We start from the raw sequence: 55,559 nt of genomic DNA on the forward strand, positions 1-55,559 counted from the left end.
GACACGGATCGCCATGGGCGCGCTGTTGCTGCTGTCGCTGGTCGGCTGCGTCACGCGGCCGATGCCGGCCTTGAGCAACGCGACGCTGACGCCGCCGACGCGCACCACGCGCGACCTCACGCACCTGCCGCCGCCGAAGGGCAAGATCGTCGCGGCCGTGTACGGCTTTCGCGATCTGACGGGGCAGTACAAGGCATCGCCGGACAGCTCCTTCTCGTCGCAGGTCACGCAGGGCGGCGCGTCGTTCCTCGTCAAGGCGATGCGCGACTCCGGCTGGTTCACGCCGGTGGAACGCGAGAACCTGCAGGACCTGCTGACCGAACGCAAGATCATGCGCGCCACCGACGGCGCGGATGCGAAGAAGGCGCAGAACGATGCGATGGCACCGCTGATGCCCGCGAACATCGTGCTCGAAGGCGGCATCGTCGGCTACGACACGAACGTCCGGACCGGCGGGGCCGGTGTCGCCTACCTCGGGATCAGCGGGTCGACGCAGTACCGGATCGACCAGGTCACGGTCAACCTGCGCGCGATCGACATCCGCACGGGCCAGGTGCTCAACAGCGTGTCGACGACCAAGACCGTCTACTCGTATCAGGTCGACACGGGCATCTATCGCTTCGTCGGCTTCAAGGACCTGCTGCAGGCGGAAGCCGGGCTGACACGTAACGAACCCGCGCAGATCTGCGTGAACGAAGCAATCGAATCGGCGCTCACGCACCTGATCGTCCAGGGCGTCGCGAACCAGACCTGGGTGCTGAAGAACGACCAGGACTGGTACGACCCGACGATGCAGCGGTATCTGCAGGAAGACCGGAAATACGCGCAGGACATGGAAGACGCGAACACCGCGTACGACCCGCAGAAGATCGATCGCCAGGGCGCGTCCACTCATTAACCGGCCCACGCCGGCCAGCGGAGAAAACAGGATGAATCGACACCATGATCGGAACGGGCGCGCCCGCGTGGCGCGGCAGGCGCTCGCGACCGTGTCGGCAGCGGCCGCCATGCAGGCGGCGTTTGCGGCACCCGTGCCGCTCAACGATCTCGGCCCGCCCGAACCGGCATTCGACTACAGCGGCAACATCGTCGCGGTCCGCCAGAGCGGTGTCGGCAATGCCGCGTCGCTGGACCAGGCCGGCCACAACGGTGCGCTGATCTGGCAGGCCGGCGACGGCAACGCGATCGTCGCGCGGCAGGCCGGTGCACAGAACTGGATCGCGGCGTCGCAGGCCGGCGTCGGCAACAGGTTGCATGCGACGCAGCGCGGCAACGGCAACACGTTGCAGGTGCAACAGAACGGCGCCGGCAATTCGGTCGACTCGACGCAGGTCGGCACATCGCTGTCGGCGCGCGTCACGCAGAACGGCAGCAACAACGCGGTGAACCTCGTGCAGGGCGGATCGAACACCGGCATCCAGGTGATCCAGACCGGCAACGGTGCGCGCGCCACGGTGCTGACGCGGTAACGGTTATGCAGTTTGCAGGTGCTTTGCTTCAAGTGGTGTGAGGTGCGGGACGTGAGAGCGTCCTCAATTGGCGGGGGTGCCGGCAAAAGATCCGCTTTTCCGGCGAATTTTCTTTCGAATCAGGAGCAACAAATGAAGGTGACCAAGTCTGCAATCGCAATCGCAGTGCTGATGCTCGCATCGGCTGCCGCACAGGCCGATTCGTCGGGTAACACCGTGAACATCGGGCAAACCGGCAACTTCAACTCGGCCACCGTCGAACAGACGGCGACGAACGGTGATGCGGTGTCGATCAACCAGTCGGCAGCCGGCAACGATCCCCGCTACGGGTTCGTCGCCAACGTGACGACGCAGGGCGGCAACGGCGACACGACCGTGATCCAGCAGAACTCCTGGTGGGCGCAGCCGTATTCGAGCGTGAACGTGTCGCAGACGGGCACGTCGAACGAGCGGAACTACGTGACGCAGTCCGGCGGCGGCGACTTCTCGGCGACCATCACGCAGACGACGTCGGCCTACACGGGCGGCCCGCAATACGACACCAACACGATCAACCAGTACAGCTACATCGACAGCGCGTCGATTTCGCAGCAAGGCGGCGGCTGGAACAACGTGACGATCAACCAGGGCACGCCGAGCCAGTCGGCGATTGGCAACAACGCGACCGTCGCGCAGACGGACACGGTCGGCAACACCGTCGGCATCGCGCAGACCGGCAACAACGGCACCGCGAACGTCCAGACGACCTGGGGCGGCGGGAACGCGACGTCGATCACGCAAACGGGCGGCACGACCAACGCCAGCGTGACGCAGTTTGCCGAGGCTGGCGACCAGGTCACGACGACCCAGAGCGGCACCGAAACCGCCACCGTGAACTCGTCGTTCGGCGGCGGCAACACGACGACGATTTCGCAATCGGGCGGCGTGAGCGGCAACAACGCCACGGTGCACCAGCTCTTGGCGGCCGGCAACGCGACGTCGATCACGCAGACCGCCGACGGCAACAATGCAACCGTCAATCAGTGGTTCGAGTTCGGCGACAACGCGACGATCAACCAGTCGGCCGCGTCGAACAACGCGACGATCACGCAGCAGTACGGCTACGGTAACGGCGCGTCCATCACGCAAACGGCCGCGTTCAACACGGCGTCGATCACGCAGAGCAACTCGGCCGGTTCGACGGCATCCATCACGCAGGCGTCGGCGGACAACCTGGCGGCGGTGACGCAGTCGGCCGCATCGGGCTCGTCGGTGACGGTGAGCCAGTCGGGCGACATCGGCAACTACGCCAATGCGTCGCAGACGGGCGCGGATGACGTGCTGAGCCTGTCGCAGGCCGGTGGCTTCAACATCATCAACGCGTCGCAGGTGTCGGGCACGGGCAACCAGGGCTACGTGACGCAGATCGGCTACAACAACAACGCCACGCTGGTACAGCAAGGCAACGCGAACTACGCGAGCATCAACCAGAACGGCTTCAACAACACCGTTTCGCTCAAGCAGCACTAAGCACCGCCGGCGTAACGAAAAGGCCGGACGGTTGCCCGTTCGGCCTTTTTTTCATTCGACAGGGGACGATCATGGTCGGCATTCACGATCTCAACGCCTATTTCGACATCGCCGCCAGTGCCGGCGGCGTGAACATCGTGCCGCACGTGCGGGCGGCCGCGCCAGTCGACGTGTCGTACAGCCTGCGCATCACCAGAACCGGCAGCGCCGGCTCGGCCTCGCTGACGCGCTCCGGCGAATCGCGACTCGCCGGCGGCGAGGATCAGTCGCTGGCGACGCTGCGGCTGAGCGTCGATTCGGGCGACATCTGCCAGGCGACGCTGGTCCTGCACGTCAATGGCGAGCACGCGGAGTATTCGGTGGACTGCAATCCGCACCGGGCCACGAATTGAGCCGGTGCGGCGTGCGCCCGTCGCGATCGCCGCACCGCGCCCGCCTCAATCGTCCGACGCCAGCATGCGCGGTATCTCGTCGACGAGCGCATCGATGACGACGCGCACCTTCGACGGCACCTGGCGCGACGCCGGCCGCACCGCGAACACTTCGGCGCCCGACACGCTGTTGCTGTCCATCACGAGCGCGAGGCGGCCGTCGCGCAGGTAAGGCGCCATCAGCCAGCACGGCAGCCACGCGAGGCCCGCGCCGGCGGCGGCCGCATCGGCGATCGCCTGCAGGTCGTCGAGCCGCAGGCGGCCGGCCGGGCGATGGTCGTGCACCGCGCCGTCCGCGCCGAGGACCCGCCACGGCGTCGGTTGCCCGCCGCGCGAATACGCGATGCCGACGTGCGACGCGAGCGCGTCGAGCCCCGCCGGCCGGCCATGACGGTCGAGATACGCGGGCGACGCGCAGATCCCCATGCGCTGCACGCCGAGCTTGCGGCCGACCAGCGCGCTCGTATCGGCCAGCTCGCCGATGCGCACCGCGATGTCGAAGCCGTCATTGACCAGGTCGGCCACGCGGTCGCTGAACGACACGTCGATCTCGAGCCGCGGATGGCGCTCGACGAGGCGCCGCATGACGGGCGCCACGCACTGCCGCCCGAACAGCACGGGCACGCTGACGCGCAGCCGCCCCGCCGGCTCGCGCTGCCCCGCGTCGAGCGCGGCCTCCGTCTCGCCGAGTTCGGCCAGCAGCCGCCGGCACTGCTCGTAATAGACGAGCCCCTCGTCGGTCAGGCCGAGCTGGCGGGTCGTGCGCTGCAGGAGCCGCGCGCCGAGACGGCGTTCGAGCCGCGCGACGACCTTCGCGACAGCCGAGCGCGTGACGCCGAGCCGCAGCGCGGCCGCCGCGAAGCTGCCCGACTCCACCACGTCGACAAATTCGGCCACGCCTCTCAGCCGCTCGTCCATGCGATTCCGCTCCAGTTGGGTCACAGGGTTGTGTCCACACAGGCGACAGTCATCGGCCGAATTCTCGCCAATGCGTCCCCGTGCGCAACACTATGATAGTCCGCTCTATCTCGAAAAGGAGTCGACATGCACGCATGGCAAGTGAAACCGGGCGACGGCGCGGCCGGGCTTCGGCGCATCGACGCGACACGCCGCGCGGTCGGGCCGACCGACGTCGTCGTGAAGATCCACTCCGCCGGCCTGAACTACCGCGACCTGATGTTCGCGCGCGGCGACTATCTCGGCATCGGCACGGACGCGCTGATCCCGGTGGCCGACGGCGCCGGCGAAATCATCGAAACCGGCCGCGACGTCACGCGCTTCAAGCCGGGCGATCGCGTGATCAACACGTACTTCCCGCACTGGATCGACGGGCCACCGACGCCGCAGAAAGTCTCGGGGTCGCCCGGCGCGCAATTCGACGGCGTGCTGGCCGAACATTTCGTATCCGACGAAGCCGCGCTGGTCGCGATTCCCGCGCATCTGAACTACGACGAGGCGGCGACGCTGTCGTGCGCCGGGATTACCGCGTGGAACGCGCTGTTCGTCGACGGCGGCCTGCGGCCCGGCGCGACCGTCGTGCTGCTCGGCACCGGCGGCGTGTCGATCATCGCACTGCAGCTCGCGCATGCGGCGGGGCTGCGCACGATCGTCACGTCGTCGAGCGATGCGAAGCTCGAGCGCGCCCGCGCACTCGGTGCGGAAGCCACCATCAACTATCGCGCGACGCCCGAATGGCAGCACGACGTGCTGCGGCTCACCGGCGGGGCGGGGGCGGATCTGGTCGTCGAAGTCGGCGGCAAGGACACGCTGCCGCGCTCGGTCGCCGCGACGAAGCTGGGCGGCATCGTGTCGGTGATCGGCGGCCTCAGCAGCTTCGCCGGCCCCGAACTCGGGCTGCTGTCGCTGATCGGCGGGATCCGGCAGTTGCACGGGATCATGGTCGGCAGCCGCGCGATGCTCGACGATGTCGTGCGCCTCGTCGACGCGAAGCAGATCAGGCCCGTGGTCGATCGCGTGTTCGGCTTCGACGAAGCACCGCAGGCTTATGCGCACTTGCAGTCGGGGCAGCACTTCGGCAAGGTCGTGATCCGCGTCGCGCAGTAAGCGCGTCGAGGCGGCGGGTCGCTCGGCCCGCCGCCTCTTCCGTCATCGCACTCAGAACTTGTGACGGATCCCCGCGTGAACCATCAGCTGCTTCGAAGTCGACGACAGGTCCGCCGCGCCGGGAACATAGGCCTGGTCGAGCGACGAACCCGTCGCGTCGCCCGCGATCCGCTGGTACGCGCCCATCAGGTACACGTCCGTGCGCTTCGACAGGTTGTAGTCGGCCATCAGCCCGAGCGAATGGATCTTCGGCTTCGCGCTGCCCGTCGTCGCGTTATAGCGCACCGTCGTGTACACGTACTGCGCCCCGACGAACAACGCCGGCGTGAACTGGTATTTGCCGTTCACCTCGAAGTTCTGGTACTTGATCGACGACACCATGCCCCCCGCGAGCGGGCCGGTCACCGGCTCGATCGTTTCGTCGCCGAACAGGTAGCCGACGTTCGCGGTCGGCCGCGTGACGTTGCTGTTCGTGTACGCGAACCCGACCGTCGCGGGCCCCGCCGTGTAGTTGATGCCCGCACCGAAAATCCGCAGCCGCGCCGACGCAAAGTTCGCATCGGCGCCGACCGACCCCGAGCCCGCGATCGCGCCGCCCGACGTCGCGCCCGGGTTGTCCGCATTCAGGAACGCCGCGCCGACCAGCAAGCCGCCCTGCTCGTACTGCGCGCCGACGCTCCACTGCCGGTTGTTCGCGAAGCCCGTGTCGTTGCTGAAGCTGTACGTACCGCCGAACGAAAAGCCGGCGAAATCCGGGCTCGCATACTTCACCGTGTTGTTCACGCGGAACGTGTTGCCGGTGTTGTCGTTGTCGAGCGGATGCGAGAACGGGTAGACGCCCCAGCTGCCGTTCGCGGTCGTCGGCGCGAGATAGTCGACCACCGCATCGTATTGGCGGCCGAGCGTCAGCGTGCCGAACCGCGCGCTGCTGAGCCCGACGTACGCCTGCCGCCCGAACATGCGGCCGCCCTGCGCGAGCGTGCCGTTGTTCACGTTGAAGCCGTTCTCGAGCTGGAACAACGCGCTGTAGCCGCCGCCCAGGTCCTCGGTGCCTTTCAGCCCCCAGCGGCTGCCTTGCGCGAAGCCGCTTGCCATCTGCCACGCGCTGTGGCCGCCGACGTTGTTCGTGTAGTCGATGCCCGCATCGACGAGCCCGTAAAGCGTGACGCTGCCTTGCGCGAATGCGAGCGCGGGCGCTGCACACAGCGCCGGGACCGCGACGAAAGCCAATCTCCAGTTCATTCGTTTTCCTTATTTATCGTGTCGTGACTGCCCGTGTTCCGGGCGTCGCCGCTTACTTCGCGCCGTAGATGTCGAAGTCGAAGTACTTCTTGTTGATCCGCTGGTACGTGCCGTTCGCGAGGATCGTCGCAAGTGCGTGGTTGAAGGCCTCGCGCAGGTCGTTGTCCTGCTTGCGCAGCCCGAGCCCGTCGCCCTGCCCGAAGTACTTCACGTCGTCGATCGCGGCGCCGACGAACGCGAAATCCTTGCCCTGGGGCTTCTTCAGGAAGCCGTCGCTCGCCGCGATCGATGCCTGGAACGCCGCGTCGAGCCGGCCCGTCACGAGATCGGCATAGACCTGATCCTGGTTCTGGTACGACACGACCTGCACGCCGGCCGGCTGCCAGTTCGCGACCGCGTAGTCGGCCTGCGCGGAACCCTGCTCGACGCCCACGCGCTTGCCCTTCAGCGCGTCTGCCGTCGGCAGCAGCGGCGAGCCCTTGCGCGCGACGAGGCGCGCCGGCGCATTCGAGATCCGGTTCGTGAAGGCGATCTGCTGCTGCCGCTTCGGCGTGATCGTCATCGACGACGCGATCACGTCGAACTTGCGCGCGAGCAGCCCCGGGATCATCCCGTCGAAACTCGACTCGACCCACACGCAGCGCGCATGCAGCTCCGCGCACAAGGCGTTCGTGATGTCGATCCCGAAACCCGTCAGCGTGCCGTCGGGCAGCTTGTATTCGAGCGGCGGGTAAGTCGGATCGACCGCGAGGCGAATCTCCTTGCCCGCCCAGTCGCCCGCATGCGCCGCCCCTGCCGCCAGCGCCACCGCGAGCGCCGCCATCCGTTTCCACTGCTTCATTGCCAGTCTCCTTCCTTGTGTGAATCGTCAGTCAAAATCGTGCGGGCCCATCACGCGAGGTAGCGCTCCGCCAGTGCAATCCAGTAGCTCGCGCCGGTGGCGAGGCACGCGTCGTTGAAGTCGTAGCCGGGGTGGTGCAGCCCGCATCCGGCGGCGCCGGCGCCGTCGCCGTTGCCGATCGACAGGTAGCTGCCGGGGCACGCGTTCAGCATGAACGCGAAATCCTCGCTGGCCGCGATCGGCCGCAGGTGCGGGATCAGCGCGCCGTCGCCGCCCCATTCGCGGGCGACGTCGCGGGCAAACGCGGTTTGCTCCGCGTGATTGACGAGCACCGGGTACGCGTGCCGGTAGTCGATTTCGGCGGTCGCGCCATAGCTGGCGGCCTGCCCGTGCACGATCTCGCGAATGCGCCGTTCAAGCAGCGCCCGCACGTCCGGCGACAGCGCACGCACGCTGAGCGCGAGATCCGCGTGCGGCGGAATCACGTTCGATGCGGCGCCCGCATGGATCGAGCCGGCCGTCACGATCGCCATCTCCTGCGGGTTCACGTTGCGCGACACGACGGTCTGCAGCGCCATCACGATCGACGCGCACACGACCACCGGATCGATCGTCGTATGCGGCGCCGCGCCATGCCCGCCGCGCCCGGTCACACGCACCTGCACCTCATCGGGCGAGGCCATCGCCGGGCCGTCGCAGAAGCCGAGCACGCCGGCCGGCAGGCCCGGCACGTTGTGCATCGCGAATACCGCATCGCATGGAAACTGGTCGAACAGCCCGTCGTCGATCATCCGCTTCGCGCCGCCGAGCCCTTCCTCGGCCGGCTGGAAAATCAGGTTCAGCGTGCCCGTGAAGCGTTCCCGCTCGGCCAGGCAGCGCGCCGCCGCGAGCAGCATCGCCGTGTGGCCGTCGTGGCCGCACGCGTGCATCACGCCGTCGCACCGGCTCGCGTGCGGCAGCCCGGTCGCCTCGCGGATCGGCAGCGCGTCCATGTCCGCGCGCAGCCCGAGCCGCTTGCCGGGGCCGCGCGTCAACGTGCCGACCACGCCCGTGCCGCCGAGCCCCCGCGTCACCCGATAACCCCACGTTGTCAGCAACCCGGCGACCAGATCGCTCGTCGCGTGTTCCTCGAAGCCAAGCTCCGGATGCGCGTGCAGCCGGCGGCGCAGCGCAATCATTTCCGCCTCGATGGCCGCCATTTCCGGATGGATAGGTGTGTGGTCCAACCCCGATTCTCCTCGATGCGTTCCGGTTGCCGATCGCCCGAATGACCGACCGTGCCCGCATCGTAGGCAGCGAAAATCCCGGCGAACAGCCGCGGTTTCGTTATGATGACAACCTTTCGTTGTCGGGTATCGCACCATGAGCACGATCAAGCTGCATCAGTTGCAGGCGCTCGTCGCGAGCGCGGAGGCCGGCAGCATCCGCGGCGCGGCGCGCACGCTCGGGCTGTCGCAGGCGGCCGTCACGCGCGCGCTGCGCGAGCTGGAGGCCAGCGAACGCCTGCCGCTGCTGGTCCGCGCGCCGGAGGGGATCGGCTTCACCGAATACGGGAAGACGCTGCTCACGCACGCGAAGCTCGTGCTGAAGCAGCTCGAACACGCGCAGAGCGATCTCGAGCGCATGCGCGGCCGCGTCGAGGGCCGGCTGAGCATCGGCGTCACGCCGTGGCTCACGATGACCTTCCTCGCGGAAGCGGTGCTGCGTTTTCGGGAGCAGATGCCGGACGTGCGCCTCGAGCTCTACGAAGCGCTGATGGCCGTCGCGCAGCCGCTGTTGCGCGACGGCAGCATGGACTTCGCGCTCGGGCACGTGCAACCGGGCGGCACGCCGGAATTCGCGTTCGAGCCGATGCTGCGCTACGAGACCGCGGTGATGGTGCGCGCCGGCCATCCGCTCGAGCACGCGCGGTCGATCCACGACCTGCTCGACCACGACTGGGTGCTGAATTTCGCGGCCGACGGCCAGGCCGCGCTCGTCGATTACCTGTTCACGCGCCACGGCGCCAAAATCGACGAGCGGCGCATCGTGCGTGCGCAGTCGGTGGCGATGCTGCAGACGATGCTCGAGCAGGCCGACATGTGCACGTGGTGCCCGACGATCCTCGCGGCCGTGCCGTCGTTCGGCGAACGGATGCGCGCGTTGCAGTTGAAGGAGACCTTCGAGCCGCGCGACCTCGGGATCGTCACGCGGCGCAGCAGCACGCTCAGCGACGCGGCGCGCTGCTTCATCGACTGCCTGCTGCACGTGATCCGCCGGCATGCGCGCTCGGCACGCAAGGCGGATCTCGCGCTGTTCAGGACGCTGTCGCTGCTGATCTGACGCGCGGCAGGCGCGGCTCGCCGCCGCGCCGCCGCATGTTGCCCGTCAGATCTTCGCCGTCAGCGTGATCCCGACCGTGCGCGGATCGCCGTACAGCGCCGGATACGCGCCATACGACGGCAGCAGCTCGAGCTTCTTGTAGACCTTGTTGGTCAGGTTCGTCACGTAGCCCGTCACGATGTACTTCTGGTTCGGCGTCGTGTAGGACACGTGCGCGTTCAGCACCGTGTAGCCGCCCTGCCAGAGTTGCGGCATCGTCTGCCGCGTCGCGCTGAAGTACTCGCGGCTGCGGTAATTCACGTCGCCGCCGGCCGTCAGCGTGCCGAACGACACCGGCACGCGATAGTCGAAGCCCGCGTTGATCGTCGTATGCGGCGAACGCGCGAACGAATTGCCGACGGCGGTCGGCACGTAGCGGAACTCCGTGTAGCGCGTGTTCAGCATCCCGAGGTTCGCGAACAGGTAGAGGCTGTTGACCGGCTGCGCCTTCAGCTCCAGCTCGAAGCCGTCCGCGCGCCCCTGCCCCGCATTCGACAGCGTCGACACCGGCGGCCCGCCGAACGGGTTCGGCGCCAGCGCGAACACCTGGATGTCGCGATAGTCGTAGTGGAACACGCTCGCGTTGACGATCAGCCGCTTGTCGAACCACTCGCTCTTGATGCCGACCTCGTAATCGGTCAGGTACTCCGGCGACACGGTCGACACCGTGCTCTGCGTATACGCGTTGCCGTTGTAGCCGCCCGAGCGGAAGCCGCGCGCATAGCGGAAATACGCGCGCACGTTGCTGCTGAGCGCATATTCGGGCGTGAGGTCCCAGGTCGGCGCGCGCCACGTGTTCGTCTGGTTCTGCCGCGCGCTGACCGCCAGCGGCGACGACACCGACGACGGATCCCACCAGTTGCCCGGGTTGCTGAACGTCACGTTGCCGGTGCCCTGCAGCCCGGTGAGGTTGATGTTCTTGCGCTCGATCGTGTAACGCAGCCCGCCCGTCACGTTGAAGCGGTCGGTGAACCGATACTTCACGCTGCCGAAGATCGCCGCGCTCTGCGTGTGCTGCGTGAGGTCGGTCAGGTGGTAGAACGCGGGCGACGGCGAGCCCGGCAGGCCGCCGCCGGCACCCTGCTCGGCCAGTTGCTCGGTGAACAGGTGCGTGCCGACGAGCCAGCTGAACCGGTCGTTCTGCGGCGATTCGAGCCGGAATTCCTGCGAGAACTGGCGGCTCGACAGGCGATCGTGCGAGCGTGCGACGTCGAACGCGGAATAGTCCTCGTCGTCCTGATACCAGCGATGCAGCCCTTCGAACGCGGTGATCGACGTCAGCGTCACAGCCGGGTTGATGCGCCAGTGCGCGGTGAGCGACGTGCCCCAGGTCGAGATGTGATCGCTCGACGGCGCGTTGAGCGACACCGTGTACGGATCGCTCGACCCGACGAAGCCGAACTGGTTCGCGCCGCCCGGCCCTGCACCCTGCGCGTGCCACGCGTTGCCGCCGCCCGTGTAGTTGCGGCCGTGGATGTTGAACAGGAAATCGGTATCCGAGGTCGGCACGGCCAGCACCTGGAAGCGCACCGCATTGTCGTGGAAGCCGCCGAAGCGCCCTTGCTGCACCGTGTTCGTGTAGAAGCTGTCGGCGTTCTCGTGATACACCGACACGCGCGCGGCCAGCACGTCGTTCTTGCCGATCGGCCCGCCGATCGCGGCCTCCGCGAGCCGGCTGTTGTACTGGCCGAGCCCGATCTTGCCGTAGCCGCTCACGTCGAAGGTCGGCTTCTGCGACGTGATGCTGAGCGCGCCGCCGACGGTATTCTTGCCCCACAGCGTGCCCTGCGGGCCGCGCAGCACTTCGATGCGATCGAGGTCGAACAGCGGGAAGCCTTGCCCGAACACGCTGTTGATGTAGACGTCGTCGAAGTACACGCCGATCGGGCTCAGCGACAAGTCCGATGGATCGTTGCTGCCGACGCCGCGCAGGAACCAGCGCGGCCGCTCGCGGCCTTCGGTCGATTGGCCGGTAAAGTTCGGCACATATTTCGTGACGTCGTTCACCACGCGCAGCTCGTTGTTCTTGATCGTGTCCCCGCTCAGCGCGCTCACCGCGACCGGCACGTCCTGGATGCTCTCCTTGCGCCGGCGCGCGGTCACCGTCACCGTGCCGAGATTCGTTTCGCGTGCGACCGTGCCGCGGGTCGCACGGGCGGCCTTCGGCGCTGCCGCGGCTGCATCGTCCGCGCCCTGTTGCGCCGGCATCGCGTCCGGCGCCGCCGTCACCGCGCCCTCTTCCGCCCAGGCGGGCAACGATACGGCTGCACCCGTCAGCAGCCCCCCCAGCGCGGTGACGATTAGTTTTTTCCTGAACATCGATGAGTCATCCTGTTTGATCGGTTGAACGCACGTGCGTGCGCGACGCACGGGTGATCTATTGCAATTCGGATGCCAGCATCGAGAAGCCCGTCGCACGGGGCTTCCGGTATGTGGGTGGCGCGGGTGTTGCTGCATGCGCATCTGTGACGGGAAGCAAACTGCTTGTCACGCAACACCCGATGAGGGTGGTCAGGAGAACTTTGCAGTCACGGACCGCGATGCGTCGCGCCGCTTCGTTGCAACGCGCAACGCGAACGTAACCAGCACGACGACGGGCAGCCAGCACAGAAACACGCCCGGCAACCCGACGATCGGCACGAGCGCGCTGCCGGCCAGCGGACCGCAGAACGCGCCCGTCATCGACGCGAGGTTGTAGAGGCTCGACACCTGGCTCTTGTCGGCCGGGTGACGGCCGAGGCGCTGCATGTTGACGAGATGCAGCAGCGACGAGCCGGCGCACAGCGCGGCGAGCCCCGCGCCGACGACCCATGCGTCATGGGCGAGACCCAGCGCGAGCAATCCGGCCACGGCGCCGGCGAGACTGAGCGCGTGGCAGCGGCGCGCGGTCATCCGCTGCGCGACATGCCCGAGCCCGAACAGCGCGATCACCGCGACGACGCCCTGCAGCGTCAGCAGCGCGACGGCTTTCGTTTGCGACAGCCCGAGCGACTGGATCGCCAGCACCACCGTATACGCACCGGCGAGCGAACGGGTCGCGCTGTTCACGGCTTCCAGCACGAGCTGCTCGCGCACGTCGTGACTCCACGCGAGCGCCAGCAACGCGCGCAGGCCACCAGGTTCAGGCGGCGCACCGCGCGCCGCGGGTTCCGCATCGCCGAGCAGCGTCCGGCTGAACAGCGCCATGCCCGCGAAGCTCGCGGATGCCACGCAGAACGTCGCGACCGCGCCGTGCGCGCCGAGCAGCCCGCTCGCGAGCCACGGCCCGACCATGCCGGTGCCGACCGACATCGCCGCACGGTACCAGCCGGCGCGTGCGAGGCCGATCTGCGCGAGACGCGCGAGGAACACGCCGTTGATCGACACGATCCGGAACGGGATGCACAGCCCGATCAACACTTGCGTGAGCGCGATCATCGACCATGCGCCGGTAAACGGCACGACGAGATTGAGCAGCATCGGCCCCATGCTCGCGACGAAGTACACGCGTCGCGCGCCGTAGCGGGCGACGAGCAGCCCGGCCGGTAGCGTCATCAGCGCGATGCCGAGCGGCTCCATCGCCGCGATGATGCCGAGCCGTGCGCTGTCGACGCCGAGCGCGAGCGCGTACAGCGTCGTCGCGAGCTGCGCCATGCTGATCGTCGTGCCGCTCGCGAGCGCCAGCAGCATGAAGCCGCCGGTGAAGCGCTCGCGCCGCCATGCGTCGGCGACGCGTGCCGATGCGCTCACCGCGCGGCGTCGCGAGACCGCGTCGCGATGCCGTCGAGTGCGCGCCGGTCGATCCACGCGCGCACGTCGAAGTCGGCCGGCAGGAAGCGCCATTCGACGAGGAAGCGCTTGAAATCGTCGAGCGCGGCGATCGACGCTTCGTCGAGATCCGTGCGCAGCCGCCGGTGCACGTCCGCACCGTACGCGAGCCGCAGCCAGTCATGGCCCGATCCCGTCTCGCGGCCGAGATAGCCGAGCACGTCCTGCTCGTGCTCGCGCGCCCAGCCTTCCACATCGGTCACGCGCGCGAGGAAGCGGCTGACGATGTCGGGATGCCGGTCGAGCGTCGACGCATTGACGGTCAGCGGCCGCGGCGACCCGTTGTTGATGCGGATCTGCGGATCGGGATGAAAACCGATGTCGACGACCGCCTGCGCGCCGATCAGGTGCGCGGTTTCGAGCCCGAGCGAGCCCTTCACGTAGATCGCGTCGACCTCGCCGCGCACGAGCGCGGCCGCTTCGGCCGCATAGAGCCGGCGGCTCGACAGGCTCGCGGGATGGCTGAAGGCCGCGTCGCGCGTCGCCGGTGTCGACACCGGTGCGCGCAGGTTCGACGCGGGCACGTCGACCCATTCGACGTCGGCGGGGCCGAGCCCGTCGAGCGACAGCGCGCTGACGAAGCCGCGCAGCGCCGCCGCGCGGAAGATGTCGATGCGCTCGCCGTCGCGGCGCGGCAGGCCGATGCGGCGCCCGCGCAGGTCCTTCGGCCGCTTCAGGCCGCTTTCCGGCAGCGCGACGATCGCCTGCGCCTCGTCGACCCAGGTCAGCGCGACCACGCGCGTCTCGGCGCCGGCCGCGCGCGCCCACAGCGCGGGAATGCTGCCGCCCTGCCGGAATGCGTTGTCGAGCGAATGATCGACGTGCGCGTGATGCAGTGCCGCGTGCTGGCTCTCCTGCAGCGCGCGCACGGTGATGCCGTCGCCGGCGAATTCGCTGTCGAGCCAGCCGAGATGCGCGGCGATGCCGAGCGGCGTCGGCACCGGACAGCGTGTGTACCAGATCGACTGGACGTTGGAGGAAGCCGTGATGCTCATGGATGCGTTCTTGGAGGGAGTCGTGAACCGCGCGTCAGCCGCGCGACGCGGTGAGCACCGACAGCCGCGTGATGCCCGCATGTTCGATCGCGGCCATCAGCTTCGCGACCGTGCCGTACGGCACGTGCTCGTCGGCCTGCAGGTCGAGCGCGACGTCGGGCCGGCCGGCCTTCAGCGCGGCCAGCTCGGCCGGCACGGCGGCGAGCGCGACCGCCCGCTTGTCGAGATACACGACGCCCTTGTCGTCGACGCTCACGGTGACGTTCGGCTTGCGATCGGCCGGCGCCGTGGCGACGGTGTTCGGCAGATTCACGTGCACCGCGTTGTTCAGCAGCGGGGCCGTGACGATGAAGGCGACGAGCAGCACGAGCATCACGTCGACGAGCGGCGTGATGTTGATTTCGCTGAGCACGTCGTCGTTGTCGGAGGAAGAGGAGAAGGCCATTATGCGAAGGCCTCCTGACGGGTGTCGCCGGCACGGCGTGCCGGCGCGGGCGCAGCGGCGGCGGCCGGCACGCGGAAGCCGGCCTTCTGCGCGAGCGTGACGAAATCGGTGGCGAACGCGTCGAGGTCGGCCGACGCGGCCTTCACGCGGCGCACGAAGAAGTTGTACGCGAGCACGGCCGGCACGGCGACCGCGATGCCGATCCCGGTCGCGACGAGCGCCTCGCCGATCGGCCCGGCCACGACGTCGATGCTCGCCGACGCGCTGTGCGTGATCGCGGTCAGCGCATGGATGATGCCGAATACGGTGCCGAACAGGCCGACGAACGGCGCGGTGCTGCCGATCGACGCGAGCACCGCCAGCCCCGCCTCCTCGCGCCGGCGCGCGTTGTGGATCTGCTGCCGGAGATGCCGTTCGAGCAGGTCGTGGCGGCTCCAGCTGTGTTCGAGGTCGTGCGCGCTGCTCTCGTCGGCGCGCCGCAGCGCGTCGAAGCCCGTCGCGGCGAGTTCGCCCACCGGGCTGTTCGCGCCGTCGAGCGCGGCGGCCTCGTGGAAGCTGTTCGCCGCCCAGAACGCGCTGACGTAGCGCCGGTTGCGCGCGCTCGCCCGCAGGCTCTGGATCGCCTTCACGACGATCAGCGTCCACGTGACGACGGAGAAGACGACGAGCAGCCAGAGCGCGCCCTGGACGATGAAGGTGGTCGGAATACCGTTCATGATGTGAGTTCCTTTGAAAATGTGGCGGGCCGCCCGGCGGGTCAGCCCAGCTTGAAATCGATCGGCACGTTGACCCAGCCGTCGACCGCTTCGTCGCCGCGCTTCGCGGGCACGAACGTCCAGCGCTTCACGGCGGCCACCGCCGCCGTGTCGAGCATGCGGCGGCCGCTGCTCGTGCGGACCTCGACGGAATCGGGTGAGCCGTTCGCGAGCACGTGCACGCGCAGCACGACGCGCCCTTCCCAGCCCTGGTCCTGCGCGAACGCCGGATAGTCGGGCGCGGGGTTGCGCAGGTAGGCCGCGTCGCCGATCGGTGCGGTTTCGCGTACCGGCGCGGCAGGCGCGGCCGGCGCGGGAGCCGGCGTGGCGGGCGCGGCGGCGGCCGGTGCCGCCGTCGCCGGGGCCGCCTCGCGGGTGACTTGCGGCGCGGCAGCGGGCGCCGGCGCTGGATGCGCGACGGCCGCACGCGGCTTCGGCGGGGTCGGCGCCTGCTTCAACGGCTTCGGCGGCACTGCCGGCGGCGGCGGATGCGCGGCCTGCGGCAACGGTTCGGGCGGCCGCGTCAGTTCGACCGTCAACGGCTGCGGCCGCGGCGGATGCACGGGCGGCGCGGCAGGTGTGCGCGCGGCCAGCAACGCGACACCTGCATGCAGCGCCGTGACGGCGAGCGCAATCGCACCCGTGACGCGCCACGCGCCCGGCTTCGCCTTCGGCGCATCCGGCCGTGCCGACGGCGAAGCGGACGGCGGACGCGCGACCACCGCCGCCCCGCTCGCACCCGTACGCGGCGCAGCGCGCGCCGCATGCCGGCGCGCAGGCGGCACGCCGTATTCGATCGTCAGACCTGTCATGCTCGACTCCTTGCAATGACGCGCCGCGGCGCGCTACGCAACCCACGCATGGCGTTGCCGGTCGATGCGCGTGAACGGCGCCGGGTCGATCCACGCGCGCGCATCGAAATCCTGTTCGAGAAAGCCCCATTCGACGAGGAAATCCTTGAACGCGACCAGCCCGTCGATCGACGTCTGCGCGAGCCCCGTCTCCAGATGGCGGTGCACGTCCGCGCCGTACGCATAGCGCACCCACTCGTCGGACGCGCGCGTCTCGCGGCCGATATACGCAACCGTCTCCGCCGGATGGCGCGCGGCCCAGTCGCCCGCCCCCACCACCACCGACAGGAAGCGGCTCACGAGATCGGGGCGCGCGTCGATCAGCGCGCGGTCGACGGTCAGCGTGCGCGGCGTGCCGTTGCCGATCCGCACGAGCGGATCGGGGTGCGCGCCGAGATCGATGACGACCTGTGCATCGATCAGATGCACGGTCTCGAGCCCTTCGACGCCTTTCACGAACACCGCGTCGACCTCGCCGCGCATGAGCGCCGCGATCTCGAGCCCGTACTCGTGCGGGCCGCGCGCAAACGATGCGGGCCCGGTGCGACGTTCACGTTCGTCGGGCAGGTCGACCCATTCGGCGTCGCCGTGCCCGAGCCCTTCCAGTTCGAGCGCGCTAAGGAAGCCTTTCAGCGCGGCCGCCCGCCAGAAGTCGATGCTGATCGGATGGCGCGGCAACCCGAGCCGCCGGCCGCGCAGATCGCGCACCGAGCGAATGCCGCGATCGGGCAACGTGACGATCGCCTGGAATTCGTTGGTCCACGACAGGCCGATCACGCGCGTATCGGCGCCGCGCGCCCGCGCCCACAGCGCGGGAATGTTGCCGCCCTGCCGGAACGAGTGCGGCAGGCTGTGATCGAAATGCGATTCGCGCTTGCCGGCATCGGCCGTCTCCTGCAGCGAATTCAGCGTGATGCCGTCCGGCCCGAACTCCTCGTCGAACCAGCCGCGATGCACGGCGATGCCGAGCGCGGTCGGCACCGGGCAGCGCGTGTACCAGAGTGCGTCGCAGGCCGTGGCCTGCGCAGCGAGTGTCGTCATGGTGAATGTCCTTGTCGATGTCGTTGGATGGCGCGGCAATGCCGTCGCGCTCATGCGCCGGCCACGCGCAGCGCCGCCTGCGTGCCGCGCGCGTTCAGCGCGCCGTCGACGAGCGGCAGCACTTCCTCGCCCACGCGGTACGCCTCCTCGAGATGCGGGTTGCTCGCGAGAATGAACGTCGACACGCCGATGTCGACGTACTCCGCGAGCCGCTCGGCCACCTGCTCGTGGCTGCCGACGATCACGCAGCCGGGGCCGCCGCGAATCTGCGACATCCCGGCCCACAGGTTCGGGCCGACGATCAGGTCGTCGAAGTGCTGCGTGTTGCCCTGGTGCAGCGCGAACTGGCGTTTCGCGCCGACCGACTCCGACGATTCGCCGCGCCCGTCGAAGCCGCCGCGCGTCGCGTCGCCCACCGTCGCGAACATCTGCCGCAACTCGGCCCACGCCTGCTCCTCGGTCTCGCGCGCCAGGATGTCGATGCGCATGCCGAAGCGCAGGTCGCGCTCGGCGTGCTGGCGGTCAAGCGCGCGGCGCGCCGCATCGATCACTTCCTTCTGTTTCGCGAGCGGTTCGCCCCAGCTCAGGTGCACGTCGCCGTGCTTCGCGGCAACCGCGAGCGCGGCGTCGCTCGCGCCGGCCAGGTAGATGCGCGGCGGCTTCTGGCCGCTCAGCGGCGGCAGCAGGCCGCCGGCTTCGACGCGGTAGAAGCGGCCGTCGAACGTGAACGGTTCGCCGGCCGCGACGCCCTTCACGACATCGAGGAATTCGTCGGTGCGCGCATAGCGGCTGTCGTGATCGATGAAGTCGCCGTACGCACGCTGGTCGGGGCCGCCGCCGCCCGTGACGACGTTCCACTCGACGCGCCCACGGCTGATCCGCTGCAGGCTCGCGGCCATCTGCGCCGCATAGACCGGGTGCACGAAATGCGGCTGCAGCGCGATCAGGAGCCGCAGCCGGCGCGTCTCGCGCGCCAGCGCGGCCGCCACGACCCACGGTTCCTCGGTAAAACGAAAGATCGGAATCAGCGCGCCGTGGAAGCCGGCGATATCGGCCGCGCGCGCGACCTGCGACAGATAGTCGATGTAGCCGAAATCGTCGTCGTCGACTTTCGGCGCGACGCGCGATGCGCGCTGGCGGTTCCATTCGCCGCGCGTATGCAGGTCGTGCGCGCGCCGGCCGTCGCCATGCATCGGCAGGCGCCACAGAAATTCAACAGCCATCGGAGTTCTCCTGGTCGGGCCATTCGGATTGCGTGCGGCATCGCCGTGCCGCGCGTGTGCTGCGCTGTAAAGCACGCGGTGTGCCAACGCGCTCGCCGCTGCGCGAACGTGGTCGCCGGCGATCCCGCGCATTGCCTTGCATACCGGGCGTCAGCGGCAATCGAATCGCGTGCGTTCGCGGTCGTCCATACCGCCGCGACACGCCCGTATCGCGCTGCTGCACCGCCCCCACTGCTGCTGCGCGCGCAACAGCAGCCGACGCGACTGTTGCTGGCGCAACAGGCCCTGCATCGGTACGCGCACCGCTCCTCCCGCGCGATGCCCGCGCCGCGTGCGGCCGCGCCGTTTCCGTTCACTGGCCCGGAACTTGCAACGTTGACCGGCCCGCGCGTGCGACACCGCGACACCGTGCGCGACCGGGCTTCAACCATGCTTACGCAGAGAGGGAATCTCACCCATGACAGACAGGCCCGATTCGTCATCGGACAAGCAGCAGACGTTCTGGTACGCCCGGTCGCCCGTGCCGACCCCGCTCGGCATCGCCGTGCATCTCGGCTGGCTCAACGGCGAGACGTCGGCCGACGGCGTCGCGATCCGCTCGCCGCGCGGCGCCACGCGGCACGACGTGTCGTCGATCAGCGATCACACGCTCGCGCAGTCGTTCCGCCAGGGCGGCAGCATCCCCGCGATGTGGGCACGCTCGAACGGCGCGAACACGCGCGTGATCGGGCTGTCGTGGGTCGACGAATCGCAGTTGATCCTCGCGCGGCCCGAGTCGGGCATCCGCTCGGTGAAGGCCTTGCGCGGGCGCCGCATCGCGATCCCGAGCCGCCCCGACGACCGCATCGACATCTTTCGCGCGTCGGCGCTGCGCGGCTTCGTCAACGCGTTGAGCCTCGACGGGCTGACCACGCGCGACGTCGAGCTCGTCGACGTGCGCGCCCGCACGCTGCAGGCCGTCGGGCCGGCGCGCGCGGCGGACCTGTTCGCGTCGCCGCACGGCTTTTCGAGCCGCGCGCTGTACGCGGCCGAAGCCGGCGCGCTGCTGCGCGGCGAGGTCGACGCGATCTACGTGAAGGGCTCGACCGGCCTCGAGATCGCGCAGCTGATCGGCGCGCACGTCGTGATCGACATCGGCTTTCATCCGGAGCGCACGATCCGCAACAACAACGGCACGCCGCGCCCGTTGACCGTCAACGCGGACGTGCTCGCGAATCATCCGGACATCGTCGCCGGCTTCCTGAAGCTCGTGGTCGCGGCCGGCGACTGGGCCGGCACGCATCCCGACGAAACCGCGCATTACGTGGCCGGCGAGACCGCGTCGTCGATCGACTGGGTCCGCGCCGCGTACGGCAACCAGCTGCACCGGCACGTCGGTGTCAACCTCGACGACGAATCGGTCGCCGCGCTCGACGACTTCAAGACGTTCCTGCACGACCACGGTTTTCTCGAAGCCGACTTCGACGTCGCCGACTGGATCGACCCGCGCCCGCTCGCCGACGTGCTGCGGCCATCGCTGCAGAAGCGCGCGTGAGCCCCTTTTCCGCCTACCGTTCCCGACCATCATGAAACATACGCTCTCCCTCGCCGCGCTGCGCCGCCCGCTGCACGCGCTGATCGCCGCGCTGCCGTTCGTCGCGGCATCGCTCGCCGCACCGGCCGCGCATGCGGACGACGCGCCCAAGGTCGTGCGGATCGCCGTCGTCGCCTATTCGAGCGGCGGCAAGACGCAATACGCGGGCGCATCGGCGCTGATCGACGCCGACAAGTCGCTCGAGAAGGCGCTCGCCGCGCGGCACGTGAAACTGCAATGGGTACCCGTGTCGACCGCGGCGGTCGGCACGCTCGTGAACGAGGCGTTCACGAACGGCAGCATCGATTTCGCCGGCTACGGCGATCTGCCGTCGGTCGTCGTCAACGCGTCGGGCACCCATACGCGGCTGATCGTACCGGGCGGTGTCGGCAGCAACACGTATCTCGTCGTGCCGGCCGGCTCGACCGCGAAATCGATCGTCGACCTGAAAGGCAAGCGCATCGCGCTCAATCGCGGCCGGCCGTGGGAAGTCACGTTCAGCAAGCTGCTCGCCGAGAACGGGCTGAAGCTGTCCGATTTCAAGATCTACAACCTCGACCCGCAGGCCGGCGCGGCGGCCGTCGCGGCCGGCCGCGTGGACGGCTTCTTCACGCTGTCCGACGCGTATTCGCTCGTCGACAAGCAGGTCGGCAAGATCATCTGGTCGACCAAGACCGCGCCCGACGACTGGAAGATGCGCGCGGAACTGTGGGCGTCCGACGATTTCGTGCGGCGCTACCCCGACCTCACGCAGCTCGTCGCGACGGCCTACGTGCGTGCCGCCCACTGGATCTCGCAGCCGCAGAACCGCGATGCGTACGTGAAGATCCTGAGCGCGTCCGGCCAGCCGGAAAGCATCGTGCGCCGCGAATACGCGGATGAGGCGACGCCGTGGAAGGACCAATGGGCGCCGCTCTTCACGCCCGCGCTGACCGGCCACTACCGCGACGTCATCGCGTACAGCCGCCAGGCCGGCCTGACGTCCACGCCGGTCGACGTGAACGCGCTGCTCGCGCCGACGTTCGTATCGACCGCGCTCAAGCAGCTCGGGCTCGACGGCTACTGGCGCACCGACGCGGCGCGCGTCGCGAGCCGTTGATGCCGACGCATGCCCTCGCGTCGACCGGCGCACGCGCGCTCCGCCTGCCCGGACTCGCACGGCTCGGCGGCATCGCGCTGTGGTGGGCCACGCCCGTCGCGTTCGTCGCGCTGTGGTGGCTCGCGAGCGCGCAGCGCTGGTTTCCGCCGCAGCTCGTCGTACCGCCCGAGCGGCTTGCGGCAACGCTGCGCACGCTGCTCGACACCGGCGAACTGCGCGACAACCTGCTGATCACACTGCATCGCCTCGCGCTCGGCTTCGCGATCGGCGCGACCGGTGGTGCCGCATTCGGCATCCTGCTCGCGCGCAGCCGGCTGTTCGCCGATTACCTGCGGCCGACGTTCGACCTGCTGCGGCAAGTGCCGACGCTCACGCTGATTCCGCTGCTGATCCTGCTGATCGGCGTCGACGAGCCGCTGAAGCTCGTCGTCGTCGGCAAGGCCGTGTTCTTCCCGGTCGCGCTGGCCGCGTACACGGGCGTGCACGACGCGCCGCGCGACCTCGTCGAGATGGCGCGGCACTACGGGCTCGGCCGCTTCGCGCTGCTGCGCGACGTGCTACTGCCGGCCGCGTTGCCACCGCTGCTGACCGGCGTACGGATCGCGCTCGCGCGCGCGTGGCTCGCGCTCGTCGCGGTCGAGCTGCTCAGCGCCGACAGCGGGATCGGCCAGATGATGGAACTGGCGCGGCAGATGCTGCGGCTCGACGTCGTACTCATCGACGTCGCCGTGATCGGGCTGATCGGCTTCGCGATCGACCGGTCGATCGCGCTCGTGCAACGCTACGCATTGCGCTGGCAGACGCCCGCGCGCTGAACGAACAGGTATCCGAATGACCCTCGCCATCCCCTCATTCTCGTTCGCCGCGCTGCGCCGTCGTGCGCGCGGCCTCGTCGTGCCGGCCCTGCTGGTCGCCGCCTGGCAATCCGCGTCGTCCGGCGACGCGGCCCATCAATACGCGTTCGTGCCGTTGCAACAGGTGGGCGCCGCGCTCGTCGAACTCGCGCGCAGCGGCGAACTCGCCACCGATCTCGGCGCGAGCCTGCGCCGCACGACGCTCGGCCTCGCGGCCGGCGTCGCGGTCGGGCTCCTGTTCGGCGCGGCGATGGCGCGCTCGACGCTCGCGCGCAAGCTCGGCGAGCCGGCGTTCCAGGCGTTGCGCTACGTGCCGCTGCTCGGGCTGATTCCGCTGCTGAGCCTGTGGGCCGGCACCGGCGAATTCGCGAAGGTGTTCATCATCGCGCTCGCCGCGTTCTACCCGATGACCACCGCCAGCTTCGACGGGCTGCGCCGCGTCGATCCGCGCTACGTCGAACTCGCGCAGTCGTATCGCCTGACGCGCATCGGCCTGTGGCGCGACGTGCTGATCCCGGGCGCGCTGCCCGACCTGTTCGCGGGCGTGTTGCAGGCCGTGCCGTTCGCATGGATCACCGCGACCAGCAGCGAGCTGCTGTTCAACGCGGGTGCGGGTGTCGGCAGCCTGATGCAGAACGCGCAGGCCGGCGCACGTGCCGACGTGTTGCTGGTCTGCGTGCTGGGCGTGACGGCGCTTGCCGTCGGCATGAGTGCGCTATGCGAGCGAATCGCGCAGCGTGCGCTGCGCTGGCGCGATCACGCCTGACGGCGCAGCCGCGCGTCGGCGTCGGCGTCGCCCGCGTCGCGCGGCTTCAGGATGCCGAGCTGCGCGAGCCGCGCGCGCACGATGTTGCGCGACTGGTCGAGCAGGCGCGACATGCGCAGCTGGTTGTGGTCGCTGTAGTCGAACACGCTGCGGTAGACGGTGTCCTCGATGTGCTGCCACAGCGCCGGCGTGCCGAGATCCAGCAGTTCGATCACCGCGTGGCGCAGCGCATCGGTGGCCTCGGCCACGTCGCGCGCCCGGCGCGGCGGTGCCGCCGCGGTGCTGCGCGGATCACCGGCATCGGGCGCCAGCGACAGCGCGGAAAACTGCAGGTCGCTCACGTCGATCGCGCCGCCCGCGCAGATCAGCACCGCGTGGTGGATCACGTTCTCGAGTTCGCGGATGTTGCCGGGCCATGCGTGCGCATGCAGCCGGGCGCGCGCGGCGTCCGTGAGCGTCGGCGCGGCCACGCGCAGCCGCTTCGCGTAGGTGTCGATGAAGTGTTCGATCAGCGGCGCGATGTCGCCGGGCCGCTCGCGCAGCGGCAACAGGCTCAGCTTCACGACGTTGAGCCGGTAGTACAGATCCTCACGGAAATTGCCCGCGCGCACCGCGGCTTCGAGATTCACGTTGGTGGCCGCGACGAGCCGCACGTCGATCTTCACGGTCTTGCGCGAGCCGACCGGCGTCACTTCGCGCTCCTGCAGCACGCGCAGCAGCTTCACCTGCGCGGACAGCGGCAGGTCGCCCACCTCGTCGAGAAACAGCGTGCCGCGATTCGCGGATTCGAACCAGCCGGGCTGGCTGTTGATCGCGCCGGTGAACGCGCCGCGCTCGTGGCCGAACAGCTCGCTCTCGATCAGCGTCTCGGAGAACGCGCCGCAGTTGACCGCGACGAACGGGCCGTCGCGGCGCTCGCTCAGCGAATGCACGAGGCGCGCGATCAGCTCCTTGCCGGTGCCGCTCTCGCCGGTGACGAGCACGGTCGCGTCGCTGGGCGCGACGAGCTGGATGCGCTCGAGCAGCACCCGCGATTTGGGATCGTCGAACGTCAGCGCCTTCGCACGAATCGTGATCGCATGCGAAGTCGGGTCCGGCAAGCTGAAGATGGCCATGGCACGACCGGCGTGTTGAACGGGGAAGGTTCGACGATAGCAAGGCGCGCGCCGGCCACGAACCAATTCATCGAGCTATCGGTATGACGGCGGCCGGATTGCGCCGGCCGCGGCACGAGGTCACGCGAGACCGGTCATCTTCCATTGCTGCTCGAGCGCGCCCGGCCCGAATTCGAGCGAGCCGCCGAGCGGTTCCGCGAGCGCCTGGAAATACGCGGCTTCCTCGAGGATCAGGATGTACTTCGACACGTCGAGGATCGATTTGCCCCAGAACGTCGCACCGCCGTTCGCCTCGATGATCGCCGGCACCTCGGGGTCGCGGCGGATCGTGTCCACGATGAAGCGAGGCTCGCCGGGACGGCGATCGACGTACACCGGAATCTCGCGGGCGCGTGTGTAGCGCGCGGCCGGCGCATAGCGGATCGGCAGCGGGCGATGCGCGCTCGCCCAGGCGCCGAGGTACGGGCCATGCACGTGGATCACGACGCCGACTTCCGGCGCCTCGCGGAACACGTCCGCATAGCGCGGCCCGTTGCCGCCCGCGCGCGCGTCGCCGTGCAGCACGTTGCCGTCGAACGTCACGACGACGGGCTGGATCTCCTGCGACGCGGCCCACGGGCTCGGCGCCGATAGCGCGACGATGAGTTCCGTGCCCGGCACGCGCTGGAACGCCTGGAACGTGTTGGTCGCGGACAGCGTGCGCGTGTCCTTCAGCACGCGCTCGGCCTGCGTGAATTCGCGCGTGGCGCGCTCGACGAATGCCACGAGTTCGCCGCTGTCGATGGTTGAGGTGACAGACATGAGGACGGTTTCCTTGATCGGATGGACGGATGGGCTCACATCGCGATGTCGTGACACCGCGACGCACGGCCACCGGATCAGCAGCAATCGTGCCAGCCGGGCAGGCATGCGTCGAAGGCCCGTGGCGCGGTGCGTGTGCGCCTTTTGCACGACGCGCACCGTGCGATCCCTGCATGCACCTCTGTTGCGGGAGCAACAGCCTGCCGGCCCGGATTGCTGCGCGACACGCAGCCGCCGAGAGCGTGCGCGGCTCGCCGTACGGCGCAGCGGCCCGTCGTGTCTCGCGCCACGCGCCGAACGGCTGCGCTGGTTCGAAACTTGCGTCGTGGTCGGCCCGCGCCGCGCGCTGTCCGGCGCGCCCGATCCGACTTCACCGACACCCATCCGACCATGACGCTCCTCCCCCTGCGCGGCCACGCCGCACGCACGCTGCTGGCTTCGGCGCTCGCCGTCTCGTCTCTCCTGTCGCACGCGGCTTCCCCCAGCCGCGTGCCTGCGCCCGATCCGTTGCAAGGCGACGGCCGCGTGTCCGCGTTCTACACGTGGGACCGCGACATTCCGGCGACGCCCGGCGTGCTGTTGCGCACCGAGCCGCTGCCGGCGACGCTCGGGCTCGCGAACGCCGGCCGCCAGTTGCGCATCCTGTATGCATCGACCGACGGCGTCGGCGGCCGCACGCCGATCGCCGTGTCGGGCGCGCTGTTCGTGCCGCGCGGCACGCCGCCGGCCGGCGGCTGGCCGATCGTCGCGTGGGCGCACGGCACGTTCGGGATGGCCGACATCTGCGCGCCGTCGTGGTTCGGCCGCTCGTATCGCGACGTGCGCTACCTGAACGCGTGGCTTCAGCAAGGGTTCGCGGTCGTCGCGACCGACTACCAGGGGCTCGGCACGCCCGGCCCGAATCCGCAGCTCAACAACCGCTCGAACAGCTACACGCTGCTCGACAGCGTGCGCGCGGTGCTCGGCGGCGTGCCGGGCCTCGCGAACGAGGTCGTGCTCGTCGGCCAGTCGCAAGGCGGCTCGGCCGTGTTCGCGGCGGCTGGCTACGCACCGGCCTATGCGCCCGAACTCGCGATCCGTGCGACCGTGGCCACCGGCACGATCTACAACGCGTCGCCCGCCACGCTCGCGTCGCTACCGAAGTTCGAGAGCGCGTACCGGCGCGATCCCGAGCGCGTCGATCCGACGCTCGCGTACCAGTTCTATTCGGTGCTCTCCGCGCAGCAGATCGACCCGTCGCTGCGCGCGGACGAGGTGCTGACCGACCAGGCATTGCCGATCCTCGAACAGTCGCGCATCAGTTGCCTTGCATCGCTCGAGGACGACGCGGCGCTCGCGCACCTCACGCACGCGAACACCGTGAAGCCCGGCGGCGATGCACGGCTGAAGGCCTGGTGGGACGAATACCTGACGTACCCGACGCTGAAGATCGCCACGCCCGTCTTCATCGGCGCGGGCGCGGACGACGGGCTCGCACCGCTCGAACTCGCGCTTGCAAAGGATGCGTGCGCGGCCGGCACGACGGTCGAGGCGCACCTGTATGCGGGCCGCGAACACAACGGCACCGTCAACGCGTCGCTCGCGGATTCGATTCCGTTCGTGAAGCGCGTGCTCGCCGGCGAGACGATCCGCCCGGTCTGCACGCCCGCCGCCCAGCCAGCCGTTTCGCAATAGCGGAGGCAACGCGCTTTTGCACGACGGCGCGAATGCATTTCGGAATCCGTTATTGGATTGCGCCGCCGCGCATTTTTATACTCGTCAGCACTCTCTGTTAAAGAGTGCCAGCCCAATTCAACAGATCAGCACAGGACGAACCAATGAGCCTACGCCCCTTGCACGACCGCGTGATCGTGAAGCGACTCGACCAGGAAACCACCACCGCATCGGGCATCGTGATCCCCGACAGCGCGGCGGAAAAGCCCGACCAGGGTGAAGTGATCGCCGTCGGCCCCGGCCGCAAGGATACGGACGGCCAGCGCATCGTGCCCGACCTGCAGGTCGGCGAGCGCGTGCTGTTCGGCAAGTACGCGGGCCAGGCCGTCAAGGTGGACGGCAACGAGTTTCTCGTGCTGCGCGAAGAAGACATCGTCGCGGTCGTCAATCAATAACGGAGCGCAATCATGGCAGCGAAGGAAATCATTTTCAGCGACGTCGCACGGGCGAAGCTGACGGAAGGCGTGAACATTCTCGCGAACGCGGTAAAGGTCACGCTCGGGCCGAAGGGCCGCAACGTCGTGCTCGAACGCAGCTTCGGCGCGCCGGTCGTCACGAAGGACGGCGTGTCGGTCGCGAAGGAAATCGAACTCGCGGACAAGCTGCAGAACATCGGCGCGCAGCTCGTGAAGGAAGTCGCGTCGCGCACCAGCGACGCCGCCGGCGACGGCACCACCACGGCCACCGTGCTCGCGCAGGCGATCGTGCGTGAAGGCCAGAAATACGTCGCGGCCGGGCTCAACCCGCTCGACCTGAAGCGCGGCATCGACAAGGCCGTCGCGGCGGCCGTCGACGAGCTGAAGAAGATCAGCCGCCCGACCACCACGAGCAAGGAGATCGCGCAGGTCGCGACGATCTCCGCGAACGGCGAGGAATCGATCGGCCAGCGCATCGCGGAAGCGATCGACCGCGTCGGCAAGGAAGGCGTGATCACCGTCGAGGACGGCAAGTCGCTCGCGGACGAGCTCGACGTGGTCGAAGGGCTGCAGTTCGATCGCGGCTACCTGTCGCCGTACTTCATCAACAATCCGGACAAGCAGATCGCCGAGATCGAAAGCCCGTACATCCTGCTGCACGACAAGAAGATCTCGAACATCCGCGACCTGCTGCCGGTGCTCGAACAGGTCGCGAAGTCGGGCCGGCCGCTGCTGATCATCGCGGAAGATGTCGAAGGCGAAGCGCTCGCGACGCTGGTCGTGAACAACATCCGCGGCATCCTGAAGACGGTCGCCGTGAAGGCGCCGGGCTTCGGCGACCGCCGCAAGGCGCTGCTCGAGGACATCGCGATCCTCACCGGCGGGCAGGTGATCGCCGAGGAAACGGGCCTCACGCTCGAGAAGGCGACGCTCGCCGAGCTCGGCCAGGCGAAGCGCATCGAGGTCGGCAAGGAAAACACGACCGTGATCGACGGCGCGGGCGATGCGAAGAACATCGAGGCGCGCGTGAAGCAGATCCGCGTGCAGATCGACGAAGCCACGTCGGACTACGACCGTGAAAAACTGCAGGAACGTGTCGCGAAGCTCGCGGGCGGCGTGGCGGTGATCAAGGTCGGCGGGGCCACCGAGATCGAAGTGAAGGAGAAGAAGGACCGCGTCGACGACGCGCTGCACGCGACGCGCGCGGCCGTCGAGGAAGGCATCGTGCCGGGCGGCGGCGTCGCGCTGATCCGCGTGCGGCAGGCGATCCGCGAACTGCAGGGCGTGAACGCCGACCAGAACGCGGGCATCAAGATCGTGCTGCGCGCGCTCGAGGAACCGCTGCGCCAGATCGTCACGAACGCGGGCGAGGAAGCGAGCGTCGTCGTCGCGAAGGTGGCCGAAGGCTCGGGCAACTTCGGGTACAACGCACAGACCGGTGAATACGGCGACCTCGTCGAATCGGGCGTGCTCGATCCGACCAAGGTCACGCGCACGGCGCTGCAGAACGCGGCGTCGGTCGCGGGGCTGCTGCTGACGACCGATGCGACCGTGTTCGAGGCGCCGAAGGACGCGGCACCGGCGGCGGCGCCGGGCGGCCCGGGTGCGGGTGGGCCGGGGTTTGATTTCTGATGACCCGACGCGTATGCCGGTTCGCCGGCATGCGCGCCGTCCTGAAGCAACCGGAAACGCGTGGCGACGATAGTCGTCACGCGTTTTTTGCTTGGTGCGCCGGACCGCACGGACTACACAACCTTTACGACCTTTTTACTTGCGCCCGCGTATGCGTTCACTAGAATGTGTTCGCAATCCATCTATTACCGAGTACGCCCATGCGCATCCGAAGTCCTCGCCCTCCGAGTTGCTTTTCTGCCTGACCGGCAGGACGCCTGCGTCTCTCTGTTCCCGAGCCACCGTCCTGCCGGCAGGCGGACGGTGCGCGCCGTAGTCCTTACCTTGCACGCTTGAACACGACGTCGATGCGCCAGCCGCGCATCGCGCGATGCGAGCGTGTTCGCGCGGAAATTCCCGCCTCACGATGCGCCATCGATCCGCCGCCCCGGCAACGATCGATTGGCATGCCTGCGTCAGAAATGTCGATCCGATCGCGTTGCTTTGCATACCTGATTTAACCAACGGAAGTTTCCGATACCGGAGCCCGATCATGTTCGAGATCGACAAGCAGTACACCCGCGAATTCATCCACACCGCCTGCGGCGGCAGCAAACAGGCATTCCTGCCGACGAAGAACGGCAAGGTCGTGGCCGCCTGCCTGCGCACGGACCTCAACCCGCACGCGCCCGACGTGATCCTCTGCGACGGCAGCGCGTCCGCGCGGGCGGCCGGCAGGACGCTCGCCGCGCAACGCGATGCGATTCCGGTGTTCATCCGCATGGCCACCGATGCGTACCGCTTCGTCGGCCAGTACGTCGTCAGCGAATCGCTCACCGCACCGCTCGACTGCGCGCCTTACGTACGCAACAGCAGCTTCACGTCCGGGCAGATCTCGCGCGTGCTCAAGCTCAAGCGTTGTTGACAGGCATGCCGGGCGCGTCGCGCGCCCCATTCCGGCCATCTTTCATACAGGAGCCATCATGCTTGGCCTGACGTTCTGGAAACACGTGATCGGTACGCGGACCGATGCAATCCGCGATGACAGGGCGGCTGCACACGACCGGCACCGACGGGTGTCGAGAACGCTCGTGCTGACCAGCGCCGCGGTGGCGTTCGCGGCGATCGCGTTCGGCGCGCCGGTGGTCGGCATTTCGGTGTTTCTGCTGACAACGCTGCCGTTCGTGCTGTCGGGTACCTGAAGCGCTACGCTTCGGGCCCGGTTCCACCGGCAATCGATACACAATTTTAATGCCGGGCCCGCTCGTATCTAACACCGTCTTTACGCGGTTTTGTCTAGGATTTCCCTGTCATCCCGACACGGAGAGATCCGCATGCAAACGCAGCAGGCCGCCGCCGGCGGCCAACCCGACCTTCCCTACCGACGCGGCGGCACACCGTTCGCGACCCGGCTGGCCGACGCCTGCCCGCCGGACCACATCCTGCTCGACGTACCGGTCGAAAGCGCGATCCAGTTGTTCGACCTCGTCGCGCGCTATGTCGAGCGCAGCAGCGGCGTATCCGCGGAACGGATCAGGACCGAACTGACGAAGCGCGAGCAACTCGGCTCGACCGGCCTCGGCCAGGGCGTCGCGATTCCGCATGCGCGTGTCGCCGGCCTCCGCTCGGCCGTCGCGATGTTCGCTCGCGCGCAGTATCCGTTCAGCTTCAACGCACCGGACCGCAAGCCCGTGCGCGAATTCATCGTGCTGGTCCTGCCGCAGGAAGACAACCGCGCGCACCTCGAACTGCTGGCCGACGCGGCGCGGTGTTTCAGCGAACGCCCGTTCCGGCAGGCATCGCGCGATGCGCTAACGCCGGACGAGATTCACCAGCTGATGCAACGCACGCCCTGATGCCGCACCCTGCGGCGGCAGGCATTCCCTTCATCCATTCGGACTCCCATGTTCCCAGACCCTGAAAGTCCCACCCCGACGTCCCGCCGCGTAGCCGGCCTGGCGCGTTCGCTGCCGTTCATGCAGGCCCTGCACGGGCAGACCGTCGTCATCGTCGATGGCGGCGCCGCGAGCGATGCGCGCGCCCGCCAGGCCTTCGCGCAGGATGTCGCGCTGCTCGCGCTCACCGGCGTTCGCCCGATCGTCGTGCAAGGCGTGCCGGCCGCGGCCGGCACGCAATCGATCCACGCCGTCCACGCGGCGATGGCGGGCGTCAATCATGAACTGGTGCGCCTGATCGGCAGTCACGGCGCCAAGTCGATCGGCATCGACGGGCACGACGGCGGCCTGCTCGTGGCGAGCGCGGATTCCGACCGCGTCGGCACAAGCGCGGTCGCACGGTTCGACGGCACCGCGTTGAACGCATTTCTCGAGAATGGGCTGGTGCCCGTCGTGATGCCGGTCGCCCCGGACGACGCAGGCCACGATCACCTGCTGCGCGCGGAGCGGCTCGGCAGCCTCTTCGCGCAGCGAACGGGCGCCGTCACGCTGGTGATGATGGTCGACGGCACGCTGCTGCGCGAACTTGGCGAACTCGCGGGGCTGTACGGCATCACGGAACTCGAGCACTGGCTCGCCGAGCACCCGGCCGCCGCGGCGGCGCCTTGCGTGCGGGACGCGCTCGATGCGCTTGCGCACGGCGTGCAGAACGTCCATCTCGCCGACATCGGGCAACCCGAATCGCTGATCGACGAACTGCTGACGGAAGAGGGATCGGGGGTCGTGTTCTGCCGTCGCGGCAACACCGACCTGCTGTCGGAAACCCGCCGCTATTTCGCGGATTCGGCGAGCGTGCTGCGCGACGGCTTCAGCGTCGAGCAGAAGCAGGTCGTGCGGTTCTGACTTTCTGGTAGCGATAAAACGCTTGCGGCGACCCGCCCGGGCCGCCGCAAGCGAATGGCGTCAGCGCCGCGTCGCAAGCCGCCGCACGACGCTCACCAGCGCATCGACTTCGTCGCACGTGTTGTAGAACGCGAGCGACGGCCGCACCGTCGCCTCGAGCCCGAAGCGCCGCAGGATCGGCTGCGCGCAGTGATGCCCCGAGCGCACCGCGATGCCCTCTTCGTTCAGCGCCTGCCCGACTTCCTCGGTCTCATAGCCCTTCAGCACGAACGACAGCACGCTCGCCTTGTCGCGGGCCGTGCCGACGAGCCGCACGCCCGGCACCGGCGCGAGCACGCTCGTTGCATACGCAAGCAGGTCGTGCTCGTAGCGCGCGATGTTCTCGATGCCGACCCGGTTCACGTAGTCGAGCGCAGCGCCCAGCCCCACCGCATCCGCGATGTTGCCCGTGCCGGCCTCGAACCGGTTCGGCGGCGGCTGGAACACCGTGCGCTCGAACGTCACGTCCGCGATCATGTTGCCGCCACCCTGCCACGGCGGCATGTCGTCGAGGATCGCGCGCTTGCCGTACACGACGCCGATCCCGGTCGGCCCGTAGATCTTGTGCCCGGAGAACACGAAGAAATCCGCATCGAGCGCCTGCACGTCCACCCGCATGTGCGAGATCGACTGCGCGCCGTCGACGAGCGCCTTCGCGCCCGCACGATGCGCGAGCTCGACGATCTCCTTCACCGGCACGACCGTGCCGAGCGCGTTCGACACCTGCGTGACGGACACGATCTTCGTGCGGTCGTTGAGCAGCTTCCGGTATTCGTCGAGCAGCACCTGCCCCGAATCGTCGACCGGAATCACGCGCAGCTTCGCACCCTTGAGCGCAGCGAGCTGCTGCCACGGCACGATGTTCGCGTGGTGCTCGAGATGCGACACGATGATCTCGTCGCCTTCGCCGACGTTCTGCACGCCCCACGTCTTCGCGATCAGGTTGATCGCCTCGGTCGTGCCGCGCACGAACACGATTTCATCGGGCGACGATGCGCCGATGAAGCGCTGCACCGTTTCCCGCGCATGCTCGTACGCGTCCGTCGCACGGCCGGCCAACGCATGTGCCGCGCGGTGGATGTTCGAGTTCTCGTGCGCATAGAAGTACGCGAGACGATCGATCACGGCCTGCGGCTTGTGGGTCGTCGCTGCATTGTCGAACCACACGAGCTGCTTGCCGTTCACGCGCTCCTGCAGGATCGGGAAATCGCGGCGGATCGCATTCACGTCGAACGGGGGATGCGCGCCGCGATACAGCTGGCCTTGCGGCTCCGCCGCGTGCGTGTCGTCGATGAAGTAGCGCGGCACGTCGGCGCCCGACGCACGCGACACCGGCCCGTCGCGATGCACGGCGAGCAGTTCGCGCAGCGCGTCGTCGCCCGGCAGCCCGAACGCTTCCGGCGAAGCAAGGCCGTTCGACGGCACGACGATGTCCTGCGGCGTCGCCTGCCAGCCCTGCAGCGAGCCGTCGGTGAAGTAGTACGGCGAGGCCTTCGCCGCGCCTTCCGATACCGGCGCATTCACTTGCGGCACGCCGAGCGCCGCGCCGCCGACGCGCGGTTCGAGCGCGGGCGCGATCGACACGACGTTGTCGGGCAGCCCGTTCTGCGCGGCCGCATGCGGCGCGAGCGCGGGGGCGCGGTTGCCGAGCGACAGCACGTGCGTCGGCGCGGACGGCGCGAGGTTCGCACCGGGCACTTTCCCTTGCGGGAGCGCGAGACCGGGCACGCCGGTGCCCGCACCGCCCGGGCCCGCGAGCGGCGAACCGCCGGGTACCGGGTTGCTCACCGACGCAAGGATCGGCGCGGCGGCCGGCAACGCGGACGGCACGCCGCCCACCGCACCGCTGCCCGCCGACAGCCCGGGCGCGGTGGCCTGCCCGGGCGGCGTCGCGAAGAACTCGGACGCGAGCCGCGCAAGCGTCGCCGGGTCGGGCAAGCCGGCCGGCAGCGGCGCGTGCGGCAGCGCGTGCGCGTCGCCGCCGGCCAGGCCGGGATTAACGGTAGGTGTCGGGATAGTCATGGAACTTGGCGATTTCGACGTCATCGAGGACAGCCAGCGCATCCGGCGAATGGACCGCGAGCGAGCAATACAGCGAGATCAGGTACGACGCGATCGCCTGGTTGTTGATCCCCATGAAGCGCACCGACAGGCCCGGGCCCTGCTCGCCCGCGACGCCCGGCTGATAGAGGCCGACCACCCCCTGGCGCTTGTCGCCGACGCGCAGCAGCAGGATCTTGGTCTTGCCGTCCGCGACCGGCACCTTGTCCGACGGGATCAGCGGGATGCCGCGCCACGTGAGGAACTGCGAACCGAACAGGCTGACCGTCGGCGGCGGCACACCGCGCCGCGTGCATTCGCGGCCGAACGCGGCGATCGCGAGCGGGTGCGTGAGGAAGAACGCGGGCTCCTTCCACACCTTGGTCAGCAGCTCGTCGAGATCGTCCGGCGTCGGCGCGCCCGTCAGCGGGAAGATCCGCTGCTCGTCGGTCACGTTGGCCAGCAGCCCGTAGTCGGGGTTGTTGATCAGCTGGCTTTCCTGCAGCTCCTTGATCGTCTCGATCGTCAGGCGCAGCTGTTCCTTGATCTGGTCGTGAGGACTGCTGTAAAGATCGGAGATCCGCGTATGCACGTCGAGCACCGTGCTCACCGCGTTCAGGAAATACTCGCGCGGCTGTTCCTCGTACGGCACGAAGGTCTGCGGCAGCACGCTTTCGTCCTCGAGCTGCGTGCACGCGGCGCGCACGGCTTCCGGGTTCTTCACCTGGTTCAGCCGATAGATGCCGGCCTCGACCGGCACCCATTGCAGCAGATGGGTCAGCCAGCGCGGCGTGATCGTGGAAAGCTGGGGGACGGTCTTGGTAGCGTTCGCTAGTTGGCGGGCGGCGTGATCGCTCAGCGCAGCCGTGCCGCTTGCAACGGTCGACATGTGTGGCTCCGGGTTCTTTAGATGAAAAACGGGATTGCTTATGACGCTCGGTGATTATCGGAAGCACGCACCTGCCGGCTCAACATGCTATAGCCGTCAGGTCGCGTGCAACCGAAAGGGAAATGAAACGAGGCAGCCTCAGGTGACGTACGCACCCGGCAGCAGGGTCGAGATCGACACGTCGAACGCGCGCGCGATCTTGTCGGCCGTGACGATCGACGCGATCGCCTCGCCGCGCTCGATCTCGCCGACATACGAGCGGTTCAGCCCCGCATGCTCGGCCAGCTGCTCCTGCGACCACGTGCGCGCTTCGCGCAGCTTGCGCACGTTGGCGCCGAAGTGATGGATGAGGTCACTCATCGCGCCTCCTAGGCGACGCGCGCCGCCGCGCGCGGCGCGGCGTTCGCTTCGCTGCGCAGCACGGCCTGCGTGATGTTCGCGCCGGCCGGCACGTCCTGCGTGAGCCATACGTTGCCGCCGATCACCGCACCGCGTCCGATCGTCACGCGGCCGAGGATCGTTGCGCCCGCATAGATCACCACGTCGTCCTCGACGATCGGATGGCGGGCGTGCCCCTTCTCCAGATGGCCGTCCGCATCGCGCGGAAAGCGCTTCGCGCCGAGCGTGACGGCCTGGTACACGCGCACGCGCTCGCCGATGATCGCCGTCTCGCCGATCACGACACCCGTGCCGTGGTCGATGAAGAAGCCCGCGCCGATGCGCGCGCCCGGATGAATGTCGATACCCGTTTCCGCATGCGCCTGCTCGGCGATGATCCGCGCGAGCAGCGGCAGGCCGAGCCCGTACAGCTCATGCGCGAGCCGGTGATGGATCATCGCGAGGATGCCCGGGTAGCACAGCAGCACCTCGTCGACGCTGCCGGCCGCCGGATCGCCATGGAACGCGGCCAGCACGTCGCTGTCGAGCAGCCGGCGAATCTCGGGCAAGCGCGCGGCGAATGCCTGCACGGCGGTCGACGCCACGTCATCGACGTTATCGACCGGTTCGTCGGCATTGCGCTGCCGTGCCGCGTAGCGCAATTCCAGCTTCACCTGCGCGAGCAGCGCATTCAGCGAGGCGTCGAGCGCATGGGCGACGTGGAAGTTCTCGCTCTCCTGGCGCAGGTCGGGCGGCCCGAGCCGCATCGGAAACAGCACGCCTTTCAGCGCGCCGATGATCTGCGCGAGCGCCTCGCGCGCCGGCAGGTCGCGCCCGCCCGGTTCCAGCGAGCGCCGCTGCTTCTCGCGCCATGCACGGCGCACGCTTTGCAGCGATTGAACGATGTCGTCGATGTCGAATGCGGCCATGCTGCTTTCTCCCCGTAACGGCCGTGAATCAGTCCTGCGCCCACGGCAGGCCGCGAAAACGCCAGCCATTGCTGCCGCCGCGATGCTGCCGCTCGTCGAGGTCGCCCTCGAACCCTTCGAGCACGTTGAATACCTGCGTAAAGCCCCCCTTCGTCGCGGCCTCGGCCGCCTGCGCCGAGCGGTTGCCGCTGCGGCACAACAGCAACACGACGGCCGTCTTGCCGGTCTTCGCTTCCAGTTCGCGCACGAAGCGCGGGTTGCGCGTCAGGCTCGTGCCCGTTGCCCACGGCACATGCAGCGATTCCGGCACGTGGCCGACGAATTTCCGTTCCTCGGCGGTGCGTACGTCCACCAGCAGCGCATCGCCGGCGGTGAACAGCGCCCATGCCGCTTCCGGCGCGACGCCGCCCGCATAGGGCGTGCCGGCCGCCGTAGCCGCCGCGCGCGCGTCTTCGAGCGCCTGTTGCGCAGCGGTTCGTTCTTCCAATGCAACCGTCATGACACTTCCTTGTTTTCGTTGATTCGTATGATCAAAGACACCGGGAATGCGGCCGTTGCAGCTTGCGTGCTGTCTATAGCCGTCAGCGCCACTATGCGAGCGAGGAAGAGCAAGCAGAACCAATAAAAATTCATTTCCTAATCAGCGCCGCGAGGAATGCAATAGCAGACGCGCGCTATCAGGGCGGGTTCATCGGCGAGCAGGACGGGAAGCATGGTGACCGTTCGATGTCACGCATCGAAGGATTTTGAAAGGGTTCGCGGCAGACGATCAACGCGGCGTGCGGCGCGTTGCAACGGAATCCGAAATGGCCTGCATGCACGGGCGCGCATGCAGGGACAACGGGTGACATCCTGTTGGCTGGCGGAATGCATCGACACGACGCCGGACGCGGCATCGCCGATGCACTCGCGCTTCAACGCGTCACACCACGGGGTCAACCGGCGCGACCGGCACGCCGCGCGCTTCGATATCGCGCCCCGCGAGCAGGCACAAATCCTCGCGATGATGCGCGGCAACCACCTGCACGCCGACCGGCACGCCATTCACGAGCGCCGTGGTCACGACCAACCCCGGCAGCCCCATCGCCGGCAACGCGCGCAACGTGAGCTGCGCCTCCCACACGCGATCGAACCCGTCCTGCCCCTGGCGGTCGAGATCGTCCGGGAACGGCAGTTCCGACGACACCGGCAGCAGCAGCACCGCATACTCGTCGAGAAACAGCCGCCACTGCCGCGTCAACGTCGTGCGCCGGACGAGCGCGCGGCTCATCACGTCGGCCGGCAGGTCGCGCACCTTGCCGCGCACGGCCTCGACCACGGCAGCCGCCCCCGGATCGCCGTCTTTCACGACCGCGTTCGTCAAAGCGTCGAATCCGTCGCCGAGCCAGAGCTGCTCCTGCAACAGTGCCGCCTCGCGCATCGGCGGTGTGTCGTCGATCTCGTCGACGGTCCAGCCGGCATCGATCAACCGCCGTGCGGCATCGCGCAATGCGGCCTCGACCTCGGGCACGACCTGCAAGCCACCCGGCCGCACGCACAGTGCCGCGCGCTTCGGCACCTCGCGCCCGTCGAACGGCACCGCCACGTGCCACGGATCGCGCGGGTCCGGTGCGGCGAACGCACGCAACGCGAGCGAGAGATCGTCGATCGTGCGTGCAATCGGCCCCGCCGTCGACATCAGCTGCGCGCCGATCGCACGCTCGGGCGACGATGCGTTGAACGCGGGCACGCGACCGAGCGACGGACGAATGCCATGCACGCCACAGGCGTAGGCCGGGTAACGCACCGAGCCGCCGATGTCAGTGCCGACGGCAAGCGGACCGATCCCGGCGGCCACGGCTGCCGCCGCACCGCCACTCGATCCGCCCGGCGTCAGCGACGGGTTGCGCGGATTGCGCGTGCGGCCATGCACGAGATTCGACGTGAACCAGCGCAACGCGAACGTCGGCGAATTGGTGCGGCCGAGCAGGATCCCGCCGGCCTTTCTGATGTTGCCGACCACCGGGCTGTCGGCGTGCGCGATCAGGTTCTCCTGCAGGCGCGTGCCGTTGGTCGTCGCGAATTCCGCCTGGTCGACGTTGATCTTCACGGTCACGGGCACGCCCGCGAGCGGCCCCGGATCGTCGCCGCGCGCGATCGCGCGATCGACTTCGTCGGCTTGCCGCCGGACATCGTCGGGCCGGTGTTCGATCACCGCGTTGATCGCCGGATTCACCGCCTCGAGACGATCGAGCACCGCATCCGCCACTTCTCGCGCGGACACGTCACGATGCCGCACGCGCTTCGCGAGTTCGGTTGCGGGCAGTTGCCAGAGTTCCGTCATGACTTCTCCTTGTGGAAGGACATCACACTCACTCATGGCGCCGCACTTTCCTGCGAAAGCGCGGCGCCGCGTGCACTCACTGCGCATCCTGCTTCGCGCGCTCGGCCGCTGCGATGATCGCGTCGGCCACGGCCTTCGGCTGGCTCAGCATCGACACATGGCTGCCGTTCACGCGCGTGACCGTCGCGCCGATCCGCTTCGCCATCGCTTCCTGCAGCGTCGGGTCGATCATCTTGTCCTGCGTCGCGACGACGAACGTCGACGGCTTCGCATGCCACGCGGCCTGCGTGACCTTCTCCGAGATACAACCGCCGTACCACGGCCCCTGCGTCGCCGCAACGATGCGCTGCTGCGCGGGCGGCAGGTCGGGGGCGAAATCCTGCGCGATCGCCTTGTCCGACAGCGTCGCGAAACCGCCCGCGTCCTTGCGCAGCTCACCGGCCCACGCGGGCGCCGGCAGCCCCTGCGTGACGTCGGCGATCGACTGGCCGTTGTCAGGCGCGAACGCGGCGACGTACACGAGCGACTTCACCTTGTCGTCGTTGCCCGCCTCGCTGATCACGACGCCGGCCCACGAATGGCCGACCAGTACGACCGGCCCCTTCTGCGCGTCGACGGTACGCTTCGTCGCGGCCGCATCGTCGGCGAGCGAGCTCAGCGGATTCTGCACCGACACCACGTGCAGGCCACGCGCCTCGAGCAGCGGAATCACGCGATTCCAGCTCGACCCGTCGGCGAACGCGCCGTGCACGAGCACGACGTTCGTGCCCTTCAGATCTTCTTTCGGCGCGGCCTGTGCCGCCACCGCACCGAACAGTCCGCCGATCACCGCGGCGGATACCAGAACGCGTTTCATCAAACCGGCCATCGTCATGCTCCTTGCTCTGTTGTGTTTTTCACATGTAGTGCTGCAGTGGTGGCCGCGCCCGCCTGAGGCAAGCGCGGCAGCCAATCACGAATGCGCGTACAGGTCGTCGGCGGCATTCCGTGCGGAGCGCGACTGGGACGCGTCGTGATGGCCGGCCGGCGTCGACGCATCGGCCACATTGTCGCCTTGCGACTTCGACGGGCCGTTCTGGTCGGAACGCGCGACCTGCTGCGCGGCGACGGCGTTCTCCGCGGCCGCGATGTCGTTCGGGTAGTTCGCTTCGCTGCTGGCCGGGCGGTAGCCGGCCTTCTCCAGGCGGACGAGATCGGCGCGCACGTCGGCGCGCGTGAGGCCGTGGCCGGTATCGGCGAACGACAAGGCGGGGATGGCAGCGAGGACGGCAACGGCGAGGATTCGAGCGGCTTTCATGAGGGTTCTCCTTGAGAGAGGTAGGTCAGTCGATCATTCGGCATCCGATCCAGATCGTCTGGTATCGAACGTTTCCTGCATGTCGACAGTAGAACCCGCGCACGTATCTGCGATGTTTCCGAAACCGGGGCTTTCTGCATGCCAGTTTTTCAGGAACGGCCGCAGATACAGTGCGATACAAACCGGGCTGCCGCATCGTTCACTGGCCCGTCTGCTGACGCGATCCCCCCAAGCCCACTCACCATGAAAAAAGGCGTGCCATACACGGCACGCCTTCGGTCGAATCCATCAAAGCACGCACGTCACGGCGCAAGCCGCGTGAACACGTAGTCGTGGTTCTTCACACGCGCCTGGTGGCACGCAAAGCACGTCTGATGCTGGCCGATATCGGCCGGCACGCCGTTGATGAAGCGCCCGAAGCCCCAACCGCCCGTCGATGCATAGCGGCGCGAGTCCTTCACCATCACCTGCACGGTCGTCGCCTGGCCCGGCACCGTGGCACTCGGGAGCTCGTCGGACTGCTTGCGCTTGTAAGCAAGCTTCACGAGGATCGTGCCGTCCGGGAACGGCAGCGTCGCCTGTTCGAGTGCGCGGATCGCGACGGGGTTGCCGAGCACCACACGGAGTTCGTCGAGTGGCGCGGCTTCCTCGGCCGGCGCGACCATTTCCCACTTCCGGTAGCCGGGCGGGATCGTCACGCCATAGATCGGCGAAGCGGCGGCAGCCGGCTTCGGCTGCTCCGCGAATGCGGCCGGACCGCTGGCCGACCACGCGCCGGCCAGCAGCACGCCCGCGACGACCGCGCGTCGCATGATGCGGCGCATCACACCCACGCGCGCCCGCATCACAGATGCTCCACTTGCAGGATCGCATCGGCGAACGCCTGCGGCGCTTCCTGCGGCAGGTTGTGGCCGATGCCGCCGGTGATCGTGCGGTGCTGGTACTTGCCGGTGAACTTCTTCGCGTAGGCGGCCGGCGCCGGATGCGGCGCGCCGTTCGCGTCGCCTTCCATCGTGATCGTCGGCACGGTGATCGCCGGCCCGGCCGCGAGGCGGCGCTCGATGTCGTCGTACTGCGCTTCGCCCTTCGCGAGCCCGAGGCGCCAGCGATAGTTGTGAATCACGACGGCGACGTGATCGGGGTTCTGGAACGATGCGGCCGTGCGCGCATAGGTTTCGTCGGAGAACTGCCATTTCGGCGACGCGAGCTGCCAGATCAGCTTGTTGAACGCATCGCGGTTCTGCGTGTAGCCGAGTTCGCCGCGCTCGGTCGTGAAATAGAACTGATACCACCACTGGAGCTCGGCCTGCGGCGGCAGCGGCGCGGCGTTCGCCGCCTGGCTGCCGATCAGGTAGCCGCTCACCGACACCAGCGCCTTCACGCGCTGCGGCCACAGCGCCGCGATCACGTCGGCCGTGCGTGCGCCCCAGTCGTAGCCGCCGAACACCGCGCGGTCGATCTTCAGCGCATCCATCAACGCGACGATGTCGACGGCCGTCACGGCCTGCTGGCCGTTGCGCACCGTGTCGGCCGAACGGAACGTCGTCGACCCGTAGCCGCGCAGGTACGGCACGATCACGCGATAGCCGGCCGCGACGAGCAGCGGCGCGACTTCCGCGTAGCTGTAGATGTCGTACGGCCAGCCGTGCAGCAGGAACACGACCGGGCCGTTCTTCGGCCCGAGGTCCGCATACCCGACGTTGAGCACGCCCGCGTCGATCTGGTGAATCGTGCCCAGCGACGCGACGCCGGCCGCGCGCTTTGCGGGCGCTGCATCGGGCGCCGACTGCGCATGCGCGAGGGCGCTGAAGCCGAGGTCGGCGAGGCTCAGGCTGGCCAGCGTCGTACCGAGGATCAGGCGGCGGCGGGTGTTCACGGTTTCAGGCATGACTCGTTCTCCAGTGTCGATCGCTAAGGAAGGGGGACCACGGCGCGCAGGGGCGCTCGGGAATCCGCGTTCGCGGCGGCGGCGCTGGCACTGCGCTGCCGTGTGAATCGCTTCACCGGATTTATATCCGATCCATCCAGAGGCTTTGTATCCCAACGTATCTGTGCGTGAACACGACACACGGCGATTCAAAAATCGTGCTGGAGAGGCGTGCCTACAGGGGAATCAGCCCGCAGTCCCCCTTCAACCACGCTGACATGAGAATCCGCTCACACCTTCCGATCCGGCAGGATATGCGCACGAATCGACCGTCCCCGCCACGACAGGTGATCGATCCGTGCGCGCAACGTGTAGAGCGCCACCGACGACAGCGTACTGAACCTGAGCAGCGCGATCGGGTTACCGATCCCGGCCGGCACCCGCTCGATCGAATCGAACAGCGGGAATCCATACCGGGTCAGAAACGCGCCGACCTCGTCGTCGCGTGCGTGTTCTTCGACATTGACCAGCAACAGTTCGGCCATGACGGCTCCTTTCTCGATTCGACCGCCGTCACCGGATCAGCCGGCGCGTATGGTGCGCGATCATCAGTTCTTCGTTGGTCGGGATCACCCACGCCGACACGCGGCTCGACGCCGTCGTGAGCAGCGGCCCGCCGGCCTGGTTCGCGTCGACGTCGATCTCGACGCCGAGCCAGGCCGCACGGCGCATCACGCCTTCGCGAATCGCCGCCGCATGCTCGCCGATCCCCGCCGTGAAGACGATCGCGTCGATGCCTTCCATGGCGGCGGCGAGCGACCCGAGTTCGCGCGCGATGCGATCGACGTACAGCTCGATCGCGAAGCGCGCATGCGGATCGTCGCTCGCGAGCAGCGTGCGCATGTCGCTCGAGATGCCGGACACGCCGAGCAACCCGGAGCGCCGATAGATCAGATCCTCGACGGCACGCACGTCCATCCCGAGCTCTTCCATCAGGAAGAGCACGACGCCCGGGTCCAGGTTGCCGCAGCGCGTGCCCATCGGCAGCCCGTCGACGGCGGTGAACCCCATCGTGCTCGCGACACTCTTGCCCGCCACGAGCGCGCACATGCTCGCGCCGTTGCCGAGGTGGGCGACGACCGTGCGCCCGCGCGCCGCCAGTGGCGCGACGTCGGGCAGCACGCTCGCGATGTACTCGTACGAGAGCCCGTGGAATCCATAGCGGCGCACGCCCCGGCTGGTGATCGACTCGGGCAGCGCGAACGCCTGGGTCACTGCGGGCTGCGTGCGGTGGAATGCCGTGTCGAAGCAGGCCACCTGCTCGATGCCGGGCTGCACCGTTTCGAGGATGCGAATCGGCGTCAGGTTGTGCGGTTGATGCAACGGCGCGAGCGGCGTGAGCTTGTCCAGCTCGGCCACGATCTCGGGCGTGACGCGCACCGGGCCGCTGAAGCGTTGGCCGCCATGCACGACGCGATGGCCCACCGCCGCGAGACGATGCCCTTCCTGGTGAGCCTCCAGGAACGCGGCGATCTGCTCGAGCCCTTCGTGATGGCCGAACGTCTCGACGCCGGCCCATTGCTGCTCGTGATGTTCCCCGTGATGGTCGACGGCACTGAAGTGCGCGGCGGCCGTGTAAAGCCCATCGACCTGACCGTGCACGATCAGCCCGAGCGTGTCGCCCTGCACGTCGAACGCGGAAAACTTGATGCTCGACGAGCCGGCATTCAACACCAGAATCACGTCCGCCATGCCGTCACCCCGCGTGCGCGGCCGCTTCACGCTGCCCATTCGCGACGAGCATCGCGACCGCGCATGAAGCCAGCCGGGTGATCAACGAATCGGCGCGACTCGTCAGGATGATCGGCACGCGCGCGCCGAGCACGATCCCTGCGGCGTCCGCGCCGGCCAGGAACGACAGGCTCTTGGCGAGCATGTTGCCTGCTTCGAGGTCGGGCACCATCAGCACGTTCGCGTGCCCGGCCACCGGCGAATCGATCTGCTTGATGCGCGCGGCCTCCGGATCGATCGCGTTGTCGAGCGCAAGCGGGCCGTCGACGAGCGCGCCGGTAATCTGCCGCCGGTCCACCATCTTGCACAGCGCGGCGGCTTCGAGCGTCGACGGCACTTTCGGGTTGACCGTCTCCATCGCCGACAGGATCGCCACGCGCACCTGCGGAAAGGCCAGCGCATGCGCAAGATCGATCGCGTTCTGCAGGATGTCGACCTTTTCCTCGAGCGTCGGCGCGATATTGATCGCCGCGTCGGTCACGATCAGCGGATCGGCATGCGCGGGCACGTCCATGACGAAGCAATGGCTGATGCGCCGGCCGGTGCGCAATCCGGCATCGTGACGCACCACTTCGGCCATGAGCTCGTCGGTGTGCAGGCTGCCCTTCATCAGCGCGGCCGCCCGCCCGTCGCGGACGAGTCGCACCGCCGCGGCTGCCGACGCCTCGCTGTACGGCGCATCGACGATCTCATAGTCGCTGATCGACAGCCCGCACGCCGCGGCGGTCGCTTCGATCCGGGCCCGCGGGCCGACCAGGATCGGTTCGATCAGCCCCTTGCGCGCCGCCTCCAGCGCCCCTTCGAGCGAGCTTCGATCGCACGGGTGCGCGACGGCCGTCGGCATCGGCGCCAGCGTCCGGCAGTGTTCGATGAGGCGGAGATATTTCTCGTGTCTGTTTTCCATCGTGGTTCCTGGCTGTCCGTCACTGCACACGCTCGAGGGCCGCTACCGGCTCCTTGGCCGGCCGCTTCGCGGGCGGCGCGCCCAGCACCGCGCGGATGCGTTGCAGGGCCGCCCACTGTTGCTCGCTCACCGACGCGCTCTGCACGCGCGGATCGCCCAGCAGCTTGTCCAGCAACGTCAGCAGCCGCTGCCGATCCTCAGGCCGGACCAGCAGCGCCGGCAGCGTCGCGACGGCCTGCTGCGGCGCGTAGGTCGCGATGATTTCCTGCTCGCCGTAGATGCGCCGCCACTGGTCGGGCGGCAGATCCGGCAGATACTCGGCGTAGGTTTCGGCGAGTTCACGCTCGGTCGCCAGCTGCGCCAGCGGAAACGGCTCGCCGCTGCGTTCGAGCAGAAAGGCTGCGCGCGCAACCGCCTCGGTGTAGCCGCCCCGATCGATCGACGCAAGCGCGTCCTTCACGAACGGCAGGTCGCGAGGGTCCGTCGCCGCCGGCGACGCGGCATGACGATCGCGATTCTGCTCCGCGAAATGAAGCATGAAGGGCTGCGTGTACAGCGTGAAAAACAGCGACTCGGTGCTCGCATCGCGCATCGCGCGGAAAAAATCGAGCGACGCGCTGACGACGTCCGAGCCACGGCGTTCGAGCTTGCGCCACGGTTCGATATCGTCGGCCTGCTGGCGATGCGCGTTGACCGTGTCGGCAGCCGGCTTCAGCCAGCCAAGCCACGGGTTCAGATCGGAAAACGCCCAGCGCTGAAAACGCAGCGGATGAAATTCCCGCAACGCGCGCGCCGTGGTTTCGTTCGAGGCTTGCTGCACGAACGGCTGCATGAACAGTTCATAGGCGCGCTGCGTGAATTCGGACAGCTCGGCGACCGCCTCGAACGCCTGTTCGTCCTTGCGCCCGAAGCGGTTGAAGTGTTGCGCGATCTCTTCGAGACGGTGCTCGGCGAACGTGACCTCGTAAGCGACTTTCCCGTCGGCGCCTTTCACTTCCTCGATCGACATCGCATAGAGGCCGGGCGGCAGCGTTTCGACGGCATCCAGCACGCTGACGATCTGTGCGTGCTCCTTCTTCGCGACCTTGCCCGACACGAAGATGCCCAGATGCCCGACATCCTCTTCCATCAACCCGATGATCACCTGCCCGCGCGACTTGATCTCCTCGGTGCTGCCGTAGATGTCCGCGACCCAGTTGAACGCCTGCTGCGGCGGCGTGATGTTGTCGCCCATCGACGCGAACAGGATGATCGGCGAGCGGATCTCGCGCAGGTCGAACGCCTTGCCCGTCCCGTCCCGCACCTCGCCGGACCAGAGCTTGTTGCCGATGAACAGGTTGCGCGTGATCCATTCGATCTCCTCGCGGTTCATCAGGTAGTAGCCGCCCCACCAGCGCTCGAACTCGAGGAAGCGCGGCGGCTCGGTGTCGATGTGGTCGTACACGTGGTAATACTTGTCCCACAACGTGTTCGCCGGGTTCAGGTTCTCGAAGTTCTGCACGAGATACGCGCCGTCGAACTTGCCGTTGCCGAGGTCCGACGAGAACGACGCGAGCCAGGTGCCGCCGAGCAGGCCGCCGGCATAGCGCATCGGATTGTCGCCGGGCCCGTCGCTCCACGCGCCGCTCCAGTACGACATCGGCGCACCATTGATGACGATCGGGCCCGTATCGTCCGCCGACGAGCTCGCGAGCATCATCGCGGCCCAGCCGCCCTGGCAGTTGCCGACGATGGCCGGCTTGAGGCTGTCCGGATGCAGCGCCCGCACTTTGCGGACGAACGCCTGTTCCGCCGCACACACGTCGAGCAGCGTCTGGCCGGGCTCGGGTTCCTGGAAGAACACGACGAAGTACACCGGATGCCCCGCGCGCAACGCCACGCCGACCTGCGAATCGTCCTTGAAGCCGCCGATGCCGGGGCCGTGCCCCGCGCGCGGATCGATGATCAGGTAAGGCCGCTTGGCGGCGTCGACGATCACCCCTTCCGGCGGCTGGATGTGAACGAGCGCGTAATTGACGGGGCGCTCGAACTGCCGGCCGTCGAGCACGACGTCGTAGTCGAAATGCAGCACCGGCTTGAGCCCCTGGGCCGCGCGCTCGACGTATTGCGTGCCGCGCTCGCGCAACGTGTCCCAGAACAGCAGCGAGCGCTGGACGGCGTCGACCGCGTAATGCCATGCGCTCAACGGCGAGAGCGCTGTGGCGAAGGGCGCGGCGCCCGGGTCGTGGCCGGGGCTGTCGCTGCCGTCGAATGCTTCGCTCAACCGCTTTCCGTACTGTTCCAGCGCGTGCTGCGTGCGCTTTTGCAGGACGTGGACAATCTCCGCGGCGATCTCGTGACTGCGCGCCAGTTGCGTGGCAGCATCCATAACACTGTTCTCCAGAGGGGCAAGGTGAATCCCGACGCATTCCGGGAGCGGCCGTCTCGCGTCAGCCGAGCACGTGCATCCCCGCGTCGATGTAGTGAACGCCGCCGGTCATCGCGCGTGCGCCATCGCTGGCAAGAAAGGTGCATAGCGCGCCGACGTCGTCGATGTCGAACGGCCGGCGCAATGGCGCACGCCGTGCGGTGTCGTCGAGCAGGTGATCGAAGTTCGGCAGCCCGGAGGCCGCGCGCGTGGGCAATGCACCGGGCGACACCGCATGCACGCGGATGCCGGCCGGCCCCAGCTCGACGGCCAGATAGCGAACGGTGGCCTCCAGCGCCGCCTTGACCGGCCCCATCACGCCGTACTCGGCGATGACCTGGTCGGCGCCGATATAGGTCATTGCCATCAGGCTGCCACCGGAATCCATCAACGGCTCGGCAAGTTTCGCCATCCTGATGAACGAGTGGCAGGAAGTATCCATCGCGAGCGCGAACCCTTCCGGCGAACTGTCGACGACCCGCCCGTGCAGGTCGGCCCTCGGTGCATAGGCGACGGCATGCAGCAGAAAATCGAGGCGGCCCCACTGCTCGCCGATCGTGTCGAACACGTCGCGCATCTGGTCGGTTCGGCTGACGTCGAGCGGCATCGCGATCGCCGGCTTCAGCTGCTCCAGCAGCGGCTCGACGTACGGCAACGCTCGATCGGATTGCCAGGTCACGGCCAGTTCGGCCCCCGCTGCGTGAAAGGCGCGCGCACATCCCCAGGCGATGCTCTGCTCGTTCGCCAGGCCGACGACGATGCCTCTTTTGCCTTCAAGCGGCCGCACGCCATTGCCAGGCGCGCGCGACTCGCGCACGTCGTTATTCGTCATCGCGAAACCTCGGAACGTATTTTTTCATCGGGCGAAACTGCGAAAGGGCCGAATTGCCTTAATGCCGCGAATCATTGTATTGAGGGTTTCAAACTACCAGATCATTCACGCGATATATGTTTGATTTTTATCAAAATCGCTTTCAAATCAGATAATTACGATGGAATGTTTCGATCCGGAAGGATCGATTTCATCGATATGTCATTCAATCGTGGGCAATTCATCAGGCCAGCGTTGCAGGTCGACCCGTTCCCGACACGGTAGCGACCCTTCGTGTAATCGCATGTAATTGATCCAGCGATGTGGCGGGCCTAATGTTTGTCCCAGGCAGACGCCCATCATTAAACCTTGCCAATCAAGCGCCGACGATTTTTCGTCGACTATATGCAGATGCATCAAGGGCAAGAATGATTTACACGCGAGGCTGCTGTCGGGAAAGAAGCGTTCATTTATCGACTCATCCAATTACCGCTCAGAGGAAAAAATGGCAAAAATTTATTACTCGGCCGACAACAGCTGGCTCATCGGCGTCACCGATCGCGTCAAAGGCAACAGGTTGGTGCTCCTTCCCACCAGTACGGACAACCTGTATACCGAGTGGGACTTCCAACCGGATGGCGGAATCACGCTGCACAGCGACCCCACGCTCGCCATCGACTGCGGAACGGTATCCGCCGAGCAATACCTTTACCTGAACACCTACAAGAAAAACAACGCGTCGGCCTCTCAGCAATGGCAATTCGACCCGCAATCGGACGACGCGCAATCGGGCTACATCGAAAACGTGAGCAATTCGCAACTTGTCTTCGATCTCCAGTGGAGAAACGTCGCGAAGGGCACGTACATCTGGACGTTCACGGCCAACGCATCGGATGCGGAGATCTGGAGCCCGGTTCCCGTCCCGCAGGATTCGTTCAAGAAGTGACCTGACCCGGGCTTCGGTGGTGTGCCGATTGAGTTGTTCGGCGCACCATCGTTCGTCACTGCCGGTTCGCATGACACACCGAATCGCAGGCAGCCGAGGTTGCCATCCGCGTGGCCGTGCTGAACCGCAAAGCAGAAACGAACGCAGGCCGCATGACCGCGCCGGCCCGCGTTCGCCATTCCTTCCCCGCTTACACGCGCCGCAACGGCCGGAACCCGGCACGCACTTCACGCGCAAACAGCTCCGGCTCCTCCCATGCCGCGAAATGCCCGCCCTTGTCGACTTCGTTGAAGTAGATCAGGTTGTGATAACTGCGCTCGGCCCAGCTGCGCGGCGCCTGGTAGATTTCGCCCGGAAACACCGTGATCGCGGCCGGCAGCGAGATGTCCACCGCGTTGAAGTTGTTCGAGTGATCCTCCCAGTAGATCTGCGCGGCGGACGTCGCGGTGTTCGTCAGCCAGTACAACGAAATGTCGTCGAGAATCTCGTCGCGCGGAATCGAGCGTTCGGGCACGCCGCCGCTGTATGTCCATTGCGAAATCTTGTCGTACATCCACGCCGCCTGCCCTGACGGTGAATCAGCCAGCGCATAGCCGACCGTCTGCGGGCGCGTGACCATCATCGCCGAGTAGCCGCAGTTGTCGCGATAGAACGTCGCGAGCTTCTCGTACGCGGCCTTCTCCTTCTGCGACAGCGAAGCCGGCGCGGGCGCATCGGTCGCGAGCAGCGTCGCGATATCCGGCGGCACCGTCGCCGGCATGTTCACGTGGATCCCGGCGAGGCCCTGCACGCGCTGCATCGCCATCCGGTGCGAGATCACCGAGCCGCAATCGCCGCCCTGCGACACGAAGCGCGTATAGCCGAGCCGCGCCATCAGCTCGCCCCAAGCGCGCGCGATGTGGTCGGAACCCCAGCCGGTCCGTGTCGGACGGCCCGAGAAGCCGAAACCCGGCAACGACGGCACGACGACGTGAAACGCATCGTCCGCGCTCGCGCCGTGCGCGGTCGGATCGGTCAGCGGGCCGATCGCCTTCAGCAACTCGAAGATCGAGCCCGGCCAGCCGTGCGTCATGATCATCGGCATCGCGTTCTCGTGCCGAGAGCGCACGTGAATGAAATGAATGTCGAGCCCGTCGATTTCCGTGATGAACATCGGGAAGCCGTTCAGGCGCGCCTCGCCCTTGCGCCAGTCGTAGTCGGTGCCCCAGTAACGCAGCAGCGCCTGCATGCGCGCGAGCCGCACGCCTTGCGATTCGTCGGCGACGGTCTCGCGACCCGGCCAGCGCGTCGCGGCAATGCGGCGGCGCAGGTCGGCCACGGCGTCATCGGGAATGTGCGCGGTGAACGGGCGTATGCCGGTCGCGCCGGTCGCCGCATGCAGCGCGGTGGGCAGCATCGCCGAGACCCCGGCGGCCACGGAGGTGGCCAGCAGGTGGCGACGCATCGGGGAAAACGGTGTGGAAGACATCGTTCGGCATCTCCTTTCGTGAAGTGGAAAGTGAACATGCCGCGCGCGGGAAACGCGCCCACGCTTTCAATCCGGCGCGCCCGCGTCACGCGGCGTCGCCCATTTGAAAGGTCTGATGTATCCGGTATTTGTCTGATTTGTACGCGTTTGTAGCGGCTGCGCGGCGAGCGGCCCGGCCTTTGCAGCCGCCCGCCCACGCGCCGCTCAGAGCGCCTTGACGATCGCGCCGTCGACGCGAATGTTCTGGCCGGTGATATAGCCCGCCCCGTCCGACAGCAGGAACGCGACCGTCTTCGCGATCTCGCCGGTCTTGCCGAAGCGGCCGGCCGGAATGCGCGCGACGATCTCCGGCGTTTCCGGCCAGCTGTCGATGAAGCCCGGCAGCACCGCGTTCATCCGGATGTTCTCGGCCGCGTAGCGTTCCGCGTAAAGCCGCGTCCACGCGCTCAGCGCCGCGCGCAGCGCCGACGAAACGGGCATCGGCTGCTCGGGCGCATCCGCCGCGAAACTCGAGATGTTGACCACCGCGCCGCCGCCCTGCTGCTGGAAGATCGGCGTCACGCGGCGCATCACGCGCACCACGTTCAGCAGGATCAGGTCGAGCCCCGCGTGCCAGTTGTCGTCGGTGATCGCCAGCAGATCGCCCTTCGGCGGGTGCCCGGTGTTGTTCACGACCGCATCGATGCGACCGTAGCGCGCCACCGTTTCCTGCACGAGCCGGTTGATGTCGGCTTCTTCCGTCACCGAGCCCTGGATGCCGAACCCGCCCAGTTCGTCCCCGAGCGCCACCGCGCTGCCCGACGGCGACATCAGCGCGACGCGATAGCCCGTCGCCGCCAGCTCACGCGCGATCGCCGCGCCCATGCCCTTGCCCGCCGCCGTGATCAACGCTACTTTTTCTACAGTCACGATGTGCTCCTCGTTCGAATCCTGCCGCCGCGCAGCCGCCGTTCGGCCCGCCATGGTGGTAATGTAGGCGCATCCATCACGACTGTCGAACCAGTATTTCTGCCTCCAGCCGATAGTTTTTCTATAGCCTGACGATGCCGCCTCGCCCCTCCCGCCTGCCGCCGCTGAATGCGCTTCGTGCATTCGAAGTGTCCGCGCGGCACCTCAATTTCCGCGCCGCCGCCGACGAGATCGGCGTCACGCAGGGCGCCGTCGCGCAGCAGGTGCGCCATCTCGAGGACGTGCTCGGCCTGAAGCTGTTCGAGCGCCTGCCGCGCGGCCTCGCGCTGACGCACGACGGCGCCGCGTATTTCTCCGACGTGCAGCGCGCGCTGCATGCGATCGCCGACGCGACCGACAAGCTCGTCAAGCGCCGTGCCGCGCTGACGATCAGCACGACGCCGTCGTTCGCGTCGAAATGGCTGATCCCGCGGCTCGCGCAGTTCACCGATGCGCATCCCGACTACGACGTGCGCGTGATCGCCGACCCGCAGATCGCAACGTTCCGGCATGACGGCGTCGATCTCGCGATCCGCTACGGCAAGCCGCCGTTCGGCAAGCATCTCGCCACGCATGCGCTGTTTCCGCTCGACGTGTGCGCCGTGTGCAGCCCCGCGCTGCTGGCCGCGCCCGCGTCGCCGCGCGCGCTCGCGGGCCACGTGCTGCTGCACGACGCGCACGACCTGTGGCCCGAGTTCCTCGCCGCGATGCCGGAACCCGTCGACATCGATCCGCACAAGGGGTTGCGCTTCAACCAGACGTCGCTCGCGATCGATGCGGCCGTCGCCGGCCAGGGCATCGCGCTTGCGACCGATCCGCTGGTCGAGCGCGACATCGCCGCGGGCAGGCTGTGCAAGCCGTTCGATTTCGCGTTTCCGCTGTCGGTGGGGTTCTATCTCGTGTATCCGGCCGAGCGCCGCGACGACGATGCGATCGTCGTGATGCGCGAGTGGATGGCCGCGCAGGTGGTGTCGGACAGGCGCCCTTGAGCGGGCGTCGGCAGCGTCAGGGCGCGACCCAGCGGCCTTCGTAGCCGCGTTCGTGCAGGTCGAACACCGCGCGGCGATGGCCGGTGCGCGCAAGTTCGAGCCAGTCGATACGCGTCACGGTCACGTGAAGCAGGCAGAAGTTGCCGTAGCCGTCATCGGTTGATGCTGCCCCCTGGCTCGCCGGGACCTGCGCGGCTTCCGGCGACGCGACCGGCGTACCCGGCGGCAACGGTGCGCGATACAGCAGCAGCGTATGCGGACGGCTCGCTTGCCAGACCGCGCGCCGTTGCGCTTCGTCGTCGCAGATCGACGCCGCACCTTCCACGCGAATCTGCACGAGCGCATCGAGATCGTTGGCGACGAGCGCGATACGCGGATCGCGGCGCAGCTCCGCGACCTTCTCCGAACGCGCATCGGTATGAAACGACAGCACGCGATCGGCGCGGTTCACCTGACGCAACACGATCGTGCGGACCTTCGGCGCGCCGTCGACGCCGAGCGTCGCGGCCTGCAGCATCGTGAACGGCGAGCGTTGCGCGCTCACGCCGGATTCGAGGCAGGACCACAGGCGCTCGTAGGTTTGCGCGAGTGATTCGGAAGGGGAGTCAGGCATGACGAAGCGGCGATCGTGCAGGTTGCGATCGCGCCAGCTTAACCGTTTGCTGCGGCGACGGCACGCGCGCGGCGCGCCGGCCGTCGCCGGGCGGCTCAGTTGTAGCCGAGTACGACCGGTGCCGCGTCGCCGAGGTCGGCCGCCGGCTCCGCGCCGAAGCGGCCGAGCACGTCGGCCACATACTGCGGCCCGGCGCTGATCTGCGACGACCGGTGCGCAACCGGCCGGTTATCGCCCGTGCCCGGCGCGATGCTCATCGATACGGTGTCGTTGACGGTGATGTTCACGTTGATGTCTCCTCACGCGGCCAGCGCCGCACCATACGCGCGCACGAGGCGCGCCACGCCTTCCCGGATCGCGTCGACGTCCGGCGCGGCGAACGACAGGCGCAGCGAGGCCGCGTCGACGTGGTCCGCGAAGAACGCCTTGCCCGGCACGAACACGACCTTGTTCGCGATCGCCTGTTGCAGCAGCACGTCCGACGACACCGCGCCGATCCGCGCCCACACGAACATCCCGCCTTCGGGACGATGGAATTCGATCGCATCGCCGAGGCCGTCGCGCAACGCGTCGCACATCGCGTCGCATTTGCGCTGGTACGCGGCCGTGATGCGCGGTAGATGGCGTTCGAGCGCACCGTCGGCCAGATACTCGGCGGCGGCCGCCTGGGTCCACGGCGTGCTGCACAGATCGACCGTCTGCTTCGCGATCACGCAGCGCCGCGCGATCTCGGCCGGCGCGATCGTCCAGCCCACGCGCAGCCCGGGCGCGACGATCTTCGACAGGCTCGCGAAATGCACGATCCAGTCGCGCGCGCCGTCCACTTCATCGGCAAGCGCCAGCATCGACGGCACGGCTTCGCCCGCGAAACGCAGGTCGCCGTATGGATCGTCCTCGACGATCAGGAAACGGTATTGCACCGCGAGACGCAGCAGCTTCAGCCGGCGCTCGCGCGTGAGCGTCGCGCCCGTCGGGTTCGCGAAGGTCGGGACCGTGTACAGCAGCTTCGGCTGCGCGATCGCGCCGGACGCGAGCTGTTCGCCGAGACGATCGACGTCGAGGCCCGCGCCGTCGACCGGAATCGTCACGATGCGCGCCTGCTGCAGACGCATCGCCTGCAGCGTCGCCGGGTAAGCCGGTTGCTCGGTCAGCACGACGTCGCCGGGCGACACCATCACGCGCAGCAGCAGGTCGAGACCCTGCTGCGAACCGGTCGTGACGAGCAGTTCGGCCGCCGTGCACGTTACGCCGCGCCGCCCCATCAGCGCGATCAATTGCTGCTTCAGTTCGGCGAGGCCGTCGGTCGGGCCGTATTGCAGGCAGCGCACGGGCTGCGCGTACGCGCGCCCGGCGGCTGCGTTCAGGCCGTCGACGTCGAACAGGTCGCTGGCCGGATAACCGCCCGCGAAGGAAATCATGCCCGGTTCGGACAGGTACTTGAACAGTTCGCGGATCGGCGAGCCGGCGGGATTCTGGAATGAGGGAGTGAACGCGTACATGTCGTCGTGAGCTGGATGGCGCGGACGGCCGGGATAGCCGCCCGATACCGGCCACCGCGGCGCTTCTGGGGCCACGGCGGTGAAATCGAGCCACGATTGTCGATAGTCATTAAGGCCGCGGCAAACGATATCTATGCACTAGGTCTTGCGGTTTGGTCATCACATGGGGCGCGGGTGGGCGCAGCAAAACGCGCGGTCCGCCAGCGTTTCGACCCAGGGCTTTACGCACGTGTTGCCGGCGGAAAGCCAATCCGCCCGACTGTTTCGTTTCGCCGCGCGCTCACCCTGCCCGCCCAGCTTGTGGCCGGGACCCGGCCGAATCAGTGCGCCGGCCCCGCAGGCGCGGGCGGCGGCGGCTTGGGCTTCCACGTCGACAGCGCGCGCGTGAGGTCGTCCGACACGTAGTGCGGACCGTCGAACAGATAGACCGAGTAGCCGCGATAGGCCACCAGTTGCTTGCTCAACTCGTCGGCGCTGGCGGCGCGAAACCCGCCCCGCTCGGAGGGCCGGAACGCCTCGGCGATCACTCGCACGCGTTGCTTGCCCAGTTTTGAAACGAGTTCGTCGAGGTAGCTGCGTGCGACATACGGCTCGCGGGCATAGACGCCGCAGCCGTCCTGGAAGAACACGCCGACGTCCGCGGGCAGCCACGCCGCGAGCCAGTCCGCGAGCGTCTTTCCGCCGATGTTGGTCTGGTCGTACACGCTCACCCAAAGCGGACGCGGCAGCCGTTGCAGGATCGCGGCGAGCTTGGGCGCGTCCTGCCAGGTCGGATCGATCTCCACCGGAAAGTAATAACCGGTGACATGCAGCGGGATCGTTGCGTGCGCTACTTCGAGGGATTGATCGGCGAGCGTCGACAGATGGGTGCGCGCCCGTTTTTCGTCCTGGTAGCCGGCGAGGCCCAGGATCACGTTCCTCGCCCAGGGCTCACGACCGATACGCTCCCAGTCGGGAAGGTGCGCGGCAGGCTGGATGCGGGTGTTGGCGATGAACGCGGTATCGTCGACGACGGTCCATTGAATCAGCAGATCGTGGATGCCGAGCATCTGCCAGTTGCCGGCCGGATTGGTCGTCGTGTTGTCCACCTGCCAGGCGATGCCGTCGGCGTGCACGTCGTGCGCGGTCCAGCTGCAGGCGGCCACGACGAGCGATGCGCCGATCGCCGCGAGCGTCGCCGCGCGAGGCGAACGCGGCGCGGCGGCGAGCGAGCCCGGTTGCGCTGCGAGTCGAAGCCGGCCCATGCGTTGTTGAATCCTGCGCCAGGCCGGCGTCGCATACATGGTCATCGCTGGCTCTCCGGAAGCATGCCTGCGCGTCATCGTAGCCGATCAAATGCAAACGTGCGACCCGCGTTGCCAATGCGGGTCGCACGTTGCTGTCGCTACGCCTGCGTCACTTGGCCGTCGTGCCGTCCACCCACGTGTAGCCGAGATTCGTAATGCCGGTAATCATGCTCTGGAAGTCCTGATACGCCGGCAATCCGAGATCCGGTTCGAGCCAGTACGGATGGAAGAAGAAGGACGCGAAACCGTCCCGCACCGCCAGGCCGTACTGCGCATTGGTCACGATTTGCTGCCACGTGTAGGTGATGCACGAGAACGGGTCGACATTGCAGATGTTGTACTGCACGCTGCCCAG

55 protein-coding genes (2 of these 55 only partly in view) are annotated in these 55,559 nt (G+C 67.9%); 19 read left to right on the plus strand and 36 right to left on the minus strand.

Annotation, left to right across the window (positions count from 1 at the left end; genetic code table 11):
- The 4 genes from CFB45_RS27700 to csgH form a co-directional block, all read left to right on the plus strand.
- A protein-coding gene (locus tag CFB45_RS27700; protein WP_089428286.1) for a CsgG/HfaB family protein crosses the window boundary here: on the plus strand, window positions 1-898 show its 3' portion. It extends 41 nt beyond the left edge of the window; only the last 898 of its 939 coding nucleotides appear in the window; its start codon lies beyond the left edge, outside the window; its stop codon occupies window positions 896-898.
- Window positions 899-929: 31 nt separating this feature from the next.
- Window positions 930-1,469, plus strand: a complete 540-nt coding sequence (locus CFB45_RS27705) for a hypothetical protein (protein WP_144025234.1) — start codon at window positions 930-932, stop codon at window positions 1,467-1,469.
- A 132-nt stretch (window positions 1,470-1,601) separates the two neighbouring features.
- A complete protein-coding gene (locus CFB45_RS27710) occupies window positions 1,602-2,978 on the plus strand; it encodes a beta strand repeat-containing protein (RefSeq protein WP_089428288.1) in 1,377 nt (458 codons plus the stop codon).
- Window positions 2,979-3,049: 71 nt separating this feature from the next.
- Window positions 3,050-3,370, plus strand: coding sequence for a curli-like amyloid fiber formation chaperone CsgH (gene csgH, locus CFB45_RS27715; protein ID WP_089428289.1), 321 nt, complete (start codon window positions 3,050-3,052; stop codon window positions 3,368-3,370).
- 45 nt (window positions 3,371-3,415) lie between these two features.
- On the opposite strand, the gene CFB45_RS27720 is transcribed toward csgH, so the two are convergent.
- On the minus strand, window positions 3,416-4,327 hold the full coding sequence (locus tag CFB45_RS27720) for a LysR family transcriptional regulator (protein WP_089428290.1): 912 nt from the start codon (window positions 4,325-4,327) through the stop codon (window positions 3,416-3,418).
- A gap of 126 nt (window positions 4,328-4,453) precedes the next feature.
- On the opposite strand from CFB45_RS27720, the gene CFB45_RS27725 reads away from it, so the two are divergent.
- Window positions 4,454-5,473: a zinc-dependent alcohol dehydrogenase family protein gene (locus CFB45_RS27725; protein ID WP_089428291.1), complete on the plus strand. Its 1,020-nt coding sequence runs from the start codon at window positions 4,454-4,456 to the stop codon at window positions 5,471-5,473.
- Window positions 5,474-5,524: 51 nt separating this feature from the next.
- Here the strand turns inward: CFB45_RS27725 and CFB45_RS27730 are convergent, their stop codons facing one another.
- Genes CFB45_RS27730 through CFB45_RS27740 form a run of 3 tightly spaced genes read right to left on the minus strand, consistent with a single transcriptional unit; the run spans window position 5,525 to window position 8,734 of the window.
- Window positions 5,525-6,715, minus strand: a complete 1,191-nt coding sequence (locus CFB45_RS27730) for a porin (protein ID WP_089428292.1) — start codon at window positions 6,713-6,715, stop codon at window positions 5,525-5,527.
- A 52-nt stretch (window positions 6,716-6,767) separates the two neighbouring features.
- Window positions 6,768-7,556, minus strand: coding sequence for an ABC transporter substrate-binding protein (locus tag CFB45_RS27735; protein ID WP_089428293.1), 789 nt, complete (start codon window positions 7,554-7,556; stop codon window positions 6,768-6,770).
- Between the two features lie 50 nt (window positions 7,557-7,606).
- On the minus strand, window positions 7,607-8,734 hold the full coding sequence (locus CFB45_RS27740) for a M20 aminoacylase family protein (RefSeq protein WP_089429171.1): 1,128 nt from the start codon (window positions 8,732-8,734) through the stop codon (window positions 7,607-7,609).
- 184 nt (window positions 8,735-8,918) lie between these two features.
- Here CFB45_RS27740 and CFB45_RS27745 point away from each other — a divergent pair, with 184 nt between their 5' ends.
- On the plus strand, window positions 8,919-9,878 hold the full coding sequence (locus CFB45_RS27745) for a LysR substrate-binding domain-containing protein (RefSeq protein WP_089428294.1): 960 nt from the start codon (window positions 8,919-8,921) through the stop codon (window positions 9,876-9,878).
- 45 nt (window positions 9,879-9,923) lie between these two features.
- Here the strand turns inward: CFB45_RS27745 and CFB45_RS27750 are convergent, their stop codons facing one another.
- The 8 genes from CFB45_RS27750 to CFB45_RS27785 all read right to left on the minus strand — a co-directional run bounded on the left by CFB45_RS27750 (window position 9,924) and on the right by CFB45_RS27785 (window position 19,034).
- Window positions 9,924-12,236, minus strand: a complete 2,313-nt coding sequence (locus tag CFB45_RS27750) for a TonB-dependent receptor (RefSeq protein WP_089428295.1) — start codon at window positions 12,234-12,236, stop codon at window positions 9,924-9,926.
- A gap of 192 nt (window positions 12,237-12,428) precedes the next feature.
- Complete coding sequence (locus CFB45_RS27755) at window positions 12,429-13,646, minus strand: MFS transporter (protein WP_089428296.1); 1,218 nt, start codon at window positions 13,644-13,646, stop codon at window positions 12,429-12,431.
- Window positions 13,643-14,719: an ABC transporter substrate-binding protein gene (locus CFB45_RS27760; protein WP_089428297.1), complete on the minus strand. Its 1,077-nt coding sequence runs from the start codon at window positions 14,717-14,719 to the stop codon at window positions 13,643-13,645. Before CFB45_RS27760 ends, CFB45_RS27755 begins: the two co-directional genes overlap by 4 nt.
- A 34-nt stretch (window positions 14,720-14,753) precedes the next feature.
- On the minus strand, window positions 14,754-15,164 hold the full coding sequence (locus tag CFB45_RS27765) for an ExbD/TolR family protein (RefSeq protein WP_089428298.1): 411 nt from the start codon (window positions 15,162-15,164) through the stop codon (window positions 14,754-14,756).
- Window positions 15,164-15,880 carry a MotA/TolQ/ExbB proton channel family protein gene (locus tag CFB45_RS27770; RefSeq protein ID WP_089428299.1) on the minus strand — a complete coding sequence of 239 codons (717 nt, stop codon included), beginning with the start codon at window positions 15,878-15,880 and terminating at the stop codon, window positions 15,164-15,166. The genes CFB45_RS27765 and CFB45_RS27770 overlap by 1 nt, the downstream gene beginning before the upstream one ends.
- 41 nt (window positions 15,881-15,921) lie before the next feature.
- Entirely contained in the window at window positions 15,922-16,731 is an 810-nt protein-coding gene (locus CFB45_RS27775; protein WP_089428300.1) for an energy transducer TonB, read from the minus strand.
- A 33-nt stretch (window positions 16,732-16,764) separates the two neighbouring features.
- The gene (locus CFB45_RS27780) at window positions 16,765-17,811 is read right to left on the minus strand and encodes an ABC transporter substrate-binding protein (RefSeq protein ID WP_089428301.1); all 1,047 of its coding nucleotides are present in this window, start codon (window positions 17,809-17,811) and stop codon (window positions 16,765-16,767) included.
- A 50-nt stretch (window positions 17,812-17,861) separates the two neighbouring features.
- A complete protein-coding gene (locus CFB45_RS27785) occupies window positions 17,862-19,034 on the minus strand; it encodes an LLM class flavin-dependent oxidoreductase (protein ID WP_089428302.1) in 1,173 nt (390 codons plus the stop codon).
- Window positions 19,035-19,491: 457 nt separating this feature from the next.
- Between CFB45_RS27785 and CFB45_RS27790 the strand changes: the two genes are divergently transcribed.
- Genes CFB45_RS27790 through CFB45_RS27805 form a run of 4 tightly spaced genes read left to right on the plus strand, consistent with a single transcriptional unit; the run spans window position 19,492 to window position 23,326 of the window.
- Complete coding sequence (locus CFB45_RS27790; RefSeq protein WP_089428303.1) at window positions 19,492-20,568, plus strand: ABC transporter substrate-binding protein; 1,077 nt, start codon at window positions 19,492-19,494, stop codon at window positions 20,566-20,568.
- A gap of 31 nt (window positions 20,569-20,599) precedes the next feature.
- Window positions 20,600-21,706, plus strand: a complete 1,107-nt coding sequence (locus CFB45_RS27795; RefSeq protein ID WP_089428304.1) for a PhnD/SsuA/transferrin family substrate-binding protein — start codon at window positions 20,600-20,602, stop codon at window positions 21,704-21,706.
- Window positions 21,706-22,521 carry an ABC transporter permease gene (locus tag CFB45_RS27800; RefSeq protein WP_089428305.1) on the plus strand — a complete coding sequence of 272 codons (816 nt, stop codon included), beginning with the start codon at window positions 21,706-21,708 and terminating at the stop codon, window positions 22,519-22,521. The genes CFB45_RS27795 and CFB45_RS27800 overlap by 1 nt, the downstream gene beginning before the upstream one ends.
- Before the next feature lie 16 nt (window positions 22,522-22,537).
- Window positions 22,538-23,326, plus strand: a complete 789-nt coding sequence (locus CFB45_RS27805; RefSeq protein ID WP_089428306.1) for an ABC transporter permease — start codon at window positions 22,538-22,540, stop codon at window positions 23,324-23,326.
- Here the strand turns inward: CFB45_RS27805 and CFB45_RS27810 are convergent.
- Together CFB45_RS27810 and CFB45_RS27815 are read right to left on the minus strand one after the other, a co-directional pair.
- Entirely contained in the window at window positions 23,317-24,441 is a 1,125-nt protein-coding gene (locus CFB45_RS27810) for a sigma-54 interaction domain-containing protein (RefSeq protein WP_089428307.1), read from the minus strand. The two genes, CFB45_RS27805 and CFB45_RS27810, sit on opposite strands and share 10 nt — an antisense overlap.
- A gap of 120 nt (window positions 24,442-24,561) precedes the next feature.
- The gene (locus CFB45_RS27815; RefSeq protein WP_089429172.1) at window positions 24,562-25,242 is read right to left on the minus strand and encodes a class II aldolase/adducin family protein; all 681 of its coding nucleotides are present in this window, start codon (window positions 25,240-25,242) and stop codon (window positions 24,562-24,564) included.
- 390 nt (window positions 25,243-25,632) lie between these two features.
- On the opposite strand from CFB45_RS27815, the gene CFB45_RS27820 reads away from it, so the two are divergent.
- The 7 genes from CFB45_RS27820 to CFB45_RS27850 all read left to right on the plus strand — a co-directional run bounded on the left by CFB45_RS27820 (window position 25,633) and on the right by CFB45_RS27850 (window position 31,780).
- Window positions 25,633-26,916: an alpha/beta fold hydrolase gene (locus tag CFB45_RS27820; RefSeq protein ID WP_089428308.1), complete on the plus strand. Its 1,284-nt coding sequence runs from the start codon at window positions 25,633-25,635 to the stop codon at window positions 26,914-26,916.
- A gap of 143 nt (window positions 26,917-27,059) precedes the next feature.
- On the plus strand, window positions 27,060-27,350 hold the full coding sequence (locus CFB45_RS27825) for a co-chaperone GroES (protein ID WP_011694564.1): 291 nt from the start codon (window positions 27,060-27,062) through the stop codon (window positions 27,348-27,350).
- Between the two features lie 12 nt (window positions 27,351-27,362).
- A complete protein-coding gene (gene groL, locus CFB45_RS27830; protein WP_039354347.1) occupies window positions 27,363-29,003 on the plus strand; it encodes a chaperonin GroEL in 1,641 nt (546 codons plus the stop codon).
- A 532-nt stretch (window positions 29,004-29,535) separates the two neighbouring features.
- Window positions 29,536-29,907 (plus strand): DUF6697 family protein, encoded by a 372-nt coding sequence (locus tag CFB45_RS27835; protein WP_043178447.1) that lies wholly within the window; start codon window positions 29,536-29,538, stop codon window positions 29,905-29,907.
- Window positions 29,908-29,965: 58 nt separating this feature from the next.
- Complete coding sequence (locus CFB45_RS27840) at window positions 29,966-30,184, plus strand: hypothetical protein (protein WP_230624101.1); 219 nt, start codon at window positions 29,966-29,968, stop codon at window positions 30,182-30,184.
- Between the two features lie 132 nt (window positions 30,185-30,316).
- The gene (locus CFB45_RS27845) at window positions 30,317-30,838 is read left to right on the plus strand and encodes a PTS sugar transporter subunit IIA (RefSeq protein ID WP_089428309.1); all 522 of its coding nucleotides are present in this window, start codon (window positions 30,317-30,319) and stop codon (window positions 30,836-30,838) included.
- 48 nt (window positions 30,839-30,886) lie between these two features.
- Window positions 30,887-31,780 carry an acetylglutamate kinase gene (locus CFB45_RS27850; RefSeq protein ID WP_089428310.1) on the plus strand — a complete coding sequence of 298 codons (894 nt, stop codon included), beginning with the start codon at window positions 30,887-30,889 and terminating at the stop codon, window positions 31,778-31,780.
- A gap of 60 nt (window positions 31,781-31,840) precedes the next feature.
- Here the strand turns inward: CFB45_RS27850 and CFB45_RS27855 are convergent, their stop codons facing one another.
- The 15 genes from CFB45_RS27855 to fabI form a co-directional block, all read right to left on the minus strand.
- Window positions 31,841-33,841 carry a family 2A encapsulin nanocompartment cargo protein cysteine desulfurase gene (locus CFB45_RS27855; RefSeq protein WP_089428311.1) on the minus strand — a complete coding sequence of 667 codons (2,001 nt, stop codon included), beginning with the start codon at window positions 33,839-33,841 and terminating at the stop codon, window positions 31,841-31,843.
- The gene (locus tag CFB45_RS27860; protein WP_006479760.1) at window positions 33,816-34,748 is read right to left on the minus strand and encodes a family 2A encapsulin nanocompartment shell protein; all 933 of its coding nucleotides are present in this window, start codon (window positions 34,746-34,748) and stop codon (window positions 33,816-33,818) included. The genes CFB45_RS27855 and CFB45_RS27860 overlap by 26 nt, the downstream gene beginning before the upstream one ends.
- A gap of 138 nt (window positions 34,749-34,886) precedes the next feature.
- Window positions 34,887-35,108 carry a helix-turn-helix domain-containing protein gene (locus CFB45_RS27865; protein ID WP_011356215.1) on the minus strand — a complete coding sequence of 74 codons (222 nt, stop codon included), beginning with the start codon at window positions 35,106-35,108 and terminating at the stop codon, window positions 34,887-34,889.
- An 8-nt stretch (window positions 35,109-35,116) separates the two neighbouring features.
- Window positions 35,117-36,055 carry a serine O-acetyltransferase EpsC gene (epsC, locus tag CFB45_RS27870; RefSeq protein WP_089428312.1) on the minus strand — a complete coding sequence of 313 codons (939 nt, stop codon included), beginning with the start codon at window positions 36,053-36,055 and terminating at the stop codon, window positions 35,117-35,119.
- Between the two features lie 28 nt (window positions 36,056-36,083).
- Window positions 36,084-36,554: a rhodanese-like domain-containing protein gene (locus CFB45_RS27875; RefSeq protein ID WP_089428313.1), complete on the minus strand. Its 471-nt coding sequence runs from the start codon at window positions 36,552-36,554 to the stop codon at window positions 36,084-36,086.
- A 423-nt stretch (window positions 36,555-36,977) separates the two neighbouring features.
- Window positions 36,978-38,378: an amidase family protein gene (locus CFB45_RS27880; RefSeq protein WP_089428314.1), complete on the minus strand. Its 1,401-nt coding sequence runs from the start codon at window positions 38,376-38,378 to the stop codon at window positions 36,978-36,980.
- A 76-nt stretch (window positions 38,379-38,454) separates the two neighbouring features.
- On the minus strand, window positions 38,455-39,246 hold the full coding sequence (locus CFB45_RS27885; protein ID WP_089429173.1) for an alpha/beta fold hydrolase: 792 nt from the start codon (window positions 39,244-39,246) through the stop codon (window positions 38,455-38,457).
- A gap of 84 nt (window positions 39,247-39,330) precedes the next feature.
- A complete protein-coding gene (locus tag CFB45_RS27890) occupies window positions 39,331-39,675 on the minus strand; it encodes a DUF4148 domain-containing protein (RefSeq protein ID WP_089428315.1) in 345 nt (114 codons plus the stop codon).
- Between the two features lie 302 nt (window positions 39,676-39,977).
- Window positions 39,978-40,520 carry a cytochrome P460 family protein gene (locus CFB45_RS27895; RefSeq protein WP_089428316.1) on the minus strand — a complete coding sequence of 181 codons (543 nt, stop codon included), beginning with the start codon at window positions 40,518-40,520 and terminating at the stop codon, window positions 39,978-39,980.
- On the minus strand, window positions 40,520-41,563 hold the full coding sequence (locus CFB45_RS27900; protein WP_089428317.1) for an alpha/beta fold hydrolase: 1,044 nt from the start codon (window positions 41,561-41,563) through the stop codon (window positions 40,520-40,522). Before CFB45_RS27900 ends, CFB45_RS27895 begins: the two co-directional genes overlap by 1 nt.
- A 269-nt stretch (window positions 41,564-41,832) precedes the next feature.
- Window positions 41,833-42,087, minus strand: a complete 255-nt coding sequence (locus CFB45_RS27905; protein ID WP_089428318.1) for a hypothetical protein — start codon at window positions 42,085-42,087, stop codon at window positions 41,833-41,835.
- Window positions 42,088-42,115: 28 nt separating this feature from the next.
- Entirely contained in the window at window positions 42,116-43,294 is a 1,179-nt protein-coding gene (locus CFB45_RS27910) for an acetate/propionate family kinase (RefSeq protein WP_089429174.1), read from the minus strand.
- A gap of 4 nt (window positions 43,295-43,298) precedes the next feature.
- Entirely contained in the window at window positions 43,299-44,237 is a 939-nt protein-coding gene (locus CFB45_RS27915) for a phosphate acetyltransferase (protein WP_089428319.1), read from the minus strand.
- Window positions 44,238-44,256: 19 nt separating this feature from the next.
- Window positions 44,257-46,605, minus strand: coding sequence for a DUF3141 domain-containing protein (locus tag CFB45_RS27920; RefSeq protein ID WP_089428320.1), 2,349 nt, complete (start codon window positions 46,603-46,605; stop codon window positions 44,257-44,259).
- Window positions 46,606-46,666: 61 nt separating this feature from the next.
- On the minus strand, window positions 46,667-47,476 hold the full coding sequence (gene fabI / locus CFB45_RS27925; RefSeq protein WP_089428321.1) for an enoyl-ACP reductase FabI: 810 nt from the start codon (window positions 47,474-47,476) through the stop codon (window positions 46,667-46,669).
- 484 nt (window positions 47,477-47,960) lie between these two features.
- On the opposite strand from fabI, the gene CFB45_RS27930 reads away from it, so the two are divergent.
- Entirely contained in the window at window positions 47,961-48,401 is a 441-nt protein-coding gene (locus CFB45_RS27930; RefSeq protein WP_089428322.1) for an RICIN domain-containing protein, read from the plus strand.
- Between the two features lie 190 nt (window positions 48,402-48,591).
- Here CFB45_RS27930 and CFB45_RS27935 read toward each other — a convergent pair whose 3' ends face one another.
- Together CFB45_RS27935 and CFB45_RS27940 are read right to left on the minus strand one after the other, a co-directional pair.
- Window positions 48,592-49,869 (minus strand): epoxide hydrolase family protein, encoded by a 1,278-nt coding sequence (locus tag CFB45_RS27935; RefSeq protein WP_089428323.1) that lies wholly within the window; start codon window positions 49,867-49,869, stop codon window positions 48,592-48,594.
- A gap of 204 nt (window positions 49,870-50,073) precedes the next feature.
- A complete protein-coding gene (locus CFB45_RS27940) occupies window positions 50,074-50,778 on the minus strand; it encodes an SDR family oxidoreductase (protein ID WP_089429175.1) in 705 nt (234 codons plus the stop codon).
- A gap of 134 nt (window positions 50,779-50,912) precedes the next feature.
- Here CFB45_RS27940 and gcvA point away from each other — a divergent pair, with 134 nt between their 5' ends.
- Window positions 50,913-51,806: a transcriptional regulator GcvA gene (gene gcvA / locus CFB45_RS27945; RefSeq protein WP_089428324.1), complete on the plus strand. Its 894-nt coding sequence runs from the start codon at window positions 50,913-50,915 to the stop codon at window positions 51,804-51,806.
- Between the two features lie 16 nt (window positions 51,807-51,822).
- Here the strand turns inward: gcvA and CFB45_RS27950 are convergent, their stop codons facing one another.
- From CFB45_RS27950 to CFB45_RS27970, 5 genes are all read right to left on the minus strand, one after another.
- Window positions 51,823-52,419 carry a pyridoxamine 5'-phosphate oxidase family protein gene (locus CFB45_RS27950; protein ID WP_089428325.1) on the minus strand — a complete coding sequence of 199 codons (597 nt, stop codon included), beginning with the start codon at window positions 52,417-52,419 and terminating at the stop codon, window positions 51,823-51,825.
- A gap of 95 nt (window positions 52,420-52,514) precedes the next feature.
- Complete coding sequence (locus tag CFB45_RS27955; RefSeq protein WP_089428326.1) at window positions 52,515-52,706, minus strand: hypothetical protein; 192 nt, start codon at window positions 52,704-52,706, stop codon at window positions 52,515-52,517.
- 12 nt (window positions 52,707-52,718) lie between these two features.
- Window positions 52,719-53,918: an aminotransferase-like domain-containing protein gene (locus CFB45_RS27960; protein WP_089428327.1), complete on the minus strand. Its 1,200-nt coding sequence runs from the start codon at window positions 53,916-53,918 to the stop codon at window positions 52,719-52,721.
- 320 nt (window positions 53,919-54,238) lie between these two features.
- Window positions 54,239-55,207 carry a hypothetical protein gene (locus CFB45_RS27965; RefSeq protein ID WP_089428328.1) on the minus strand — a complete coding sequence of 323 codons (969 nt, stop codon included), beginning with the start codon at window positions 55,205-55,207 and terminating at the stop codon, window positions 54,239-54,241.
- Between the two features lie 106 nt (window positions 55,208-55,313).
- On the minus strand, window positions 55,314-55,559 hold the final stretch of the coding sequence (locus CFB45_RS27970; RefSeq protein ID WP_089428329.1) for a DUF2334 domain-containing protein. Its footprint extends 1,398 nt past the window's final position; only the last 246 of its 1,644 coding nucleotides appear in the window; its start codon lies beyond the right edge, outside the window; its stop codon occupies window positions 55,314-55,316.

The sequence above is a fragment of the Burkholderia sp. HI2500 genome, assembly GCF_002223055.1.
GTDB lineage: Bacteria > Pseudomonadota > Gammaproteobacteria > Burkholderiales > Burkholderiaceae > Burkholderia.

What these genes read in the sequence shown, in the direction of transcription:
- CFB45_RS27705 (WP_144025234.1), top strand. Translation starts at nt 930, where the DNA reads ATGAATCGACACCATGATCGGAACGGGCGCGCCCGCGTGGCGCGGCAG.
- CFB45_RS27710 (WP_089428288.1), top strand. Translation starts at nt 1,602, where the DNA reads ATGAAGGTGACCAAGTCTGCAATCGCAATCGCAGTGCTGATGCTCGCA.
- csgH (WP_089428289.1), top strand. Translation starts at nt 3,050, where the DNA reads ATGGTCGGCATTCACGATCTCAACGCCTATTTCGACATCGCCGCCAGT.
- CFB45_RS27720 (WP_089428290.1), bottom strand. Translation starts at nt 4,327, where the DNA reads ATGGACGAGCGGCTGAGAGGCGTGGCCGAATTTGTCGACGTGGTGGAG.
- CFB45_RS27725 (WP_089428291.1), top strand. Translation starts at nt 4,454, where the DNA reads ATGCACGCATGGCAAGTGAAACCGGGCGACGGCGCGGCCGGGCTTCGG.
- CFB45_RS27730 (WP_089428292.1), bottom strand. Translation starts at nt 6,715, where the DNA reads ATGAACTGGAGATTGGCTTTCGTCGCGGTCCCGGCGCTGTGTGCAGCG.
- CFB45_RS27735 (WP_089428293.1), bottom strand. Translation starts at nt 7,556, where the DNA reads ATGAAGCAGTGGAAACGGATGGCGGCGCTCGCGGTGGCGCTGGCGGCA.
- CFB45_RS27740 (WP_089429171.1), bottom strand. Translation starts at nt 8,734, where the DNA reads ATGATTGCGCTGCGCCGCCGGCTGCACGCGCATCCGGAGCTTGGCTTC.
- CFB45_RS27745 (WP_089428294.1), top strand. Translation starts at nt 8,919, where the DNA reads ATGAGCACGATCAAGCTGCATCAGTTGCAGGCGCTCGTCGCGAGCGCG.
- CFB45_RS27750 (WP_089428295.1), bottom strand. Translation starts at nt 12,236, where the DNA reads ATGTTCAGGAAAAAACTAATCGTCACCGCGCTGGGGGGGCTGCTGACG.
- CFB45_RS27760 (WP_089428297.1), bottom strand. Translation starts at nt 14,719, where the DNA reads ATGAGCATCACGGCTTCCTCCAACGTCCAGTCGATCTGGTACACACGC.
- CFB45_RS27765 (WP_089428298.1), bottom strand. Translation starts at nt 15,164, where the DNA reads ATGGCCTTCTCCTCTTCCTCCGACAACGACGACGTGCTCAGCGAAATC.
- CFB45_RS27770 (WP_089428299.1), bottom strand. Translation starts at nt 15,880, where the DNA reads ATGAACGGTATTCCGACCACCTTCATCGTCCAGGGCGCGCTCTGGCTG.
- CFB45_RS27775 (WP_089428300.1), bottom strand. Translation starts at nt 16,731, where the DNA reads ATGACAGGTCTGACGATCGAATACGGCGTGCCGCCTGCGCGCCGGCAT.
- CFB45_RS27780 (WP_089428301.1), bottom strand. Translation starts at nt 17,811, where the DNA reads ATGACGACACTCGCTGCGCAGGCCACGGCCTGCGACGCACTCTGGTAC.
- CFB45_RS27785 (WP_089428302.1), bottom strand. Translation starts at nt 19,034, where the DNA reads ATGGCTGTTGAATTTCTGTGGCGCCTGCCGATGCATGGCGACGGCCGG.
- CFB45_RS27790 (WP_089428303.1), top strand. Translation starts at nt 19,492, where the DNA reads ATGACAGACAGGCCCGATTCGTCATCGGACAAGCAGCAGACGTTCTGG.
- CFB45_RS27795 (WP_089428304.1), top strand. Translation starts at nt 20,600, where the DNA reads ATGAAACATACGCTCTCCCTCGCCGCGCTGCGCCGCCCGCTGCACGCG.
- CFB45_RS27800 (WP_089428305.1), top strand. Translation starts at nt 21,706, where the DNA reads ATGCCGACGCATGCCCTCGCGTCGACCGGCGCACGCGCGCTCCGCCTG.
- CFB45_RS27805 (WP_089428306.1), top strand. Translation starts at nt 22,538, where the DNA reads ATGACCCTCGCCATCCCCTCATTCTCGTTCGCCGCGCTGCGCCGTCGT.
- CFB45_RS27810 (WP_089428307.1), bottom strand. Translation starts at nt 24,441, where the DNA reads ATGGCCATCTTCAGCTTGCCGGACCCGACTTCGCATGCGATCACGATT.
- CFB45_RS27815 (WP_089429172.1), bottom strand. Translation starts at nt 25,242, where the DNA reads ATGTCTGTCACCTCAACCATCGACAGCGGCGAACTCGTGGCATTCGTC.
- CFB45_RS27820 (WP_089428308.1), top strand. Translation starts at nt 25,633, where the DNA reads ATGACGCTCCTCCCCCTGCGCGGCCACGCCGCACGCACGCTGCTGGCT.
- CFB45_RS27825 (WP_011694564.1), top strand. Translation starts at nt 27,060, where the DNA reads ATGAGCCTACGCCCCTTGCACGACCGCGTGATCGTGAAGCGACTCGAC.
- groL (WP_039354347.1), top strand. Translation starts at nt 27,363, where the DNA reads ATGGCAGCGAAGGAAATCATTTTCAGCGACGTCGCACGGGCGAAGCTG.
- CFB45_RS27835 (WP_043178447.1), top strand. Translation starts at nt 29,536, where the DNA reads ATGTTCGAGATCGACAAGCAGTACACCCGCGAATTCATCCACACCGCC.
- CFB45_RS27840 (WP_230624101.1), top strand. Translation starts at nt 29,966, where the DNA reads ATGCTTGGCCTGACGTTCTGGAAACACGTGATCGGTACGCGGACCGAT.
- CFB45_RS27845 (WP_089428309.1), top strand. Translation starts at nt 30,317, where the DNA reads ATGCAAACGCAGCAGGCCGCCGCCGGCGGCCAACCCGACCTTCCCTAC.
- CFB45_RS27850 (WP_089428310.1), top strand. Translation starts at nt 30,887, where the DNA reads ATGTTCCCAGACCCTGAAAGTCCCACCCCGACGTCCCGCCGCGTAGCC.
- CFB45_RS27855 (WP_089428311.1), bottom strand. Translation starts at nt 33,841, where the DNA reads ATGACTATCCCGACACCTACCGTTAATCCCGGCCTGGCCGGCGGCGAC.
- CFB45_RS27860 (WP_006479760.1), bottom strand. Translation starts at nt 34,748, where the DNA reads ATGTCGACCGTTGCAAGCGGCACGGCTGCGCTGAGCGATCACGCCGCC.
- CFB45_RS27865 (WP_011356215.1), bottom strand. Translation starts at nt 35,108, where the DNA reads ATGAGTGACCTCATCCATCACTTCGGCGCCAACGTGCGCAAGCTGCGC.
- epsC (WP_089428312.1), bottom strand. Translation starts at nt 36,055, where the DNA reads ATGGCCGCATTCGACATCGACGACATCGTTCAATCGCTGCAAAGCGTG.
- CFB45_RS27875 (WP_089428313.1), bottom strand. Translation starts at nt 36,554, where the DNA reads ATGACGGTTGCATTGGAAGAACGAACCGCTGCGCAACAGGCGCTCGAA.
- CFB45_RS27880 (WP_089428314.1), bottom strand. Translation starts at nt 38,378, where the DNA reads ATGACGGAACTCTGGCAACTGCCCGCAACCGAACTCGCGAAGCGCGTG.
- CFB45_RS27885 (WP_089429173.1), bottom strand. Translation starts at nt 39,246, where the DNA reads ATGGCCGGTTTGATGAAACGCGTTCTGGTATCCGCCGCGGTGATCGGC.
- CFB45_RS27890 (WP_089428315.1), bottom strand. Translation starts at nt 39,675, where the DNA reads ATGAAAGCCGCTCGAATCCTCGCCGTTGCCGTCCTCGCTGCCATCCCC.
- CFB45_RS27895 (WP_089428316.1), bottom strand. Translation starts at nt 40,520, where the DNA reads ATGCGGGCGCGCGTGGGTGTGATGCGCCGCATCATGCGACGCGCGGTC.
- CFB45_RS27900 (WP_089428317.1), bottom strand. Translation starts at nt 41,563, where the DNA reads ATGCCTGAAACCGTGAACACCCGCCGCCGCCTGATCCTCGGTACGACG.
- CFB45_RS27905 (WP_089428318.1), bottom strand. Translation starts at nt 42,087, where the DNA reads ATGGCCGAACTGTTGCTGGTCAATGTCGAAGAACACGCACGCGACGAC.
- CFB45_RS27910 (WP_089429174.1), bottom strand. Translation starts at nt 43,294, where the DNA reads ATGGCGGACGTGATTCTGGTGTTGAATGCCGGCTCGTCGAGCATCAAG.
- CFB45_RS27915 (WP_089428319.1), bottom strand. Translation starts at nt 44,237, where the DNA reads ATGGAAAACAGACACGAGAAATATCTCCGCCTCATCGAACACTGCCGG.
- CFB45_RS27920 (WP_089428320.1), bottom strand. Translation starts at nt 46,605, where the DNA reads ATGGATGCTGCCACGCAACTGGCGCGCAGTCACGAGATCGCCGCGGAG.
- fabI (WP_089428321.1), bottom strand. Translation starts at nt 47,476, where the DNA reads ATGACGAATAACGACGTGCGCGAGTCGCGCGCGCCTGGCAATGGCGTG.
- CFB45_RS27930 (WP_089428322.1), top strand. Translation starts at nt 47,961, where the DNA reads ATGGCAAAAATTTATTACTCGGCCGACAACAGCTGGCTCATCGGCGTC.
- CFB45_RS27935 (WP_089428323.1), bottom strand. Translation starts at nt 49,869, where the DNA reads ATGTCTTCCACACCGTTTTCCCCGATGCGTCGCCACCTGCTGGCCACC.
- gcvA (WP_089428324.1), top strand. Translation starts at nt 50,913, where the DNA reads ATGCCGCCTCGCCCCTCCCGCCTGCCGCCGCTGAATGCGCTTCGTGCA.
- CFB45_RS27950 (WP_089428325.1), bottom strand. Translation starts at nt 52,419, where the DNA reads ATGCCTGACTCCCCTTCCGAATCACTCGCGCAAACCTACGAGCGCCTG.
- CFB45_RS27960 (WP_089428327.1), bottom strand. Translation starts at nt 53,918, where the DNA reads ATGTACGCGTTCACTCCCTCATTCCAGAATCCCGCCGGCTCGCCGATC.
- CFB45_RS27965 (WP_089428328.1), bottom strand. Translation starts at nt 55,207, where the DNA reads ATGACCATGTATGCGACGCCGGCCTGGCGCAGGATTCAACAACGCATG.